Origin of the sequence: Brevundimonas sp. (assembly GCF_036732845.1) — a bacterium.
Classification (GTDB): Bacteria; Pseudomonadota; Alphaproteobacteria; order Caulobacterales; family Caulobacteraceae; genus Brevundimonas.
Genome location: NZ_DAINBO010000016.1, coordinates 1 through 53,345, shown reverse-complemented (window position 1 = coordinate 53,345; position 53,345 = coordinate 1). Strand labels below are relative to the sequence as shown.

Annotated in this window: 49 protein-coding genes; 30 read left to right on the top strand and 19 right to left on the bottom strand. The window is 68.9% G+C overall.

The features are described from left to right. On the bottom strand, window positions 1–2,479 hold a 2,479-nt coding region (locus V7D63_RS07880), incomplete at its 3' end, for a M10 family metallopeptidase C-terminal domain-containing protein (RefSeq protein ID WP_333591719.1). Window positions 2,480–2,684: 205 nt separating this feature from the next. Between V7D63_RS07880 and V7D63_RS07875 the strand changes: the two genes are divergently transcribed. The 4 genes from V7D63_RS07875 (at window position 2,685) to typA (ending at window position 10,244) form a co-directional block, all read left to right on the top strand. Beyond that, on the top strand, window positions 2,685–5,120 hold the full coding sequence (locus tag V7D63_RS07875; RefSeq protein ID WP_333591718.1) for a glycosyltransferase: 2,436 nt from the start codon (window positions 2,685–2,687) through the stop codon (window positions 5,118–5,120). A gap of 65 nt (window positions 5,121–5,185) precedes the next feature. Then, a complete protein-coding gene (locus V7D63_RS07870) occupies window positions 5,186–7,237 on the top strand; it encodes an OPT family oligopeptide transporter (RefSeq protein WP_333591717.1) in 2,052 nt (683 codons plus the stop codon). A 19-nt stretch (window positions 7,238–7,256) separates the two neighbouring features. Then, window positions 7,257–8,306, top strand: coding sequence for a YeiH family protein (locus tag V7D63_RS07865; protein ID WP_333591716.1), 1,050 nt, complete (start codon window positions 7,257–7,259; stop codon window positions 8,304–8,306). Between the two features lie 117 nt (window positions 8,307–8,423). Then, the gene (gene typA / locus V7D63_RS07860) at window positions 8,424–10,244 is read left to right on the top strand and encodes a translational GTPase TypA (protein ID WP_333591715.1); all 1,821 of its coding nucleotides are present in this window, start codon (window positions 8,424–8,426) and stop codon (window positions 10,242–10,244) included. A gap of 6 nt (window positions 10,245–10,250) precedes the next feature. Here typA and V7D63_RS07855 read toward each other — a convergent pair whose 3' ends face one another. Continuing rightward, complete coding sequence (locus V7D63_RS07855) at window positions 10,251–11,867, bottom strand: phosphatidylglycerol lysyltransferase domain-containing protein (RefSeq protein ID WP_333591714.1); 1,617 nt, start codon at window positions 11,865–11,867, stop codon at window positions 10,251–10,253. Window positions 11,868–12,076: 209 nt separating this feature from the next. Here V7D63_RS07855 and V7D63_RS07850 point away from each other — a divergent pair, with 209 nt between their 5' ends. Next, complete coding sequence (locus V7D63_RS07850) at window positions 12,077–12,451, top strand: superoxide dismutase (protein ID WP_333591713.1); 375 nt, start codon at window positions 12,077–12,079, stop codon at window positions 12,449–12,451. Between the two features lie 69 nt (window positions 12,452–12,520). Here the strand turns inward: V7D63_RS07850 and V7D63_RS07845 are convergent, their stop codons facing one another. Continuing rightward, window positions 12,521–12,766 (bottom strand): GlsB/YeaQ/YmgE family stress response membrane protein, encoded by a 246-nt coding sequence (locus V7D63_RS07845; RefSeq protein WP_333591712.1) that lies wholly within the window; start codon window positions 12,764–12,766, stop codon window positions 12,521–12,523. Between the two features lie 192 nt (window positions 12,767–12,958). Between V7D63_RS07845 and V7D63_RS07840 the strand changes: the two genes are divergently transcribed. Next, on the top strand, window positions 12,959–13,348 hold the full coding sequence (locus tag V7D63_RS07840) for a helix-turn-helix domain-containing protein (protein WP_333591711.1): 390 nt from the start codon (window positions 12,959–12,961) through the stop codon (window positions 13,346–13,348). Window positions 13,349–13,399: 51 nt separating this feature from the next. Further along, window positions 13,400–14,185, top strand: a complete 786-nt coding sequence (gene hisN / locus V7D63_RS07835; RefSeq protein WP_333591710.1) for a histidinol-phosphatase — start codon at window positions 13,400–13,402, stop codon at window positions 14,183–14,185. Here the strand turns inward: hisN and V7D63_RS07830 are convergent. From V7D63_RS07830 to V7D63_RS07815, 4 genes are all read right to left on the bottom strand, one after another. After that, on the bottom strand, window positions 14,182–15,303 hold the full coding sequence (locus V7D63_RS07830; RefSeq protein WP_333591709.1) for a class I SAM-dependent methyltransferase: 1,122 nt from the start codon (window positions 15,301–15,303) through the stop codon (window positions 14,182–14,184). The genes hisN and V7D63_RS07830 overlap by 4 nt on opposite strands. Beyond that, window positions 15,300–16,394, bottom strand: coding sequence for an alpha/beta hydrolase (locus V7D63_RS07825; RefSeq protein WP_333591708.1), 1,095 nt, complete (start codon window positions 16,392–16,394; stop codon window positions 15,300–15,302). Before V7D63_RS07825 ends, V7D63_RS07830 begins: the two co-directional genes overlap by 4 nt. Then, a complete protein-coding gene (locus tag V7D63_RS07820; protein WP_333591707.1) occupies window positions 16,391–17,305 on the bottom strand; it encodes a class I SAM-dependent methyltransferase in 915 nt (304 codons plus the stop codon). The genes V7D63_RS07825 and V7D63_RS07820 overlap by 4 nt, the downstream gene beginning before the upstream one ends. An 84-nt stretch (window positions 17,306–17,389) precedes the next feature. Continuing rightward, a complete protein-coding gene (locus tag V7D63_RS07815; protein WP_333591706.1) occupies window positions 17,390–18,181 on the bottom strand; it encodes a class I SAM-dependent methyltransferase in 792 nt (263 codons plus the stop codon). 271 nt (window positions 18,182–18,452) lie between these two features. Between V7D63_RS07815 and V7D63_RS07810 the strand changes: the two genes are divergently transcribed. After that, the gene (locus tag V7D63_RS07810) at window positions 18,453–18,923 is read left to right on the top strand and encodes an Hsp20 family protein (protein WP_333591705.1); all 471 of its coding nucleotides are present in this window, start codon (window positions 18,453–18,455) and stop codon (window positions 18,921–18,923) included. Between the two features lie 68 nt (window positions 18,924–18,991). On the opposite strand, the gene V7D63_RS07805 is transcribed toward V7D63_RS07810, so the two are convergent. From V7D63_RS07805 to gpmA, 4 genes are all read right to left on the bottom strand, one after another. Further along, window positions 18,992–20,239: a pentapeptide repeat-containing protein gene (locus V7D63_RS07805; RefSeq protein WP_333591704.1), complete on the bottom strand. Its 1,248-nt coding sequence runs from the start codon at window positions 20,237–20,239 to the stop codon at window positions 18,992–18,994. Beyond that, window positions 20,236–21,507 (bottom strand): pentapeptide repeat-containing protein, encoded by a 1,272-nt coding sequence (locus V7D63_RS07800; protein ID WP_333591703.1) that lies wholly within the window; start codon window positions 21,505–21,507, stop codon window positions 20,236–20,238. The genes V7D63_RS07805 and V7D63_RS07800 overlap by 4 nt, the downstream gene beginning before the upstream one ends. Window positions 21,508–21,596: 89 nt before the next feature. Further along, window positions 21,597–22,220, bottom strand: a complete 624-nt coding sequence (gene ribD, locus V7D63_RS07795; RefSeq protein ID WP_333591702.1) for a bifunctional diaminohydroxyphosphoribosylaminopyrimidine deaminase/5-amino-6-(5-phosphoribosylamino)uracil reductase RibD — start codon at window positions 22,218–22,220, stop codon at window positions 21,597–21,599. Further along, complete coding sequence (gene gpmA / locus V7D63_RS07790; RefSeq protein WP_333591701.1) at window positions 22,217–22,930, bottom strand: 2,3-diphosphoglycerate-dependent phosphoglycerate mutase; 714 nt, start codon at window positions 22,928–22,930, stop codon at window positions 22,217–22,219. Before gpmA ends, ribD begins: the two co-directional genes overlap by 4 nt. Window positions 22,931–23,070: 140 nt before the next feature. On the opposite strand from gpmA, the gene V7D63_RS07785 reads away from it, so the two are divergent. From V7D63_RS07785 to V7D63_RS07775, 3 genes are read left to right on the top strand one after another with little or no spacing between them, the layout of a single operon-like run. Further along, window positions 23,071–24,570, top strand: coding sequence for a phosphomannomutase/phosphoglucomutase (locus V7D63_RS07785; protein ID WP_333591700.1), 1,500 nt, complete (start codon window positions 23,071–23,073; stop codon window positions 24,568–24,570). Beyond that, entirely contained in the window at window positions 24,536–25,861 is a 1,326-nt protein-coding gene (locus V7D63_RS07780) for an FAD/NAD(P)-binding protein (protein WP_333591699.1), read from the top strand. The genes V7D63_RS07785 and V7D63_RS07780 overlap by 35 nt, the downstream gene beginning before the upstream one ends. A 25-nt stretch (window positions 25,862–25,886) precedes the next feature. Continuing rightward, the gene (locus V7D63_RS07775; protein ID WP_333591698.1) at window positions 25,887–26,465 is read left to right on the top strand and encodes a DUF805 domain-containing protein; all 579 of its coding nucleotides are present in this window, start codon (window positions 25,887–25,889) and stop codon (window positions 26,463–26,465) included. A 3-nt stretch (window positions 26,466–26,468) separates the two neighbouring features. Here the strand turns inward: V7D63_RS07775 and glmM are convergent, their stop codons facing one another. Then, entirely contained in the window at window positions 26,469–27,818 is a 1,350-nt protein-coding gene (glmM, locus tag V7D63_RS07770) for a phosphoglucosamine mutase (protein ID WP_333591697.1), read from the bottom strand. 174 nt (window positions 27,819–27,992) lie between these two features. Between glmM and glmS the strand changes: the two genes are divergently transcribed. Beyond that, window positions 27,993–29,807 carry a glutamine--fructose-6-phosphate transaminase (isomerizing) gene (glmS, locus tag V7D63_RS07765; protein WP_333591696.1) on the top strand — a complete coding sequence of 605 codons (1,815 nt, stop codon included), beginning with the start codon at window positions 27,993–27,995 and terminating at the stop codon, window positions 29,805–29,807. Window positions 29,808–30,111: 304 nt separating this feature from the next. Further along, window positions 30,112–30,990 carry a UTP--glucose-1-phosphate uridylyltransferase GalU gene (galU, locus tag V7D63_RS07760; RefSeq protein WP_333591695.1) on the top strand — a complete coding sequence of 293 codons (879 nt, stop codon included), beginning with the start codon at window positions 30,112–30,114 and terminating at the stop codon, window positions 30,988–30,990. 2 nt (window positions 30,991–30,992) lie between these two features. Here galU and V7D63_RS07755 read toward each other — a convergent pair whose 3' ends face one another. After that, the gene (locus V7D63_RS07755) at window positions 30,993–31,211 is read right to left on the bottom strand and encodes a hypothetical protein (RefSeq protein ID WP_333591694.1); all 219 of its coding nucleotides are present in this window, start codon (window positions 31,209–31,211) and stop codon (window positions 30,993–30,995) included. A gap of 35 nt (window positions 31,212–31,246) precedes the next feature. Then, entirely contained in the window at window positions 31,247–31,987 is a 741-nt protein-coding gene (locus tag V7D63_RS07750) for an alpha/beta fold hydrolase (RefSeq protein WP_333591693.1), read from the bottom strand. Between the two features lie 173 nt (window positions 31,988–32,160). On the opposite strand from V7D63_RS07750, the gene V7D63_RS07745 reads away from it, so the two are divergent. Both V7D63_RS07745 and infC read left to right on the top strand, forming a co-directional pair. After that, window positions 32,161–33,123: a glycosyltransferase family 9 protein gene (locus tag V7D63_RS07745; RefSeq protein ID WP_333591692.1), complete on the top strand. Its 963-nt coding sequence runs from the start codon at window positions 32,161–32,163 to the stop codon at window positions 33,121–33,123. Between the two features lie 114 nt (window positions 33,124–33,237). Then, a complete protein-coding gene (gene infC / locus V7D63_RS07740; RefSeq protein ID WP_333591691.1) occupies window positions 33,238–33,759 on the top strand; it encodes a translation initiation factor IF-3 in 522 nt (173 codons plus the stop codon). 54 nt (window positions 33,760–33,813) lie between these two features. Here infC and V7D63_RS07735 read toward each other — a convergent pair whose 3' ends face one another. Then, the gene (locus V7D63_RS07735; protein WP_333591690.1) at window positions 33,814–34,392 is read right to left on the bottom strand and encodes a TetR/AcrR family transcriptional regulator; all 579 of its coding nucleotides are present in this window, start codon (window positions 34,390–34,392) and stop codon (window positions 33,814–33,816) included. Window positions 34,393–34,448: 56 nt separating this feature from the next. On the opposite strand from V7D63_RS07735, the gene V7D63_RS07730 reads away from it, so the two are divergent. From V7D63_RS07730 to V7D63_RS07675, 12 genes are all read left to right on the top strand, one after another. Further along, complete coding sequence (locus tag V7D63_RS07730; protein ID WP_333591689.1) at window positions 34,449–35,483, top strand: NAD-dependent epimerase/dehydratase family protein; 1,035 nt, start codon at window positions 34,449–34,451, stop codon at window positions 35,481–35,483. A 45-nt stretch (window positions 35,484–35,528) separates the two neighbouring features. Beyond that, window positions 35,529–36,839 carry an MFS transporter gene (locus V7D63_RS07725; protein WP_333591688.1) on the top strand — a complete coding sequence of 437 codons (1,311 nt, stop codon included), beginning with the start codon at window positions 35,529–35,531 and terminating at the stop codon, window positions 36,837–36,839. Window positions 36,840–36,883: 44 nt separating this feature from the next. Beyond that, complete coding sequence (locus V7D63_RS07720; RefSeq protein WP_333591687.1) at window positions 36,884–38,827, top strand: alpha/beta hydrolase family protein; 1,944 nt, start codon at window positions 36,884–36,886, stop codon at window positions 38,825–38,827. A 121-nt stretch (window positions 38,828–38,948) separates the two neighbouring features. Further along, a complete protein-coding gene (rpmI, locus tag V7D63_RS07715; RefSeq protein ID WP_029416075.1) occupies window positions 38,949–39,146 on the top strand; it encodes a 50S ribosomal protein L35 in 198 nt (65 codons plus the stop codon). Window positions 39,147–39,253: 107 nt separating this feature from the next. Next, a complete protein-coding gene (gene rplT, locus V7D63_RS07710) occupies window positions 39,254–39,607 on the top strand; it encodes a 50S ribosomal protein L20 (protein WP_292258969.1) in 354 nt (117 codons plus the stop codon). A 149-nt stretch (window positions 39,608–39,756) separates the two neighbouring features. Then, entirely contained in the window at window positions 39,757–39,960 is a 204-nt protein-coding gene (locus V7D63_RS07705) for a dodecin family protein (protein WP_333591686.1), read from the top strand. A gap of 5 nt (window positions 39,961–39,965) precedes the next feature. Beyond that, entirely contained in the window at window positions 39,966–40,910 is a 945-nt protein-coding gene (locus V7D63_RS07700; protein ID WP_333591685.1) for a polysaccharide deacetylase family protein, read from the top strand. Between the two features lie 72 nt (window positions 40,911–40,982). Beyond that, on the top strand, window positions 40,983–42,059 hold the full coding sequence (gene pheS, locus V7D63_RS07695) for a phenylalanine--tRNA ligase subunit alpha (RefSeq protein ID WP_333591684.1): 1,077 nt from the start codon (window positions 40,983–40,985) through the stop codon (window positions 42,057–42,059). Between the two features lie 26 nt (window positions 42,060–42,085). After that, window positions 42,086–42,487 (top strand): hypothetical protein, encoded by a 402-nt coding sequence (locus tag V7D63_RS07690; protein WP_333591683.1) that lies wholly within the window; start codon window positions 42,086–42,088, stop codon window positions 42,485–42,487. Further along, on the top strand, window positions 42,484–44,892 hold the full coding sequence (pheT, locus tag V7D63_RS07685; protein ID WP_333591682.1) for a phenylalanine--tRNA ligase subunit beta: 2,409 nt from the start codon (window positions 42,484–42,486) through the stop codon (window positions 44,890–44,892). The genes V7D63_RS07690 and pheT overlap by 4 nt, the downstream gene beginning before the upstream one ends. Window positions 44,893–44,894: 2 nt before the next feature. Further along, window positions 44,895–45,437, top strand: a complete 543-nt coding sequence (locus V7D63_RS07680) for a TIGR00645 family protein (RefSeq protein WP_333591681.1) — start codon at window positions 44,895–44,897, stop codon at window positions 45,435–45,437. A 234-nt stretch (window positions 45,438–45,671) separates the two neighbouring features. Continuing rightward, on the top strand, window positions 45,672–46,280 hold the full coding sequence (locus V7D63_RS07675; RefSeq protein WP_333591680.1) for an EipA family protein: 609 nt from the start codon (window positions 45,672–45,674) through the stop codon (window positions 46,278–46,280). Window positions 46,281–46,299: 19 nt separating this feature from the next. Here the strand turns inward: V7D63_RS07675 and V7D63_RS07670 are convergent, their stop codons facing one another. From V7D63_RS07670 to V7D63_RS07655, 4 genes are all read right to left on the bottom strand, one after another. After that, window positions 46,300–47,181 carry an SDR family NAD(P)-dependent oxidoreductase gene (locus tag V7D63_RS07670; protein WP_333591679.1) on the bottom strand — a complete coding sequence of 294 codons (882 nt, stop codon included), beginning with the start codon at window positions 47,179–47,181 and terminating at the stop codon, window positions 46,300–46,302. Further along, window positions 47,178–48,407, bottom strand: coding sequence for an NAD-dependent epimerase/dehydratase family protein (locus tag V7D63_RS07665; protein WP_333591678.1), 1,230 nt, complete (start codon window positions 48,405–48,407; stop codon window positions 47,178–47,180). The genes V7D63_RS07670 and V7D63_RS07665 overlap by 4 nt, the downstream gene beginning before the upstream one ends. A 77-nt stretch (window positions 48,408–48,484) precedes the next feature. Next, the gene (locus V7D63_RS07660) at window positions 48,485–49,372 is read right to left on the bottom strand and encodes an alpha/beta fold hydrolase (protein WP_442882123.1); all 888 of its coding nucleotides are present in this window, start codon (window positions 49,370–49,372) and stop codon (window positions 48,485–48,487) included. Window positions 49,373–49,380: 8 nt separating this feature from the next. Further along, window positions 49,381–49,866: a Fur family transcriptional regulator gene (locus V7D63_RS07655; protein WP_333591676.1), complete on the bottom strand. Its 486-nt coding sequence runs from the start codon at window positions 49,864–49,866 to the stop codon at window positions 49,381–49,383. 102 nt (window positions 49,867–49,968) lie between these two features. On the opposite strand from V7D63_RS07655, the gene V7D63_RS07650 reads away from it, so the two are divergent. From V7D63_RS07650 to V7D63_RS07640, 3 genes are all read left to right on the top strand, one after another. After that, a complete protein-coding gene (locus tag V7D63_RS07650) occupies window positions 49,969–52,014 on the top strand; it encodes a TonB-dependent receptor domain-containing protein (RefSeq protein ID WP_333591675.1) in 2,046 nt (681 codons plus the stop codon). Window positions 52,015–52,097: 83 nt separating this feature from the next. Beyond that, window positions 52,098–52,886, top strand: coding sequence for a SapC family protein (locus V7D63_RS07645; protein WP_333591674.1), 789 nt, complete (start codon window positions 52,098–52,100; stop codon window positions 52,884–52,886). A 95-nt stretch (window positions 52,887–52,981) separates the two neighbouring features. Further along, window positions 52,982–53,345, top strand: a 364-nt coding sequence (locus tag V7D63_RS07640) for a DEAD/DEAH box helicase (protein ID WP_333591673.1), incomplete at its 3' end; no start/stop codon positions are given.

The following is a 53,345-nucleotide window of genomic DNA, read 5'->3' as shown; positions in this document are numbered from 1 at the left end:
CGTTATACAGCGCCCGATCGATCCCCGCCCCGCCCGTGATGGTGTCAGAGCCGGAACCGCCGACCAGAAGGTCGGCCGCATCGCCGCCCGTCAGGATGTCGTCGCCGTCTTCGCCATAGAGGCTCGAACCCACCGTATAGGTCGAGACATAGGCGTGGTTCGGAATCGAGACGTGCAGGGTGTAGGTCCCGCCCGCGGGGGGTGGTCCACTGGTGAAGCCGCCGCCGCTCGGATTGCTCAGCCATTGGGCGACCTGGACGTAATAGGTGCCGGCGGCGGCGAAAGTGAAGGTCAGGCCCGAGTCGGTCGAAGAGCCGCTGCTGTCGCCGGGCGAGGCATCGTCATTGTTCGCCAGTTCCGCGCCTGCGGCGTTGAAGACGCGCAAGGTGGTGTCGAAGCTCGCGCCGTCGATGTCGAACGTCACCGACGCGCCGGCCGTGACGGTGAAGGCGTAATATTCGACGCCGCCGTGGGTCGTGGCCGCGATGGTGGCGTGAGGGACGGTGGTCGAGTTGACGATGGTCGCATCGCTCAACAGATCGAAGCCGCCGTCGATCGACACCGCCGTGGCGATGCTGGCGTTGACCGTGCCTGACGCCTTGACGATGTTCGGCGCGCCGCCGGCCAAGCCGCCCGCGCCCGCGATCAGGGTGTCGTTTCCACCACCACCGCGCATGGAGTCGATGCCGCCGTTGCCGCGCAGGACATTGTCGGCATCGTTGCCGGTCAGGACGTCGCGGCTCGTCGAACCGTTGACGTTCTCGATGCTCGACAGCGTGTCGGAACCGTGACCGCCCGACGCTTGGCCGGTGGACAGGTTCACATTGACGCCCAGGGGCGCCCCCGAATAGTCGGCGGTGTCGATCCCGGCTCCGCCGTTCAGCGTATCGCCGCCGGCGGCGCCGATCAGCACATCGTTGCCGTCGCCGCCGTTCAGCACGTCATCGCCCGAACCGCCGTCCAGGGTGTCGTCGCCGCCCAGGCCGTTCAGGGTGTCATTACCGCCCAGACCGCTGAGCGAATCGGCGAAGGCGGTGCCGTCGATGGTGTTGGGACCGGCGTCGCCGCTGATGGTCACGCCGCCCGTGACCGGCGCGGTCGGCGCCGTCACCGTCTGGTCGGCGAATTGCAGGAATTCGCAGTTCAGCACCGTGTCCGTGCCGTCCGGGCCGGCCACGGTCGCCGTCGTGCCGTTCCAGGTGATGGTGTAGGCGGCGCGGTTGCCGCTGAACACGGCGGTGTCGGAACCCAGGCCGCCGTCGATGGTGTCGTTGCCCGCGCCGCCGCGCAGCAGGTTGGCCGAGCCGTTGCCGCGGATGGTGTCGTTGCCCGAGCCGCCGATGGCGTTCTCGATCACCACGCCCATGGCGATGGCCACATTGCCCGTCAGGGCGCCGACGCTGGAGAAGGCGCCCTGGCGCAGGTCGATGGTCTGATTCTGGGTGTAGCCCGAGAAGTCGAAGGTGTCGGTTCCGCCCGCGTCCCAGACGGCGAAGATCAGCACCGAACCGATGCCGGTCGCGCTGTACCACTGCTGGCCGGCGTTGGAGTTGAAGCCGTAGGTGGTGTCGCCCGTACGGGTCGTCATATTGGGACCGTACAGACGCTGGACGGCGACGATGTCGTCCAGCAACGGCACGGCGGAATAGGAGCCGTTATGGCTGGCGCCCGTGTTGGAGGCGCTGAAATAGCTCATCACCGTGTATTGGCGGCTGTCTTCGTAATACTCGGCATTGGCGGCGTAGGTGATGCTGACGCCCTCGCCAGCGTTATAGGCGCCGGGGTGCCGCAGACCGATGGCGTGGCCGATCTCGTGCGTCAGGGTCTGATAGCCGTAACCCAGATAGGTCGGGTTGCTGTTGTTCCCCTGACCGGAGTTGACCCAGACGTCGCCGCTGACCGAGGAGGTCGCCGTATTGCCCGCGCCATAGGCGAAGGCCGCCGCGCCGGCGGCGCCGGCGCCGTAGTTGCCGAACAACATGGTGGAGTTGTTGGAATAGCCGTCGCCGTCATCCACCCGAGTGAAGGTGATGTTGGCCACATCGGACCAGGCGGCCAGGGCCGACAGGGTGGCGGTGATCTGCTGCGCCGAGAAGCGGCTGAACAGGCTCGTGTCGTCCGGCATGGTGGTCGGCGCCGTCGACCGGAACGAGAAGGTGACGTTGGCGGCCGTGCCGCCCCCCGCGCCCCACGGCGAACCCGAGCGGGTGATGTAGGCGCCGGCCTGGGTCGGATCGAACGAGGTCTTGCCGTTGGGCTGGACCGCGCCGCCGCCGCGATCATCCGCGTCCAGCCAGTATTCGGCGACCACGCCGGTCTCGACCACCGTCGGCGCGTGGAAGCCGCCGCAGCAGCCGCAGACGGCATAGGAGGACACGTCGCCGAAGAAGCGATTGTCCAGCGTCGCGTCCGGGTTCTTGGCGGCCTCGAAACCGACTTCGCCGAAGGCGCGACGGCCCAGAATCTCTGCGTCAAACATGGATTGCCCCACTCTCGATAAGGATTTCGCCGCAAGATGACCGCCGACATGCAAAGTGGCAAGCGTGACAAGCGAACGCCGTCACGTCTTCTCGCGTGGCGCGTGCGGTCGCGGAATTTCGCCATGCCCGTCGGGAAAACGCGATGTTGAGAAGATCGACCGGTCTGATATGGCGAAGTCGCCTCTAAGGGACGCGCGGATCTTGATGAAGATACTGAAACGACGGCGGGTGTCCGACGATCCCGTCAAACGTCTGCTGACCGAAGCCGACCGTGCGCGCGACGCGGGTCGGCACGCGGACGCCGCGCCCGCCTATGCCGCCGCCCTGGAGCTGGCGCCCGACCTAGCCCCAATCTGGGTCCAGTACGCCCATATGCTGAAAGACATCGGCCGAGCGGATGAGGCGGTCGAGGCCTATCGCCGCGCCACGCAGTTGAACCCCGATGATCCCGATCCCTTCTACCATCTGGCCCATCTGCTGAAGCGGCTGCGTCGGTTCGAGGACGCGGCCGAAGCCTTTCTGAGCGCGCTGGAGCTGAACCCCGGCCAAGGGTCGGCGATCGCCGAGCTGACCACTCTGGCCGGTCGAGGAATCGCGATCGACGAGGCGCGCCTGGCCAAGGTCCTGCCGCGCCTGCGCCGCCCCGTGCACACGCCGCGGCGGGCCGACAGCCTGGGCGATCTGAAAGGCCGGATGCACAGCCTCCTGGCCCGGTCTCGGGCGGCCAAGACGGCCGAGGCGCAAGGCCTGATCCAGGCGCTGGCGGCCGGCGTCGATGCGGCCGAGCGGCTGGAGAGCCTGGAGGCCGAGGCCGCCGGAGCGGCCACCCATGTCGTCTTCGACGTGTCCGACCTGTTGGGCTATTTCGACAACGCCCGTCTGCCGACCGGCATCCAGCGGGTGCAGATCGAGGTCATCACCGCGCTTTTGACCGAACCCACACCTGGGCTGGAGGTGCGGATCTGCGGCTTCACCAGCGGGCGCGACGTTTGGGTCGAGGTGCCGCAGGAGGTCTTCCTGTCCCTGGCCGAACTGGCCCTGGTCAGCGGCGAACTGAACGACCCGGTGTGGGAAAGCGCCCTGTATGATCTGAAGCTGCTCTTGGCCATGTCGCCGGCCCTGGCCTTTCCGCGCGGGGCCTATCTGATCAACCTGGGCACGTCGTGGTGGCTGCAGAACTATTTCCTGCACGTACGCCGCGCCCGGGCGGCCTATGGGGTACGCTACATCCCCTTCATCCACGACCTGATCCCGATCATGACGCCCGAGCATTGCGTCAAGCGGCTGACCCAGGACTTCATCAGTTGGGCCTCGGGCGTCTTCGCCCACGCCGACCGCTATCTGACCAATTCCGAGGCGTCCAAGCGCGACTTTCTGGCGGTGGCGAAAAGGCTGAACGCTCAGGTCGATCCCGACGACGTCCACGTCGTCCGCCTGGACGCCGACTTCCGCAAGCCCGCCGCCGATGCGCCCATGGCCGAGAGCCTGGCCCGCTACGGCCTGACCGAGAACGGCTTCGTGCTGTTCGTCTCGACCATCGAGTCGCGCAAGAACCACCTGGCCGCCTTCGCCGCCTGGATCGAGCTGGCGCGCAAACACGGCGTCGAGACCCTGCCCACCTTGGTCTGCGTCGGCAATCGCGGCTGGCTGAACGACGCGGTCTTCACCAAGGCGGCTTCCGACCCGGTGCTGCGTGAAAAGGTGATGATGATCTCGGGCGTGTCGGACCCCGACCTGGCCAATCTGTACCGCGCCTGCCGCTTCACCCTCTATCCCAGCACCTATGAGGGCTGGGGCCTGCCGGTGACGGAATCGCTCTGCTACGGCAAGGCGGCGCTGCTGTCGGACAGTTCGTCCTTGCCCGAGGCCGGCGGCGACCACGTGGTCTATTTTCCGGTCGGCGACCAGGAGGCCCTGGTGCGCGAACTGGACCGGCTGATGTTCGACGACGCCTGGCGCGCCGAGGTCGAGACCAAGGCCCGCGCCTTCCGGCCCCGGCCGTGGCGCACCCTGGGGCTGGAGATCGCCGATCAGGTGCGGGCGTGGGCCGCCGCCGACACGACCGCGGGCGCCGCCGAGGCCCGCCCCCTGGCGCCCGCCCTGGCCGAGCCGGGCCGGTACTATTGGATGCGGCGGATCGTCGAGACCAGCATCGCCCCCGGCATGACGGCGACCGAGATCTTCCGTATCGGCGACGGCTGGTGGCAGCCGGACGACTGGGGCGTGTGGACCAAGGCCCAGGGCGGAACCCTGGCCGTGACCCTGCCCGCCGACCTCGGCCCGGCCCGCCTGTATCTGGGTCTCAGGGGGCTGCATGAGACGGCGCTGAAATACACCCTCTCCATCGCCGGTTCGGCGATCGAGACGCGCGTGCTGGAGACGGGCGGCGAGCAATGGCTGTCGCTGGTCGTCGGTTCGGATCAGGCGCCGCACGGCGTGCTGCGCATCGACATCAAGGGCGACAAGGTCGAGGACTTCTCGGTCGCCACCAAGGGCGCCGATCCCCGCGTGGCCGGGGTCGGTCTGATCGGCTTCATGGTCTGCGCCGAGGACGACGCCGTCGCCCGCGCCGACATGGTGGACGCCATCACCTTCGGGACCCTGTCCGACCTGGCCGATCGCTATCTGTCCAAGGCCTGAGACCGGACGATTGCTCCGGCGGCGTTTCTCGGCTTACTTCCGCCCCCAGGGAGAGGAACCGCCACATGACCGACGCCGGCACGCCCGCATCAACGGGCAAGCGCATTGAATTCACGCCCAGGGCCATCGTCCTGGGCTGTTTGCTGGCGGTGGTCTTCACCGCGGCCAACACCTATCTGGGCCTGCGGGTCGGCCTGACCTTCGCCTCGGCCATTCCGGCGGCGGTCATCTCCATGGCCCTGCTCAGGGCGTTCCGCTCCTCGACCATCTGGGAGAATATGACGGTCCAGACCGTCGCCTCGGTCGGCGGCGCGATGAGTTCCATCATCTTCGTCCTGCCGGGCCTGATCATGATCGGCTGGTGGCGCGAGTTTCCGATCTGGGAATCGATGATCATCTGCGTCCTGGGCGGCGTTCTGGGCGTGACCTTCTCCATCCCGTTGCGCCGCGCCCTGGTGGTCAACGGCGGCCTGCCCTATCCCGAGGGCGTCGCCGCCGCCGAGGTGCTGAAGGTCGGCTCACCTGGCGCGGACCAGGATGAAGCCGCCGTCCGCGAAAACAAGATCGGCCTGGGCGTCGTTCTGGTCACCTCCATCATCTCGGCGGTCTACGCCTGGCTGGCGGCGGCCAAGGTGTTCGCGGGCGAGGCGGCTCGGTTCATCAAGCTTCCGGCCTCGTTGGGCGGCGGCGCGACGGGCATGGGCCTGGGGATGCAGTTCGCCCTATTGGGCGCGGGCCATCTGATCGGCCTGACCGTGGGCCTGGCCCAGTTGTTCGGTCTGATGATCGCCTGGCTGATCGCCGTGCCGATCATGACCTCGCCCGACTATGTCGCCTGGACCAGCGGCCTGGGCCTGGAGTCGGTCGCCGGCACCCTGGCCGCCGGAATTCCGGCCGAGGAGCTGGCCATCGGCGTGTGGCGCAACGAAGTGCGTTTCATGGGCGCGGGCGTGATCGGCGTGGCCGCCGTCTGGACCCTGCTGAAACTGGCCGGGCCGTTGATCGGCGGCCTGACCTCGGCCCTGGCCGCCCAGGCCCGGCGCAAGTCGGGCGAGGTGCTGGACCGTACGGAAATGGACATTCCGATCACCCTGGTCGGCATCCTTTCGCTGGTCTGCCTGGTCGGCATCGCCGGCGTCCTGACCGCCTTCGCCCAGGCGTCTCCGGCCCTGGCCGGTTCGACCGCCGTGCTGGTTGCGGGCGGGGTCATCTATGTGGTGCTGATCGGTTTCGCGGTGGCCGCCATCTGCGGCTACATGGCCGGTCTGCTCGGCTCGTCGAACAGCCCGGTGTCGGGCGTCGGCATCCTGGCCGTCGTCATCGCCTCGGTGTTCATGCTGGGCGTCATGGCCGCCGCGGGCGCCCCGGCCGACCCGGCCTTCGTCGCCTACGCCCTGATCATCACCGCCATCGTCTTCGCCGTGGCCGTCATCGCCAACGACAACCTGCAAGACCTCAAGACCGGCCAGTTGGTCGCGGCCACCCCGTGGCGGCAGCAGGCGGCCCTGATCATCGGCGTCATCGCCGGCGCCATCGTCATTCCTTTCGTGCTGAACGCCCTGAACAAGGCCTTCGGCTTCGAGGGCGGGCCGATCGGCATCGCCTCGGAACCGCTGGCCGCGCCGCAAGCCACACTGATCTCGGCCCTGGCGCGCGGCGCCATCAGCGGCGATCTGCGCTGGGACCTGATCGGCGTCGGCGCCCTGATCGGCGTGGCGGTGATCATCCTGGAAATGATCCTGAGCGGCCTGTCCAAGGGCAAGGTCAAGCTGCCGCCGCTGGCCGTCGGCATCGGCTTCTACCTGCCGGCCGCCGTGACCATGATGCTGGTCGTCGGCGCCGTCTGCGGCTGGATCTACGAAAAGGGCGTCGCCCGCAAACCTTACGCCGAAGTCGCCAAACGCATGGGCGTGCTGATGGCCTCGGGCCTGATCGTCGGCGAGAGCCTGTTCGGCGTGTTCAACGCCGGGGTCATCGGCGCGACCGAGAACGAGGCGCCCTTCGCCATCTTCAACCTGGGCGAGACCTGGCCCGACATGCTGGTCGGCCTGATCGCCTTCGCGGTGATCACCGTGGTCATGTACCAGTGGGTGCGCGGCCGCGCGGCCAAGGTTTGAGGCGGCGGGGGATCAGGTCTTGACCCGCGGCGACGGACGCGTCCGCACGGTCGGGCGCGCCCTGATCGGTCTCGCACCCGGCCTGGTCCTGAGCCTGCTGGTCGCGGGTGCGGCGGTCGCCCTGGGCCGTCTTGAGGCCGACCTGTTCGGTCGGGCGTGGATCGAGCCTCTGGTTCTGGCCATCCTGCTGGGCGTGGCCGTGCGCACGGTCTGGACGCCTGGCCCGCGCTGGGTCGCCGGGGTCGCCTTCTGCGCCGGGCCTTTGCTGGAGGCGGGCGTGGCCCTGTTGGGCGCCACGGTCAGCGCCCAGGCCATCGCCGCCGCCGGACTGCCCCTGCTGCTGGCGGTCGTGGTCCTGGTGTTCGGCGCCCTGGCCGGGGGCTATTTCATCGGCCGGGCGGTGGGGCTTTCACCGCGCCTGTCCTTGCTGATCGCGGCGGGCAATGCGGTCTGCGGCAACTCCGCCATCGTCGCCGTGGCGCCGGTCATCAAGGCCGAAGCCAAGGACGTGGCCGCCGCCATCGGCTTCACCGCCGTGCTGGGCGTGGCGGTGGTGCTGTTGCTGCCTTTGGCGGGCGCGGCGCTGAACCTGCGGCCCGAAACCTATGGCGTGGTCGCGGGCCTGACCGTCTATGCGGTGCCCCAGGTGCTGGCCGCCGCCGCGCCCATGGGACCGGTGGCGGTGCAGGTCGGCGCCCTGGTCAAGCTGATGCGGGTGCTGATGCTGGGACCGGTCTGCGTCGTCATGGGCCTGATCGCGCCGCGCCTGAACGACCAGGCCGCCGTCTGGCCGCGCCCGAAGCTGACCCTGAACCGGCTGATCCCCTGGTTCATCGTCGCTTTCCTGCTGTTGATGGGCGCGCGGTCGGCGGGCTGGATCAGCGCCGACGCCGCCGCCCGCATCGGGCCGATCGTCACGGCCATGACCGTCACGGCCATGGCGGCGCTGGGCCTGGGCGTCGATCCGCGCGCCCTGTTCCGCGCCGGACCGCGCGTGGCGGCGGCGGCCAGCCTGTCGATCCTGGCCCTGGCCGCGACGGCGATCATGCTGGCGATGCTGTTGACCTGAAGCCGAGGCCGCGCTGGCCTTTCGGCGCGCGGACCTGTATGAGGCGCGGCCTTCCCCGCAATCACGCCCTGTCCTCGCGGCCCGATCCGTTCCGGCCGCCCTGTCCGCGATACCGAAATGAACCTGCGCAACGTCGCCATCATCGCCCACGTCGACCACGGCAAGACGACCCTGGTCGACCAGCTTCTGGCCCAGTCCGGCGTGTTCCGCGCCAATGAGGCGACGACCGAGCGCGCCATGGACTCCAACGATCAGGAGCGCGAGCGCGGCATCACCATCCTGGCCAAGGCGACCTCGGTCGTGTGGAAGGACACGCGCATCAACATCATCGACACGCCCGGCCACGCCGACTTCGGCGGCGAGGTGGAGCGCATCCTGGGCATGGTGGACGGCTGCGTCCTGCTGGTCGATGCCGAGGAAGGCGTCATGCCGCAGACCAAATTCGTGCTGACCAAGGCGCTGAAGATGGGCCTGCGCCCCATCCTGTGCATCAACAAGGTCGACCGCGCCCACGCCGACCCGGATCGGGTGCACCTGGAGACCATCGACCTGTTCTCGGCCATCGGCGCCACGGACGAGCAGTTGGACTTCCCGCACATCTACGCTTCGGGCCGCAGCGGCTGGGCGACGCTGGACCTGAACCAGCCGTCCGACACCCTGGCCCCGCTGTTCGACCTGATCGTCAGCCACGTGCCGGCGCCGAAGCAGCAGAGCGATGTCGAGAAACCGTTCCAAATGCTGAACGTTCTGATCGAATCCGACCCCTTCCTGGGCCGCCTGCTGACCGGCCGGATCGAGAGCGGCAAGGCCGTGCCCGGCATGGCGATCAAGGCCCTGTCGCGCGACGGCAAGCAGATCGAACAAGGCCGCATCACCAAGGTGCTGGCCTTCCGCGGCCTGAAGCGCCAACCGGTCGATGAGGGCGCCGAGGCGGGCGACATCGTCGCCATCGCCGGCATGTCAAAGGCCACCGTGGCCGACACCCTGTGCGCGCTGGAGCTGACCGAGGCGCTTCCCGCGCAACCGATCGATCCGCCGACCATCTCCATGACCGTCTCGGTCAACGACAGCCCCCTGGCGGGCCGCGAAGGCGACAAGGTGCAGAGCCGCGTCATCCGCGACCGCCTGCTGAAAGAGGCCGAGGCCAACGTCGCCATCCGCATCACCGAGACCCCGGGCGCCGACGCCTTCGACGTGGCGGGCCGCGGCGAACTGCAACTGGGCGTTCTGATCGAGAACATGCGCCGCGAGGGCTTCGAGGTCTCCATCAGCCGCCCGCGCGTGGTGTTCCAGACCGGCGAGGACGGCGAGCGTCTGGAGCCGATCGAAGAGGTCGTCATCGACGTCGACGACGAACACACCGGCGTGGTCATCGAGAAACTGTCGGCCCGCAAGGCCGAACTGAAGGACATGGGTCCCTCGGGCGCGGGCAAGACCCGCATCACCCTGGCCTGCCCGTCGCGCTCGCTGATCGGCTATCAGGGCGAGTTCCTGACCGACACGCGCGGCTCGGGCGTGCTGAACCGCGTCTTCTCGCACTACGAACCCTATAAGGGCGCCATCGAGGGCCGCCTGAAGGGCGTGCTGGTCTCGAACTCGGACGGCGACACGGCGGCCTACGCCCTGTGGAACCTGGAAGAGCGCGGCGTCATGTTCGTCGGCGCCGGCGAAAAGACCTATCAGGGCATGATCATCGGCGAGAACTCGAGATCAGACGACCTGGACGTCAACCCGATCAAGGGCAAGCAACTGACCAACGTCCGCGCCTCGGGCAAGGACGAGGCGGTGCGCCTGACCCCGCCGCGCATCATGAGCCTGGAACAGGCCATCGCCTATATCGAGAGCGACGAACTGGTCGAGGTCACGCCCAAGTCGATCCGCCTGCGCAAACAGGTGCTGAACCCGTCGTTCCGCAAGAAGCGCGTTCGCGAGGACTGACGCCCGTCAGCCGCGCCTCAGCATGCCGCGCCAGCCGCCGCTGGTCAGCAGGGCCACGTCCAGCAGGGCCAGGGCCAGAGGCGTGGACGGCGGCGCGGCGATGAAGCGCGGCCGCCAGTCCGGGCTGAATTTGGCCTTATAGGCCCTCAGGCCCGAGAAGCCGTAAACCGCCTCGCCCTCGTCGAAGACCAGGGCGCCGACGCGTGCGAACACCGGCGCCAGACGCCGGTCCTCCAGCCCCGCCAACGGCGCCAGACCCAGGTCCAGCACGGCCCACCCCTGGTCCCGCGCCCACTGGATCGTGCGCACGAACAGATAGTCCATCACCCCCTGCGGCGCGTCGGGCGCATGGCGCATCAGGTCCACGGCCAGGCCGTCACTGGGTCGAGCGCCGGGCATCAGATTGGCGAAGGCGGCCACCCGCCCCTGGACCCGCACCACCGCCAACGGCATGAGGTCGAGATAGGCCGGGTCGAACCGGCCCAGGGAGAAGGCCTTTTCGGTTCCCCGGTGCGCCTGAAGCCAGGCGTCGGACACGGCCTTCAATTCGTTCGCCAAGGACAGGGCCGATCCGGGCGGCAGAACCTCGAACGTCGCGCCCTCGCGCTCGGCCCGGTTGACGGCGGTGCGCAGGTTCTGGCGGGCCTTGCCCTCCAGGCTGAAGGCGGCCGTATCGACCGCCGCCGTCTCGCCGATCTTGCGCAGCGCCAGACCCAGGGTGGCCAGATCGGCCAGCAGCCCCTCGCCCACCGAATAGAAGACCGGCGCGGCGCCGTAGCCGTCGGCCGCCTCGGCGAAGGCCCATAACAGGTCGCGGCGCTCCTCGACCGCTCCGGCCGGCTCGCCCATGACGATCCAGCGTCGGCCGATGACGCGATAGGCCAAAAAGCTGCGGCCCGACGGACTGAACATCAGCGCCTTGTCGCCCAGCGCCGCCAGCCAGGCTTCCGGTTCGGCGCGATCGGCTTGTCGCAGGGCGTCGATGGCGCGGGCCACGTCCTCGGGTCCGGCCGAACGGTGGCGTCGGGCGCCGGGCGCCGCGAACAGGGACCGGCCCGCGATCAGCAGGGTCAACAGAGCCAGAACGGCCGCGGCGCGCAGAAAGCCCGAGGCTTGGCGATCCGTCAGGAAAGTCCACCACAGTTCGTCCTGATAGGCCACGTCGCGATAGGCGAAGAAGCCCAGCCACAGACTGGCCGCCACCACCGCCGCCACCAGCAACATCCAACTGGGCCGCAGCGGCTCGCTCAGCCGCGACGAGCGGTTGAAGGCGGCCCGGCACGGCGCCAGCAGGGCGGCGACCACGGCCAGCTCTATGGCCTCTTCCCAGTCCAGCCCCTTCAGCAACGACAGGGCCGCGCCGCCGATCAGCACGATCAGGGCCGCCCAATAGGCGCCGCGCCGCCGCCGCCACAGGCCCGCCGACAGGGCCAAAAGCAGAAAGCCCGCCACGCTGGCCGCGAAATGCGACAGGTCGATCAGGATCGGGTGCAGCGCCCGATCCAGAACCGCCAAGCGGCTGGAAAAGGCCGGAGTCGCGGCCGAGGCCAGGACCACCGCCCCGGCCATGAAACAGGCCACGGCGAACACCTGGGGCGTCAGCTCGAAGGCCAGGCCCGCCAATCGTCTCGTCAGACCTGGAGATCGTTTCGCCGTCACGCGCGCGATCCTAGTCCGCCCCGCCTCCGGCCGAAAGCCGAACCGATCAGCCGGACCCCGACATCGCGCGTTTCGTTTGCCGATGCGTTCGTTCGGGCTGGCGGGATGCGTTCGGCGCGGTATGGTCCCGTCCGCGCCCGCTGGGGGCGTGAAGACCGTTCCGAGATCGCGAGATGACCCGCACCGCCGCCTTCGCCGCCCTGGCCGTCTTGGCCCTGGCCGTTCCCGCCCACGCCGCCGTCGCCCAGACCGCGACCGCCGAGGCCCCGCCCCCGCCGATCAGCCTGGAGCCGGGCGCGCCCGTGAAAGGCAAGGACGGCGCCGTCCTGGGCCACCTTCAGGACGTTCAGGTCAACGCCGCCGGGGCGCAGGAGCTGCTGGTGCGCGGCGCCGACCGCCGTCTGCGGGCCGTGCCCCTGAACGGCATCCGCCAAGACGGGGCGGGCGTCGCCGTGGACTGGACGATGGCCGACTTCATGGCCGCGACGCCCATCGAGGAGACCCGCCGGGCTCCCGCCCCGGCTCCGGCTCCCACGCCCCAGGGCTGATCTCCTGGTTCCGTAAAAGCAAAAAGGGCGGTCCAGCGACCGCCCTTTTCCCGTTCAACCGACGCGCGGTCAGCGGCGCTTCATCAGGCCGACCAGATACAACAGGATGACGGCGCCGATCGTGGCGATGACGATCGACGTCACGAACGAATTGATGATCACGGGAAACCCCGTGAAACCGGCGAGCCAGCCGCCGATGACGGCGCCCAAGATCCCCACGATCAGATTGGCGATAAGACCGTGGCTGCGGCCCATGATCTTTTCCGCCAACCATCCGGCCACGACGCCGATGATGATCCAGGCGATGATCCCCATTCCATCCATAGACGATTCCCTTCCTGCTCAGAGGCCGTGTCGGCCTGCCGCATTAATGCACGGCCCCGCGCGCGGTTGCGTCACGAATAACGCCGTCACTCCCTCGTCGCGTGAGTTCGGCACGTCCCTTGAACCTGTCCAGGCGAGCCGTTCCGTTTCGGGACAGTCCGTAAGAACAAGGGGTATGGGATCATGGCCACCGACATCGACCTTCACCTGGGCCGCCGCCTGCGCCGCCGGCGCCGCCTGCTGGGCCTGACCCAGCAGCAGTTGGCCATGCAGGTCGGCATCCGCTTCCAGCAGATCCAGAAGTATGAGTGCGGCGCCAACCGCATCTCGGCCGCGCGCCTGTGGCAGTTGGCCGAGGCGCTGGAGACGCCGGTGAACTATTTCTACGACGGCCTGGCCGAGGCCATGGAGCGCCAGGAGACCGCCAACGGCGCCAATGGCGAGATGTTCTCCCGCAAGGAGACGCTGGACCTGATCCAGGCCTATTACCAACTGGGCGAGCGTCCGCGCCGCCGCCTGCTGGACCTGGCCAAGTCGCTGCACGCCGAGGGCGACGCGCCGACCGCGGCCTGAGCCGTGTTTCCTTCGTGACTTGTCGGCGGGGCGTGAGTATGCCCGCCGGCGATGACCGAGCTTGAAGCCTTCGCCGTCGAACTGGCCGCCGTCGCCGCCGCCGTCACTGTGCCTGTATTCCGGGGCGCGTGCGAGACCGAGAACAAGGCCGGAGCGGGCGGGTTCGACCCCGTCACCCAGGCCGACCGCGACGCCGAGGCGGCGATGCGAAAGCGGATCGCCGAACGCTATCCGCATCACGGCGTCATCGGCGAGGAGTACGGCCAGGACCGGCCCGAGGCCGAGCACGTCTGGGTGCTGGACCCCATCGACGGGACCCGCGCCTTCATCGCCGGCCTGCCGCTGTGGACCACATTGATCGGCCTGAACCGCGAAGGCCGGCCGACCGTCGGCGCCATCTCCCAACCCTATATCGGCGAACTGTTCCTAGGCGGACCTTCGGGCGCGCGGATGCTGGCGCGCGGTCAGGATCAGGCCATCGCCTGCCGCCCCTGCCCGAACCTGAACGACGCGATCATCGCCACCACCGACCCGGACATCTTCACCGGCGCCGAGCGGGGCGCCTGGACCCAGGTGCGGGCGGCGGCGCGGCTGGCCCGACTGGGCTGCGACGCCTATGCCTACGCCATGCTGGCCTCGGGTCGGATCGACCTGGTGGCCGAAAGCGCGCTGAAGGTCTGGGACTGGTCGGCCCTGGTTCCGGTGATCGAGGCGGCGGGCGGCCGGGTCGTCAACTGGCGCGGCGCGGCGCCGGACGACGGCGGCCAGATCCTGGCCGTCGGCGACGCGGCCCTGATCTACCAGGCCCTGGTGACGCTGAGGCGTGCCGCCGTCTAAGGGGCGGTCGGGTCGACCAGCAACGGATCCAGGATGTCGCGCATCCGCGCCTCCACCTGATCCAAGGCCAGGGGTTCGGCGCCGACCGGGCGCAGCACGAACAGGCTCTTTCGCGCCGGGGCGCGCACGGCGAAGAATTCGGCCAGGCGCGCCTGGATCAGACGCTCGGCGTCACGGTCGCGAACCAGGCCGTGGCGGGCGAACAGGGCCTCCCACCACTGCGGTGCGGCCCAGACCAGATGGCCGTGCGCCGGCCAACCCTGGGCGTCGCAGTGCAACTGGGTCCAGAACACGTCCGGCCCGGCCTCGCGCCAGGCGGGCAGATACTGCTGGAACACCTGACCGAAGACGTCGTCTTCGCCGAACATCGGCGAGTTCACATAGGCGAAGCCCTGCGGCCCGATCAGTCGGGCGATCCGCGCCACATAGGCGTCCAGGTCCAGCGGGTTCAGATGCTCCAATATGTCCATGGCCAGGAAGGCGTCGAAGCCCTCCGGCGGCAGATCGAGCGTCAACAGATCGCCGAAGCGGATGCGGTGATAGATCGACGGATGGGCGACCAGGAAGGCGCGGTGGCTGATCTCGACGCCCGTGACCGCGACCCCCGCGTCATCCAGCAGCTTCAGCACTGAGCCGGCGAAACAGCCCAGCTCCAGCACGCTTCCGGCGCCCAAACAGCGGACCACCGCCGCCGTCACCCGCTTGTCCAGGTCGATGACCGGATGCCAGGCGACGAAGCTGTCGTAATAGCGGTGCTCGACGATCATCCGCTCCATCAGGCGCAGACCCTCGGCGTCGCGCGCCTCGTAGATCAGGCTGTCGCCCCCGCCCTTGCGATAGCGTTCGGGCATCAGCGTCGAAAGATCGGGCAGTTTGACTGCATAGGCGTCCGGCGCGCGGGCGCGGAACTCGTCCGAGCCGATCAGATGCCGGGTCACGCCCGCGACCCCCGTCGTCTCCAGAAGCTGGACGTAAGCCGCCATCTGGTCGCCCGGCGCGCGGCCCAGCAGGCTGTCGAACAGGGCGGCGACGACGGATTCGGGGTTCAGGTCGACGGTCGGCGGCGCCGGCGCGGAGCTGACTTTCGCGGGCCTTCGCCGACGTAGCGGGCTGATCACGGCGCGACGGGCGCGATGTGGGGGGCAAGGCCCAGGTCGTCCGCCGCAACCGTCGTGGCGGCCAAGGGCGGAGCGGGCGTCGCGCCAGGCGCGACCGGCGACAGGTCCTCGACCGGCGACACATAGTCGCCCATGGCGTCGAACTCGGTCAGGAAGACCGCGCGCATGTCGTCGGTCTCCATGATGACCTCATGCTTGGCCCCGGCGACCTCGACATAGCGGCCGCGGCCCAGCCGTTTGGCGGCCCAGCGGCTGGTCTGTTTCCACACCCGGTCGTCGTCGCCCGCCTGGACGATGCAGACCGGAATGCGCACCGATTTCAGCGCCTTGGGTTTCAACGCCCGTTCACCGGCGTCGATGGCGAAGGCCAGCCAGCCCCAGGTCGGGCCGCCGACGGCCAGGTGCGGGCAGGCGTACAGTTGCTGACGCCACAGTTCGTAGCGGGTCTCGTCGGACGTCAGGGCGTCCTTTTCAAAGGTGTGGTCGAACGGGTCGTCCGGGTCGTCCAGAACATAGTCGCCCCCCTTGCCGTGACGCAGGTTCCAGCGCACCGCCAGCTTGACCGACCACATCGACCGCTTGCCGGTGCGGATCTTCAGCATCGGGCTGGACAGGACCGCGCCCGAGAAGCGGCTTTCGCCGGCCTCCAGCGTCAAGAGGTTCAGCACCCCGCCCATCGAATGGCCGACCATGATCCAGGGCTTGGGCGCACGGGTCTCGAAGGCGTCCAGCAGGCGGGCGTAGTCGTCCAGGAACTCCTCGACCGCGCGGGCGTGGCCTTTCAGCCGATCCGGCAGCAGACGGGCCGACAGGCCCTGGCCGCGCCAGTCGTGGGCCAGCACGCACCAGCCGCGCGCCAGGAAATTGCCGATCAGCTCGAAATATTTTTCTATCGGCTCGGTGCGGCCGGGCGACAGCACCACCGTGCCGCGCGGCTTTTGCGCCACCAGGGTCGACGGCGTCCACAAGGCCGCGCGCAGGCGCAAGCCCCCGGCGCCCCGGAACCAGTCCCCCTGACCGCCGGGCGGGGCGGAGGCTCCGGGCACGCCCATCAAGGGGGCGTTGGCGGCGAAGGCGGCGGCTCGGTTCACTCAGGCTTCCTGAATTTCAAGGTCATGCGGTCGCTTTCACCGATCGCATCATATTTGGCCCGGTCGAACGCCGGATTCGGCGGCTGGCCCTGCGGCGCGGATAGGCGCACCGGCGGCAGGGTTTCGACGCCGAAGGGATGATCCTTGCTATCCCTTTCATTCGCGTTGATTTCCGAAGCCGCGACGAAAACAAATCCGGCCTCGGCGGCCAGTTGTTTGACGAACGCTTCCTGGACGTATCCGTTCGCCGCCGCCGGGTCCTGGTCGTCTTCCGGCGCCAGGCGGTGTTGTTCGATCCCCAGCACCCCGCCGGGACGCAACGCCGCGAAGGCGTCCTCAAAGCCCTTTTCGACCAGGCCGGACGCCATCCAGGAATGCAGCGTCCGCAGGAACAGAACCATGTCCGCCGTCCCCGCCGGGGCGATAGGACCGGTCAGGGTTCCGAAAGCGGTGAATTCGATGTCGCCATACAGTTTGCGGTCGGCGGTGAACCGTTCCTGGAAGGCAGCGTTCAGGGCGGCCTGGGCCGGATCGGAGCCGGGACCCGAGGCGAACAGGGCGGCGATGTATTTGCCGTCTCCCTTGGCCAGATAGGGGGCCAGAATCTCGGTGTACCAGCCGCTGCCGGGCCAGACCTCGACCACCGTCATGCGCGGCTGCAGGCCGAAGAAGCGCAGGGTCTCCAGCGGATGACGGAAGGCGTCGCGCGGCCGGTCTTTCGAGCGCCACGGCCCGGCCACGGCCCATTCCAGCGAACCCGGCGGCGGTCCCTGAGGCGTTTCAGGCGTCGGCGCGACCGCCTTTTTCTCGCGGTTGCAGGCGGACAGGCTCATCAGGCCGCAGGCCGCGGCGCCCGCCAGCAGGCCGCGACGCGACGCGCCCCGTCCTCTGTCCGCGCTGAATTCAGCCATGCAAAACCCTCGCCCAGCGCCCGCCGTCCGCCTGGGCCGCAACCGGTCGAACGGGATTAACGGCGTTCGACAGCGGGGTCAAAGTCAAGCCGGCTTGCGCAGACGCAGGGTCATGCGGTCGCTTTCGCCGATCGCATCGTACGCCGACCGTTCGGCGGCGGTCAGGGTGCGGCCGTCCTGGCTGTCGCGCCGCACCGGCGGCAGGGTCCAGACGCCGAAGGCGTGATCCCGGTCATCCTTTGGATTGGCGTTCAGCTCGCTGCGCGCGTCCAGGACGAAGCCCGCGGCCTGGGCCGACTGGATGACATAGCTTTCGGGCACATAGCCGGTGGGCGCGGTGTCGGCGACATTGCGCCCCTCGGCGCTGCGATGCTGCTCCACGGCCAGGACGCCGCCCGGTTTCAGGGCGCGATAGGCGGCGGCCAGGACGGCGTCGGTGCGGCCCGGCGTGCGCGCCCAATTGTGGAAGGCGCGCGCGATCAGAACCATGTCCGCGGACCCCGGCTCGACCGCCTGCAACGCCGCCAGGTCGTCGGCCGCGACATAACGGCCGCCGGTCGCCTGGGCGTAGGGGCGCAGGATGGCCGTCCACCAGCCGCCGCTGCCCGGCTGGACCTCGACCACCGTCATGGCCGGCGACAGGCCCCAGAAGGTCAACGCCTCTTCGGGATGACGAAAGACGTCGCGGGCGCGGTCGGCGGCGGGGCGGGCGGTGGATTCGATCGCGCCCCTCAAGGCCGCGTCCGCCTGATACTCCGGCATGGCCATGGAGACGGCCGAGCGCGCCGGACGCGGCATGGCCGGGGCGTGGGCCTGGGCCTCGGCCGCGACGGGGACGGCCACGACGGCGGCGGCGAGAATCAGGGCGAGACGCATGGGCGGACTCCGAAAAACACGAGGGCCGACACCCTACCGGCCCAGCCCGCGCGGGCAAGGCGACACGCCCGGACGGCGACGATTCCACGCACCGACGCCCGCCCCTTGACGCATCGAAACGCCTTCCCATCTCAGCTTCTGAAAGCGCCGATCCTCGGGCTTTCGCGGAACGGCCGGGGCCTTCAGGGGACCGGACGGGCCGGAACCCCAACGCCGACCGGGGAGCAAAAGCGCCGGGCGGCTCGACCTTGCTGATCCTCAGGAGGATGACATGCGCACCTATGATTTTTCGCCCTTGTACCGTTCCGCCGTCGGTTTCGACCGCCTGGCCAATCTGCTGGAGAGCGCCGCGCGCACCGGGCAGGAGAACGGCTGGCCGCCCTACAATATCGAGACCACGGGCGAGAACGCCTATCGCATCGAGATCGCCGTCGCCGGCTTCAAGCCCGACGAGCTGAACATCGAGGTCAAGGAAAGCGGCCTGACCGTCACCGGCCGCAAATCCGCCAATGACGACACGGCGGCGGATCGCACCTTCCTGCATCGCGGCCTGGCCGAGCGCGACTTCGAGCGCCGCTTCCAATTGGCCGACCATGTCGTGGTGACCGGCGCCGACCTGACCAACGGCCTGCTGTCGATCACCCTGGAGCGCCAACTGCCCGAGGCGCTGAAGCCCCGCCGCATCGAGATCGGAACCGGCGCCAAGCCGGTGATCGAAGGCAAGGCCAAGAAGGCGGCCTGATCCTTCCGACTTTCGTTTGATCCCCCAAGCCTCAAGGGCGGCGTCCGCGCCGCCCTTTTTCTTGCGCGTCAGGCCGCCAAAGTCAGGCCGACGACGCGGTCGAGACGGGTCGTGTCCAAATCGACGCCCTCCAGGATCGCATGGTGCATTTCGGCGCCCGACAGGTCGGCGCCCGGAAACTTGACCTGGGCCAGATTGGCGTTGTCCAGCCGCGCATACCGCAGTCGGCTGCTGGCCAGGGTCGCCGGCATCGAACGGCCACCGCCCAGCGGCAGGGGTCCCAGATCGGCCTGGCGCAGGTCGGCGTTGGACAGGTTCGCCCGGCTCATGCGCACGCCGCGCAGATCGGCGCCGCGCAGGTCGGCCCCGCGCAGATCCGCCCCGTCCAGGCACGCCCCCTGCAACGCGACCCCGCGCAGATCCATGCCCACCAGACAGGCGCCTTTGGCCGACAGGGCCGTCAGACGCAGTCCCTTCAGCCGGTCGCCGAGCGGGCGCAGGTCCTCATTGTCGAACACCGCCGGGTCGCCCAGCACGCCGCCGCTTTCCGCCCAGGCGTTGCCGTCCAGGGCGCGCTGGAAGAAGTCGTCCGCCTTGGCCAGGGCCGCCGGATCGGGATCGCGCAGCGCCCCGGCCATGTCGGTCTTGTCCAGTTTGGCGGAATTGACCGCGACCCGCGTCAGCACGGCGCCGACCAGGCGCGCGCCCGCCAGATTGGCCCCCGCCACCTCGGCCCCGTCCATCATGGCGCCGGTCAGGTCCGCGTCCTTCAGATTCGCGCCGGTCAGACGCGCGCCGCGCATCGAACAGTCGGTGAAGTCGGCCTTGCAGGCGCTGAGACCGTCCATCCGCGAACCGTCCAGCGTGGCGCCGGAAAAGACCGCGCCGTCGGCGATGCCCTTGACCATCTCGTTCTTGACCGCCGACAGGCCCTTGGTGGCGTGCGGAATGGCGATGACGCCTTCGCGGAAATCGGCCTGGGTCAGGTCGGCCTGGGTCAGGTTGGCCCCCCGCAGCGACACGCCGCGGATATCGGCCCGTTTCATCCGCGCGCCGGTCATGTCCGCCCCGCGCAGGTCGCAGCCGAACAGCAGGGCGCGCTCCAGACTGGTCCCCACCAGGCTGGCGTTCTCCAGCGACGATCCCGACAGATCGGCGTCGTCCAGCATCCGGCCGGCCAGGTTCAGACCCGTCAGATCGACGAATTTCAGCGACAGCCGGCGACCGCCCGCGCGCCCTTCGACGAAGCGCTGGTGCGCCACGATGAAGAGATCGAGGTCGCCTTGGCTGAGACGGCGGCGGACGAAGTCGGTCATGCGGCTCCTTTGAGGGGTTCAAGCCCTCGGGCGCCCGTCAGGGTCGCCCCGTCGAATTCGGTTTGGCGCGTCTGGGCGCCGTGAAAAACCGCGCGCGAGGCGTCGGCGCCGCGCAGGACGGCCCGGCGCAGATCGGCGCCCGACAGGTCGGCCCCGCGCAGATTGGTCTCGGTCAGATCGGCGGGCAGCAAACGCTCCGGCCCGATCAGCAACGGCCCAAGCTGGGCCTCGCGCAGGTCTGCGCCGGTCAGTTTGGCCCGGGCCAGGCGCGCGCCCCTCAGATCGGCCCGGCGCAGGCGGGCGGAACGCAGATCGGCGCCTTCCAGATGCGCGCCCTGAAGCTGCACCCCCTCCATGTCCAGGCCATAGAAGACGGCGCCGCGCGCCGACAGGGCGGTCAGATTATAGCCGGTGATCGAACCCAAGGCGCGCAGGTCGACGCCGTCGAACACGGACGGCTTGCCGTCGGCGCCGCCGGTTTCGCACCACAGAGCGTGCGCCTTCAGCATGTCGGCGGCGGGCAGGCGCGCGACCGGCGCGCCCGAGGGCCGGTCGTCGGTCAGGGCGCCGGTCATGTCGGCGCCGTCGGTGCGCCACAGCGCCGCCTTCACGCCCACCAGCACGGCGTCGCGCAGATCCGCGCCCGACAGATCAGCGCCCGACAGGTCGGCCCCGGCCAGATCGGCGCCGCGGAAACTGGCGGCCTTCAGATTGGCCCGGACCAGTTTGCAGTCCTTCATCACCGCGTCCGAGAAGTCCGCCGACTGAGCCACGACGCCCGACAGGCGCGAGCGTTGCAGATTGGCGCCGGCCAGGCAGGCGCCCCGGGCCTGGGTCTCTTGACGGCTCTGGGCCTCGACGATGCGGAAGCCGGTCTTGACGTCGGCGGCGGCGATCGCGCCCTCGCGCAGGTCGGCCTCGAACAGATCGGCTCCGGTCAGGTCGGCGGCCCGCAGACAGGCCCCGCGCAGGTCGGCCCGGCGCAGGCTGGCGTCGCGCAGCACCGCATCTTGCAGATCGGTCCCGAACAGATTGGCGTTGTCCAGCCGCGCGCCGGTCAGATCGCAGCCGATCATGCAGGCGGCCGCGAAGTCGGCGTCGGCCAGGTTGCGCCCCTTCAGGCTGAGACCCGACAGATCCAGCCAGGCGAAGACGGCCCGTGCGCCGCCGGGGCGCGCCTGCCACAGCCGTTCGTGCCGGATGCAGACGGCATCCAGCTCCTCTTGGCTGAGTCGTCGCCGGACGACGGCCTGTGGGGTTCCCGACATGGCGCCAGTCTGCGCCCGCCGCGCTTAAGGAAGGTTTGCTGAAATCAGGATTTCAAAGGATCGAATCCGCCCCCGTCGGAGAAGGATTTTCACTCCGTCAGCAGCCCCTGCGCCCTCAGCGCCTCGGCCAGTTCGCCCGGTGCGGTCCACAGGCGGGTGTAGCCGGCCTCGCCCAGGCGTTTCAGCTCGATGGTCAAGTCAGCCTTGGGCGAGGCGGCGAAACGACCGTCGAACCCGGCGCCGTCCTCGGCGATGCGGACCATGGGCCGACCCGTCTCCAGCCGGTGCAGATAGCCTTCGTAAAGCACTGCCGCCCGATCCGACAGCAGGCCGGTCTCGACCTCCAGCCCGGCCTGGCGCAGCCGCTCCACACCCCGTCCCGAGGCGAAGGGCGAGGGATCGACGCAGGCCACCACCACCCGTTTGATCCCCGCCTCGGCCAGGAAGTGCGAGCACGACTTGCGCCCCGACGAGCGTGCGCCGCACGGCTCCAGCGTCACATAGGCGGTCGCGCCCTGGGCGCGGTGACCGGCGGCGGGCACGGCCTGCTCTTCGGCGTGAGGCCGCCCGCCCGGCGCCGTCGCGGCCTCGGCCACGACCTGGCCGTCGTTGACGATCACGCAGCCGACGGCCGGATTCGGCCAGGTCTGGCCCATCTCGGCCAGGGCCAGGTCGATGGCCTGGCCCATGAAGGCGGCGTCGTCGGCGCTCATCCGATCACCGGCAGAGGCTGGGCGCGATCCGCGTCCAGATAGCGGGCGGCGGTGGGTTTCAAGTCCGCGTCCAGGTCGATCTCCAGCGGATTGCCGGTCGGGATTTCGACCCCGACGATCCGGTCGTCCGGCACGTCGAACAGATGTTTGACGATGGCGCGCAGCGAATTGCCGTGGGCGGCGATCAGAACGTCCTCGCCCGCCTTCAGGCGCGGCGCGATGGCGTCGTTCCAATAGGGCAGCACCCGGTCCAGCGTGGTCTTCAGACTTTCGGTGTCGGGGATGGCCTTGCCGGCGTAGCGGGGGTCCGAGGCGAAATCGAATTCGCCGCCCGACGCCAGGGGCGGCGGCGGAATGTCATAGCTGCGGCGCCAGATCTTGACCTGATCCTCGCCGTGCTTTGCGGCGGTCTCGGCCTTGTCCAGCCCGGTCAGGCCGCCGTAGTGACGCTCGTTCAGACGCCAGTCCTCGACCACCGGCACGTCCTTCAGGCCCGCCGAGACCAGCGCCAGGGCGCCGGTGCGCTTGGCCCGCGTCAGCACCGAGGTGAACATGACGGCGGGTTTGAACCCGGCCTGGGCGATCAGTTCGCCGCCCCGTCGCGCCTGGGCCTCGCCCTCGGCCGTCAGATCGACGTCGACCCAGCCGGTGAAGCGGTTTTCCAGGTTCCACTGGCTCTGGCCGTGGCGCAGCAGGATCAGGCGGGGCATTCGGGACTCCGGCGGTTTCCGTCCGGGGGTAGGCCGGGCGCCGGAACCGGTCAAGCCGGGGCCTGCCGCGCGATCATGCGTTGTCGGCCGCCACGCCCCCCGGCTATAGCCGAGCCGATACGCCGTACGGAAAGCCGTCCATGCCCAAGCCTCGCGCCGACCTCGCCCCCAACACCGCCGCCTATGAGACCACCCCCCTGGTCAAGGCCACGGGGTTCCGGGAGTACGACGCCCGCTGGGTGCTGGAGAAGGAGATCAACCTTCTGGGCATCCAGGCCCTGGGCCTGGGACTGGCGACCTATGTGCATGAGATCGGCCAGCGGCCGCGCATCGTCGTCGGCCACGACTTCCGTTCCTATTCCCTGTCGGTGAAACAGGCCCTGACCTTGGGCCTGCTGGAAGGCGGGATGGAGGTTCTCGACATCGGCCTGGCCCTGTCGCCGACCGCCTATTTCGCCCAGTTCGCCCTGGACGCTCCCTGCGTGGCCATGGTCACGGCCAGCCACAATGAGAACGGCTGGACCGGCGTCAAGATGGGCGCCAATCCGCCCCTGACCTTCGGTCCCGACGAGATCGGGCGGCTGAAGACAATCGTGCTGGAGGACCAGGGCGTGGCCCGCCCCGGCGGCCGCCTGGAGCGGATCGAGGACTTCCGTGAGCAGTATCTGCAAGAGATCTCGGCCAAGGTGAAGCTGTCGCGCCCGATCAAGGTCGTGGCCGCCTGCGGCAACGGCACGGCCGGCGCCTTCGCTCCCGAGGCCCTGCGCCGCATGGGCGCCGAGGTGATCGAGATGGACACCGAACTCGACTACACCTTCCCCAAATACAATCCGAACCCGGAAGACCACGCCATGCTGGTGCAGATGGCGGCCAAGGTGCGCGAGACGGGCGCCGACCTGGCCCTGGGCTTCGACGGCGACGGCGACCGCTGCGGCGTGGTCGACGACACGGGCGAGGAGATTTTCGCCGACAAGATCGGTCTGATGCTGGGCCGCGACCTGTCGGCCCTGCACCCCCAGGCGACCTTCGTCGTCGATGTGAAGTCGACGGGTCTTTACAAGACCGATGAGGTGCTGGCCGCCAACGGCGCGACCACCGTCTATTGGAAGACAGGCCACAGCTACATCAAGCGCAAGACCGCCGAACTGGGCGCCCTGGCCGGGTTCGAGAAGTCGGGCCATTTCTTCTTCAACGCCCCGATCGGCCGCGGCTATGACGACGGCATCGTGGCGGCGGGCGCGGTCTTGGCCATGCTGGACCGCAATCCGGGCAAGCGCCTGTCCGAACTGAAGGCCGCCCTGCCCGACGCCTGGACCAGCCTGACCATGTCGCCGCACTGCGACGACGAGCTGAAGTACGGCGTGCTGGAGCGGATCGTGGCCGAATACCAGGCCCTGGCCGATGCGGGCGGCGAAATCCTGGGTCGCAAGATCGTCGAGGCGATCACCGTCAACGGCGTGCGGGTGCACCTGGAGGACGGCTCGTGGGTCCTGGTGCGCGCCTCGTCCAACAAACCTGAGCTGGTCGTGGTGGTGGAGTCCATGCGATCCGAAGCCGACATGCGCGCCCTGTTCCGCGACGAGGTGAAACCGCGCCTGGCGCGCTATGCCGAGATCGGCGCCTACAACCAGGAAATCTGATCTGAGCGAACCGGTCATCATCGTCGGCGGCGGCTTTTCGGGCGCCATGCTGGCCGCGCGGCTGGCCGAGGGCGGACGAGCCTCGGTGCTGATCGACCGCACCGGCGACTTCGGTCCCGGCGTGGCCTATTCGACGCCGTTCGCGGGGCATCTGTTGAACGTCCGCGCGGGCCGAATGAGCGCGATCGAAGGGCGGCCCGACGACTTCGTCGACTGGCTGAAGGCCCATGCGCCCGACCACGCCGACCCCCAGGGTTTCGCCCCCCGCACCCTTTACGGCCGCTATGTCCGTGATCGACTGGCGGGCGTCGAGACCGTGCATCCAGGCCTGATCCGGCGCGTGGCGGGCGAGGTCGCGGCGGTCACCGAAGACGGCGTGCGTCTGACGGACGGCGAGGCTATCAAGGGCGCCGTCGTGGTTCTGGCCACCGGCAATCCGCCGCCGCGCACGGCCGGGAGAGACGACCGGGTGTTGGCCGATCCCTGGGCGCCCGGCGCACTGGACCGGATCGGCGACGCGGACGACATCCTGATCATCGGCAGCGGCCTGACCATGGTCGATGTGGTCCAGGCGCTGGATGCGCGCGGCTGGCGCGGCCGGGTCTCGACCCTGTCGCTGCGCGGTCTCTTGCCCCGCACCCACGGCGCGCCGCCGGACGTCCACGCCGACCTGCCCGAAACGGCGACCGCCGGTCCCCTGTCGCGGCGGCTGAAGGCGGCCCGCACCCTGGCCCGGGACGCGGGCTGGCGCGCGGTGATGGACGGCTATCGGCCGATCACGGCCCGGCTGTGGGTCGAGGCGACGACCACGCAACGCGCCCGCCTGATGCACCATCTGCGCCCGTGGTGGGACGTGCACCGCCACCGCATCGCGCCCGAAATGGGCCGGATGCTGGACCGGCTGTCGGCCGAGGACCGGCTGACGCTCAAGGCCGGACGGCTGGAGAGCGTCGAGGCGGGCGACGGCAAGCCCCTGGCGCGCTGGCGGCCCTGGCGTCAGGCGGCGGCCGAACCGCTGACGGCCGACTGGATCATCGACTGCACCGGGCCGGGCCACGACGCGGCGGCCCATCCCCTGACCGGCCCGCTGATCGCCCAGGGCCGTGCGCGACTGGACCCGCTGGGCCTGGGTCTGGATCTAGACGCCGACGGCCGCGTTCTGGATGCACAGGGGCGCGCCGACGGCCGCCTATGGACGCTCGGCCCACCCGCCCGCGCCGCCTATTGGGAGACCATCGCCGTGCCGGACATCAGAAAGCGGATCGAGGCGATGGCGGCGATCATCGACTGAGACAGATCGACATCAGGGAGATCCCATGAACCCCATTCTTGCCGGTTTCCGCCGTCTGGGCCGCTTCTCAGGCCGGGATTCTCGGGCTGTCTTCTGGCCTTACGCCGGGCTGGTGTTGGCTGTGGGCTTTGTCACGATCTGCATCGTCATGATGTTTCAGATTCAGGCGCTGGTAGTCGAAATGCAGGCCTTCGCGGCCCAGCATCCCGGCAGAGTCACGACCGATGTCGGACTCAACAGCTATTCCATGTCGGTGTCATCCGGCGATCCCGCCTTTGTTCCCGACATGAGCGGCATGGCGCTGGGCATGGGCGCCGTCAGCGGTGTTCTCGTCGTGCTTCTGGCAGCGGCGGTCGCCCGAAGACTTTACGACACGGGACGATCCGGGTTGTGGGCCTTGCCGACGCCGATCTTCCTGATGATCGCCCTGATCATGATGCCTCGACTGATGATGTCGTTCAGCGGGCCGGAACCAGACATGCGGCTGTTTGGGCTGCTGTTCGCCAATAACGCGGCCTATATTTTCAGCCTGGGCGTGCTCGTCATTCTGTTGATCCTGCCCAGCCGCGCCGGCGCGAACCGGTTCGGCTCGCCGACCGCCTAAACCCTAACCCGCCGCCTTCACCGCCCCGACGATATCCCCGACCACGCGTTTCACCAGGGCCGCGTCGTCGCCCTCGGCCATGACGCGGATCAGTTTCTCGGTGCCCGAGGGGCGCACCAGCACCCGGCCCGCCCCCTTCAGGGCCGCCTGGCCCTCGGCGATGGCCGCCTTGACCGCCGCGTCGTCCAGCGGCTTGCCGCCCGAATAGCGCACGTTCTCCAGCAACTGGGGCACGGTGTCGAACTGGCGGGCCAGTTCGCTCATCTTCCTGCCGCTCTCGACCATCACGGCCAGAACCTGCAAGGCCGCCATCAGGCCGTCTCCGGTGGTGGCGTGGTCGTGCAGGATGATGTGGCCCGACTGTTCGCCGCCCAGGTTGAAGCCGCCCTCGCGCATCCGCTCCATGACATAGCGGTCGCCGACCTGGGTGCGCTCCAGCGTCAGCCCCTCGGCCAGCATGGCGCGCTCCAGCCCCAGGTTGGACATGACGGTGGCGACCACGCCGCCGCCGGTCAGCAGGCCTTGGCGAGACCAGTCGCGGGCGATCATGGCCATGATCTGGTCGCCGTCCACGACCTGGCCCTTCTCGTCGCAGATGATGACCCGGTCGGCGTCCCCGTCCAGGGCGATGCCGATGTCGGCGCGGAAGGTCCTGACCGCCTCGGACAGGGCGCCCGGATAGGTCGAGCCGCAGTCCAGATTGATGTTCATGCCGTTCGGATCGACCCCGATCGGAAAGACCTCGGCGCCTAGTTCGTACAGGGTCGTCGGCGCGACGCGATAGCCGGCGCCGTTGGCGCAATCGACGGCGACGCGCAGCCCCTTCAGGCTCAGCCCCTTGGGGAAGGCGCGCTTGGCGATCTCGATATAGCGCGGCGGGGCGTCGTCGATGCGCTTGACCCGGCCCAGTTGGTCCGGCGCGGCCAGGCCCTCGCCCAGGCCCTCGTCCATCATGGCCTCGATCTTCAGCTCGATCTCGTCGGACAGCTTGTAGCCGTCGGGACCGAACAGCTTGATGCCGTTGTCGGTGTAGCTGTTGTGCGAGGCCGAGATCATCACGCCCAGGTCGGCGCGCATCGACCGGGTCATCATAGCCACCCCCGGCGTCGGCAGCGGCCCGAAGGTCAGCACATCCATGCCCACCGAGGCGAAACCCGCCACCAGCGCCGGTTCGATGGTGTAGCCCGACAGGCGGGTGTCCTTGCCGATCACGACAAGGTGACGACGGTCGTCATGCGACATGAACAGCTTGCCCGCGGCCAACCCCACGCGCAGCGCCACCTCGGCGGTCATCGGATGACTGTTGGCCCGGCCGCGAATGCCGTCCGTCCCGAAGTACCGCCTGTCGCCCATGCGTCTCTCCCCGCGAAATCATCCGAAACCGCTTTTTAGGTGTCGGCGTCGTAACGCCGTCCTAGAGCAGACGATCAACGCCGTCATCCTCGGGCTTGTCTCGGGATCGGACGCGCCGGTCCTCCACAGGGCGGAACGGGCGCGAACACGGCGAAGGCTTCGGAGAGACACACCATGTGCGGCATCATCGGCGTCAGCGGCGAAGGCTCGGTCGTTCCCCGGCTGATCGACAGCCTGAAGCGGCTGGAATACCGCGGCTATGACTCCGCCGGGGTCGCGGCCCTGGTCGACGGCCGCATCGAGCGCCGCCGCGCCAAGGGCAAGATCCGCGAGCTGGAGACCGTTCTGGCCGACGACCCGATCAAGGCCACCGTCGGCATCGGCCACACCCGCTGGGCCACCCACGGTGCCCCGACCACCGCCAACGCCCATCCGCACAAGGCGGGCCGCGTCAGCCTGGTCCACAACGGCATCATCGAGAATTTCGCCGAGCTGAAGGCCGAGCTTCAGGCCACGGGCCGCACCTTCGAGAGCCAGACCGACACCGAGGTCGTGGCCCATCTGATCGACGCGGCGCTGGAGACGGGGCTGGACCCGCTGACGGCGTTCAAATCGGTCTTGGACCGGCTGACCGGCGCCTACGCCCTGGCGGTGCTGATCGAGGGCGAGGACGAACTGATCCTGGGCGCGCGGCGCGGCAGCCCCCTGGTCGTCGGCTGGGGCGAGGGCGAGATGTACCTGGGTTCCGACGCCCTGGCGGTCGGTCCCTTCACCCAGTCGATCAGCTATCTGGAAGAAGGCGACTATGTCGCCCTCAACCGCTCGGGCGCGCGGATGTTCGACGTGACGGGCGCCGCCGTGGAGCGGCCGGTGGTCAAGGTCTCGGCTTCCTCGGCCCTAGTCGAGAAGGGCGAATACCGCCACTTCATGGAAAAAGAGATCCACGAACAGCCCGATAGCGTCCAGCACACCCTGTCGGCCTATCTCGACCTGGTGACCGGCAAGGCCAAGGTCCAGCCGGTCGATTTCGCCGCCGTGGACCGCATCCAGATCATCGCCTGCGGCACCGCCTTCTACGCCGGCCAGATCGGCAAATACGCCTTCGAGAAGATCGCCGGCCTGCCCTGCGACGTCGAGATCGCGTCCGAGTTCCGCTATCGCTCGCCCGCCCTGACCCGAGGCACGCTGGCCGTCGCCGTCAGCCAGTCGGGCGAGACCGCCGATACCCTGGCGGGCCTGACCTGGTGCAAGCGCGAGGGGTTGAAGACGGCGGCGGTGGTCAATGTCCACTCCTCGTCCATGGCGCGCGAGGCCGAGACCCTGTGGCCGACCCATGCGGGTCCCGAGATCGGCGTCGCCTCGACCAAGGCCTTCACCGCCCAGGTCGCGGCCCTGCTGTCGCTGGCCGTGGCGGCGGGCGTGGCGCGCGGCCGGATCGACGGCCAGACCGAGGGTGAACTGGTCAAGGCCCTGTTCGAGGCCCCGCGCCTGATCGCCGAAGCCCTGGCGATGGACGCCGACATCCGCGCCGTGGCCCAGGATCTGGCCAAGGCCTCGGACGTGCTGTTCCTGGGTCGAGGGGCGATGTTCCCCCTGGCCATGGAGGGCGCGCTGAAGCTGAAGGAGATCAGCTACATCCACGCCGAGGGCTATGCCGCCGGCGAGCTGAAGCACGGTCCCATCGCCCTGGTCGACGAGGAGACGCCGATCATCGCCCTGGCCCCGCTGGACGAGGTGTTTGAAAAGACCGCGTCGAACCTTCAGGAGGTGGCGGCGCGCGGCGGGCCGGTGGTCATGATCGCCCCCCGCGCCGCGCCCGATCCGCACGGCGCGGGCATCGCCCGGGTCGACGCGCCCGACTGCCACCCGCTGATCGCACCGCTGGTCTATGCCGTGCCGGTGCAGCTCCTGGCCTATTACACCGCCGTGCACAAAGGCACCGACGTCGATCAGCCGCGCAACCTGGCCAAGTCGGTGACGGTGGAGTGAGCCTTCGCCTCCCCATTCGTCCCCATCCGTGACGGCTGGATTCATACTAGGTGTTAACGGGTCTCCCCCACCGCCTCCCCGGCGGATGCCGGGGTCCAGATCCAAGCTGGATCTCTTGGGGGCAAGCCTAGGCCTATTGTCGGCAAGCGACGGAGGCTTTCCATCTGGACCCCGGCATCCGCCGGGGAAACGGAGAAAGCTCAACCGCAGCCAGTTAACACGAACACAGCCGTCTGCGATGGGGAGGAGACAGTCGGTCGTGGAATTGCGCTAGGCTGTGCGGAATCGCCGCTCGGGAAACCGCATGACCGCCACGCCTCGCCGCCTTCGCAAAGCCGTCCTGCCCGTCGCGGGTCTGGGCACCCGGGTGCTGCCCGGCACCAAGACCACGCCCAAGGAGCTGCTGAACGTCGTCGACCGGCCGATCCTGAGCTACATCGTCGAAGAGGCGCGCGAGGCGGGGATCGAGCACATCGTCTTCGTCACCGGCCGCGCCAAACAGGCGATCGAGGACTATTTCGACCACCAGGTCGAACTGGAGGCCCAGCTCCAGGCCAAGGGCAAGACCGACATCCTGGACGCCCTGAACGCCGACCTGGCCCGTCCTGGCGAGATGAGCTTCACCCGCCAGATGCAGCCCAAGGGCCTGGGCCACGCGGTCTGGTGCGCCAAGGACATCATCGGCGACGAACCGTTCGCGGTCATCCTGCCCGACGTCATCGTGGACGCGGCGCCCGGCGCCCTGAAACAGTTGGCCCAGGTCTATGCCCAGGTCGGCGGCAACGTCATCGGCGTGGAGGCCGTGCCCGAGGCCGAGACCCACAAATACGGCATCGTCGATCCCGACGCGCGCGACGGCCGCCGCATCACCATGAAGGGCATGGTCGAAAAGCCCGCCCAGGGCACGGCGCCGTCGAACCTGTCGATCTCGGGCCGCTACATCCTGCAACCGGAGATCTTCGACATTCTGGAGACCCAGGAACGCGGCGCGGGCGGCGAGATCCAACTGACCGACGCCATGGCCCGGCTGATGACCCGTCAGACCTTCACCGCCTTTGAATACGAGGGCGTGACCCACGACTGCGGCGACAAGATCGGCCTGTTGCGCGCCAATGTCGCCCTGGCCCTGAAGCGGCCGGACCTCGGCGAGGCGGCGCGGGCGGCCTTGACCGCCCTGCTCTGAACTCAGCCCGGAATGCGGCTGGCGTTGGTCAGTTTGCAGTAGTTGTCGGCGGGGGCGTGGCCGGTGTGCGCGCCGGTGGCTTGCAGAATGCCGCCGCGCGCCTGGCAGTCGGCGGCCAGGCGTTCGACCTCGTTGGAATAGACATTGCCTCGGGTGGTCGTAGCGCAGGCCGAGGCGGCGACGGCGAGGACGGACAGGGTCAGGACAGTCAGGGTGCGCATGGCGCTCTCCTTCAAAGACGCGAGGCTATTTTAGCCTAACGCCTGAACCGCTCAACCGCTGCGATCAACCGCGCCAGATCGCCCGGCGAAGACAGGCGATGATCGCCGCCCTCGACCCGTTCCAGCGTCACGTCGCCGCCCCGCAGCCGCTCCAGAAGCTGGACCTGATGGCGCCAGGGCACCACGTCGTCGGCCTGGCCTTGCAGGATGTGAACCGGCGCCGGAATGCGGATCTCGCCGTCCAGCAGCAGCCAGTTTCGCGCCTCCTCGAACATGGCGCGGGTCAGGACGTAGTCGCCCAGCCCCTCTTCCGAAATCAGCGCCTCGCCGTCGCGCATGATGGCCTGACGCACATGATCGGCCAGGCCGGGCCACATCAGCCGCTCGGTGAAGTCCTGGGCCGGATTGACCAGCACCAGCCCCGCCACCCGCTCGGGCCGCGCCAGCGCCAGCAACAAGGCGACCCAGCCGCCCATCGACGACCCCACCGGGATCACCGGACCGTCCAGGCTGTCGATCAGGGCGACCGCATCCTCGCGCCAGCGTCCCACCGTGGCCCGGCGCCAGTCGCCCGACGAAACCCCATGGGCGAAATGGTCATAGCGGACATAGGCCCAGCCGCGCGCGCGCGCCGCGACATCCAGGGCCAGGGCCTTGGTCCCCTCCATGTCCGAGCGGAAGCCGCCGATCCAGACGACGGTCGGGCCGGAGCCTTCGACCGCCTTGAAGGCCAGGGTTTCGCCGTCGGGGCGGGTCAGATGCTGGAGATCGATCATCCGTTCCTTGTGCAGACTTCCATCGCTTGCGTCATCCTCGGGCTTGACCCGAGGATCAGAGGATAGGACGGACTGGGCATGGCCGATCCATCGCGGCTTTCCGCCCGGCACCCGCGCGGCGGACGATCTGATCCTCGGGTCAAGCCCGAGGATGACGGAGTGAAAGAGAGACCGTGCCTCCTCAGGTCCTGTTCGTCACCTCGAACCGCATCGGCGACTGCGTCATCTCCTCGGGCGTGATCCGCGAGATCGGCCGCCAGATCCCCGGCGCCGAGATCACCGTCGCCTGCGGCCGCCCGCCCGCGCCCTTCTTCCGCGCCGCGCCCGGCGTGACGCGGACCATCATCCTGGACAAGAAGAAGCTGGCCGGACACTGGTTCGACCTGTGGCGCCAGGTGCGCGGGACCCGCTGGGACCTGGTCATCGACATTCGCGGATCGGCTCTGGCTTGGCTGATCCCGGCGCGGCGGCGCGTGGTCTACAACCGCCGCTGGGAGACCGGCCTGCGCAAGGTCGAAATGGTCAGCCGCCTGATGGGCGCCGACCACGCCCTGGACCCCGAACTGTTCATCGACGCTCAGGCGCGAGCGGACGCCGCCGCCGTGATCGACCCGCAACTGGCGGCCGGTTCGGGTCCCGGCCCGATCCTGGCCCTGGCGCCCATCGCCCACCAGCCGGGCAAGAGCTGGCCGGCCGACCGCTGGGGCGAACTGGTGCGTCGGCTGAAGGCCGAGCCGCGTTTCGACGGCTGGCGCTTCATGCTGGTCGGCGGTCCCGGCGACCATCCGCCCGCGGCCCCGGCCCTGGCCGAGGCGGGCGAACGGGGCGTCGACTTCGTCGGCAAGGGCGACATCCTGGCCTCGGCCGCCGCCATCGACCGGGCCGACCTGTTCGTCGGCAACGATTCGGGCCTGATGCACGTCGCCGCCGCCGCACGCCGTCCGACCCTGGGCCTGTTCGGCCCGACCGAATGGTGGCTGTACGGTCCCTGGGGTCCCAAGACCCGCATCGCCGCCTCCAATGAGACGCGCGGCGAATTCGCCCCCATCGAGGCCCTGACCGTGGATCGTGTGTTCGATGGTGTTCTGGCGCTACACGACGCCTTCATAACGTCGTCCGACGCCCGCCAGCCTTGAATTCCGGCCCTTCGGCGGTCATATGGGACCGTTCGGGAAACGCGACCGCCGGTCGCGGCCTTTCCCTTGCCAGCTACGTGAACAACCAAGGAAACGACGCCCATTCGCCGTCCGATGCAAACGCCGCCCGTCAAGGACGGGCCGCCCATGAACAACGACATCCGCGCCTCTCGCGTGCTTCTGATCGATCAGAACGGCGAGAAGCAGGGCGTCATGCCGCTGTCGGCCGCCCTTGAGGCCGCGGAGGAAGTCGGACTCGATCTGGTGCAGATCGTCGCCAACGCCGAGACCCCGGTCTGCAAGATCCTGGACTACGGCAAATTCCGCTTCCAGGAGCAGAAGAAGAAGGCCGAGCAGCGCAAGCGTCAGAAGGTCGTCGAGCTGAAGGAGATCAAACTCCGGCCGAACATCGACACCCACGACTATGAGGTGAAGGCCAAGGCCATGCACCGCTTCTTCGAGGAGGGCGACAAGGTCAAGGTGACCCTGCGCTTCCGCGGCCGCGAGATGGCCCACCCCGAACTGGGCATGAAGCTGTTGAACAAGGTTCAGGCCGACTTCGAGGAAGTCGCCAAGGTCGAATATGCGCCGCGTATGGAAGGCCGCCAGATGATCATGATCCTGGCCCCGAAATAGGCGAACCGACATCGTCGAACGCCGAAGCCCCGACCGTTCCCGGCCGGGGCTTTTTCATGGCTGGGACCGGATCAGGTCCTGGAACTGGCGCCCGAGCAGGCGGGTCAAGGCCTCGGGGTCGGCTTCGGTCAGGGCCGTCAGGCCCAGGCCCTGGCGCATCACCTGGACCCCCGCCACCAGCGACAGGATCAGCGCCGCGCGCGTCGCGCCGTCGGGACCGCCCAAGGCCTGGGCCACCGTCTTCTGATGATGCCGCTCGATCTCCACGCGGGCGATCTCGGCCGCGCGCGGGCTGGAAGCCGAGCGCGCCATGATCAGGAAGCCGTCCAGCGGGGTGGCGGATCGACCGGTCATGTCGACCACGGCCTGAGCCAGCCGCAACCCCGCGTCGTCGCGCGCCATCAACTCATCGGTCAGCACCCGAGGCCCGGCCATGATCTCGGCCACCACCTCGGCGAACAAGGTCTCTTTCGAGCCGAAATAGCGGTTGACCATCATGGCCGTCACCCCGGCCCCGGCCGCGATCTCGCGCACGCCCGCGCCGTCATAGCCCGCGCCGACAAAGGCCGTGCGGGCCGAATCCAGAATGGCCCGTCGGGTCGCGGCAGAGCCTCGGCGATGGGGTTTCGACATAAATCTACACCTGTAGACAAGCGCGGCTGAATTAAGTATACGATCGTATACATAAGATGGACAAGGTTCAGAAAGACATGGCCGAGACGGTTCTGGTGACGGGCGGGTCGGGCTTCGTGGCGGGCTGGTGCATCGTCCGCCTGTTGGAGGCGGGACATACGGTGCGGGCCACGCTGCGCGACCTGGGCAAGGCCGAGGCGGTTCGCCAGGCGGTGGCGGCCGTGGTCGATCCGGGCCAGCGTCTGAGCTTCGTCAAGGCGGACCTGACCCTCGACGACGGCTGGGACGACGCCGTGGCCGGATGCGACCGGGTGCTGCACGTGGCCTCGCCCCTGGGATTCGACGGGTCGGACGACCTGGAGGCGCTGACGCGTCCCGCCCGCGACGGCACGCTGAGGGTCCTGGCCGCCGCCAAGCGCGCCGACGTCAAACGCGTGGTGATCACCTCGTCTTGCGCCGCCGCCACTCCGCGCGACACGACGCGGGACGGCCTGACGGACGAAACGGTCTGGACCGACCCTCAGGACCCGAATCTGAACGCCTATCGCAAGTCCAAGGCCATCGCCGAACGGGCGGCCTGGGACTGGGCGCACGCTCACTGGGACCCCGCCCGGGTGACGACCGTCCTGCCCGCCGCCGTGTTCGGACCTGTCTTGTCCAAGGAGGCGATGAGTTCGGTCGCCTTGATCCAGGGCCTGCTGAACGGTCGGCCGCCCGGCGTGCCGCGCGTGGGGCTGAATGTGGTCGATGTGCGCGACGTGGCCGATCTTCACATCCAGGCCATGGCCGCGCCCCAGGCCGAAGGCCGCCGCTTCATCGCCGCCGGACCCTTCATGTGGATGCGCGACCTGACCGAGATCCTGCACGAACGCCTGGGACCAGGCGCCGCCCGGGTTCCTCGCCGCCAGATGCCGGACGTGGTGGTGCGTCTGCTCGCCGTCTTCGTCGCCCAGATGCGCCCGCTGGTTCCCATGATCGGACGCCGGATCAGTTTCAGCGCCCGGGCGGCCGAACAGGCCCTGGGCTGGCGCGCACGGCCCGCCGGCGACACGCTTCAGGACTGCGCGGAAAGTCTTTCCCGCATCGCCTGACGACGGCGATTCTATCGGACGCGGGAATAGTCTAGGTCTGGACGGATGACCGACGCCCCGACCTCGCCCCCGTCTTCCAGGCCCCCGCCCGCCGAGCGTCAGACCTCGGCCCTGGCCGTATTGTTCTCGGTGGTCTTCATCAATCTGGTCGGTTTCGGCCTGGTGGTGCCGCTGTTGCCGTTCTTCGCGGCCACACTGGACGCCCACGCCTGGCAGATCACCCTGATGTTCTCGGCCTATTCCCTGGGCCAGTTCTTCGCCGAACCGTTCTGGGGCCGGTTGTCCGATCGGATCGGGCGCAAGCCGGTGCTGTTGATGACCCTGATCGCCAACGCCGTCGGTTATCTGGCCCTGGCCTTCGCGCCCGATGTCTGGACGGCCATCGCCATCCGCCTGTTCACCGGCCTGGGCGCGGGCAACATCTCGACGGTCCAGGGCTATGTCGCCGACGTGACCCCGCCCGAGCGCCGGGCGGGCCGGATGGGTCTGATCGGCGCCGCCTTCGGCCTGGGCTTCATCGTCGGGCCGGGCCTGGGCGGTCTGTTGACCCAGCCCCAGTTGGGCCACATCGGCTATCAACTGCCCATCTTCACCGCCTCGGCCCTGGCGGCCCTGGCGGCGATCGGGGTGATCGTCTTCCTGAAGGAGAGCCGGGCCAAGGCCGATCCGGCGGCGCCGCGCCCGCCCTTCCTGGCGGGCCTGAAGGACGCGCGCGCCAATCCGGTGGTGTCGCGCGTGCTGCTGGTCACCCTGATCTACATGGCCGGCTTTTCGGCCATGGAGAGCGTCTTCGGCCTGTGGGCGCAGGACCGCTACGCCTGGGGCGCGCGCGAAGTGGGTCTCAGCTTCATGATCGTGGGCATCGTCTCGGCCCTGAACCAGGGGATATTCACCGGCAAGCTGGCGCGCCTGTTCGGCGAGGTGCGGGTGCTGGCGGCGGGCATGCTGATGTTCGGCGCCTCGCTCGTCTTGCAGGTGATCGCCCCGCCGCACTGGTTCCCGGCCATGCGCCTCGATCTCGGCCTGTTCGAGCTGCCGCTGCCCAACGGCTGGATCATCCCGGTCATCATGATCCTGGGCGCGGGCGGCATGTCGCTGGCCATGCCCAATATCTCGGCCATCATTTCCAAGGCGACGCCGCCGGATCGGCAAGGCGCCATGCTGGGGCTGAACATGGCCTCGGGTTCGATCGCCCGCATCTTCGGCCCGATCGTGGCCGGCGCCCTGTTCTCTGGTTTCGGCCACGACTGGCCCTTCCTGGTCGGGGCGGCCCTGACCGTCCCCGCCGCCGTCATGGCGATCAACGCCGGCCGCGCCCAGCGCCGGATGACCGCCGCCAGGCTTGCAAGCGAGTAAGGACCTGCTAGTTTTCGGCAAGCACAACAACAGGTTGTAGTTTAATGTCTCGCTTCACCGTTGCGACGGCGGCCCTGATCGTCGCTATTTCTCCCGCCTGCGCCGTCTCGGCCCAAGCCCCCGCCCCGGCCTCCGACGCCGTTCCGCTGGAGGCCTTCGCCGCCCTGCCCGTGATGAGCAGCCTGGCCGTATCGCCCAACGGCGCCGAACTGGCCTGGATCGACCGATCCGAGGGCGGAACCCGCGTCCGTGCGCGCAGTCGCGCCGGCGGCGATCTGCTGATCGATGTGGACGTGTCGGATCGCACCGTGCGCGGGGTCTTCTGGGCCTCGCCCGACCATGTCGGCATCCTGACCTCCGTGCTGGACCAGACGCCGCTCGGCTATGGCCAGTGGACCATCATGGATCTGGTCAACGTCCGCACCGGCCGCGCCGCCCGCGCCATGAGCGAGGCCGAGCGCCGCACCTTCCCCCTGATCGGCGGCTATATGTCCGGGACCTATCGCGGCGATCCGGTCCTGTATGTCGAGGCCTTCGGCGAGGTCGCGCGCGGCGGCTACGCCTACAACCTCTATCGCGTCGATCTGAACAACGGCCGCGCCCGCACGCACGAAGAGGGCGTCGAGAACGTCCAGGGCTTCCTGGTCCGCCCGACCGGCGAGGTCGCCGCCCGCGTCACCTATGTCGCCGAGGACGGCCGCTGGAAGCTGGCGGCGCGAACCGGGTCGGGCTGGCGCGAGGTCTACGCCACCCGCGCCCTTCTGGACCCGCCGTCCCTGATGGGCTTCGGCCGCACGCCCGACACCGTGGCCTTCTCGGGCGAGGTGGACGGCAAGGCGACCATCTCGCACGTCGGCCTGTTGGCCGAGCACGAGGTTCCGCCCATCGTCCTGCCCGACCGGCCCAACGCCGTCTTCCGCGACACGGCCGGGACCATCGTCGGCCTGGGCTTCTACGGTTCGGGTCAGCAGTACGTCTTCCTGGACCCCGCCATCCAGGCGTCCTGGTCGCGCGTGTCGGGCGCCTTCGCGGGCAAGCAGGTGACCATCAGCGACGCCAGCAACGACTACAAGGTCTTCACCCTGTTCGTGACCGGGCCGAATGAGCCGGGGTCCTATTATCTGTTTGACGCCGAACGCGGCGCCGTGTCGCTGGTGCGGCGGACCATGCCGGGCGTGACCCAGGTCGCCGAGGTGCGGGCCGTCAGCTACACCGCCGCCGACGGCACGCCCATCGAGGCCTTCCTGACCCTGCCGCCGGGCCGCGACCCGAAGAGCCTGCCGCTGATCATGCATCCGCATGGCGGCCCCCAGGCGCGCGACGAACTGGGCTTCGACTGGTGGGCGCAGGCGATGGCCGCGCGCGGCTATGCGGTGCTGCAACCCAATTTCCGCGGCTCGGAAGGTTATGGCGAGGCCTTCATCGAGGCCGGCTTCGGCGAATGGGGCAAGAAGATGCAGTCGGACCTGACCGACGGCGTCCGTTGGCTGGCCGAACAGGGGATCGTCGACCCGTCGCGCGTCTGCATCGTCGGCTCCAGCTACGGCGGATACGCCGCGCTGGCGGGCATGACGCTGGATGTCGGCACCTATCGCTGCGCCGTTTCGGTGTCGGGCGTGTCGGACCTGCGGGCCATGCTGCGCGAAGAGGAACGTCAGGGCCTGGCGGGCCGCAAGAGTCCGGCCATCCGTTACTGGAACCGCTTCATGGGCGGGACCGGTTCGGGTGACCGGACGCTGGACCTGCGTTCGCCGGCCATGCTGGCCGACAAGGTCGAAGGACCGATCCTGCTGATCCACGGCCGCAACGACACCGTCGTGCCCTATGAACAGAGCGAGATCATGGAACGCGCCCTGCGCGCCGCCGGCAAGTCGGTCCAACTGGTCCCTCTGGAGGGCGAGGACCACAATCTGACCTACGCCCCCACGCGCCGCCAGACGCTGGAGGCCACGATCGCCTTCCTGGAACGGAACAACCCGCCCCAATAACCTTGCCTTTCCGGTGCGCTTCCTCTAGAAGCCGCGCCTTCGCGTACTGACCGCCGGGCGAACAGGCATGCCTGGGCGGTCTTTGAAACTCCGGGTCCAGCACCCGGAAAAAGGAGATGAAATGCCGAAACTGAAGACGAAGTCGGGCGCCAAGAAGCGCTTCAAACTGACGGCGACTGGCAAGGTGAAAGCCGGCGTTGCGGGCAAGCGTCACCGCTTGATCAGCCACAATTCCAAATACATCCGCCAGAACCGCGGCACCTCGGTCATGGCCGACGCCGACGCCAAGAAGATCAAATCCTACATGCCCTACGCCTGATCGGCGCGAGGCGGGAACGAACTTCACAGCATCAGTTTGAAATCAGGCCCTCAAGCAGCAAGCGACCGCGTCGCGCGCGTTAGGGCCTTCTCGAAGAGAAACACATCATGGCTCGCGTCACTCGGGGCGTCACGTCCCACGCCAAGCACAAGAAGGTTCTGAAGCAGGCCAAGGGCTTCTACGGCCGCCGCAAGAACACCATCCGCGCCGCCAAGGCCGCCGTGGACCGCGCCGGGCAATACGCCTATCGCGACCGCCGCAACAAGAAGCGCAGCTTCCGCGCCCTGTGGATCCAGCGCATCAACGCCGCCGCCCGCGCCGAAGGCTTCACCTATTCGCAGTTCATCCACGGCCTGTCGAAGGCCGGCATCGAACTGGACCGCAAGGTCATGGCCGCCATCGCCGCCGACGAAACCGGCTTCAAGGCCATCGCCGACAAGGTCCGCGCCGCTCTGGCCTGATCGCTCTCAAGCCGTGAGCCGCCGCGCGGCGCGCGTTAGAGCAAGAACAACAAACGCCCGCTCCGGTCGCCGGGGCGGGCGTTTTCGTTTGCGCCGGTGCGGACGCGGGCTAGGGTGTCCTGGTCGGGGGAAACCAAGGGAGAACCACCATGTCCGTCGCCAAGGTCACCGAAATCACCTCGTCCTCGACCGTCAGTTTTGAAGACGCGATCAAGACCGGCATCGCCCGCGCCGACAAGACGCTGGACAATGTCGCCGGCGCCTGGATCCAGGAACAGAAGGTCGTCGTCTCGGCCGGCAAGATCGTCGAATACCGGGTGAACATGAAGGTCACCTTCGTCCTGAAGGACTGAACTCGGTGCGAAGTCTGGCGGTCGCCGTCTCGGCCTGGCTGGCGGCGGCGACCGCGGCCTTCGCCCAAACCCCGCACCGCATGGTGGCGGTCACCTTCGACGACCTGCCCTATCAGGCGTCGGCCGAGGCCCTGTGCGATCCTGAGACGGCCCTGCGTCTGACGACGGACTTCCTGGCCATGCTACGCCCGCTGGAGACGCACGGCACGGCCTTCGTCAATGAGGGCAAGGGCTGCGACGCGACCCGTGCGGCCCTGATGCCGACGATCCTCAGCGCCTGGCTCGACGCCGGATTGGACCTGGGCAACCACACCGCCAGCCACATCAACATTCACCGCAATACGGTCGAGACCTATCTGGCCGACGTGGACGCCGGGGCGACCTACACCCGCGCGGCGTTGGAGGCGCGGGGACGGCGGCTGCACTGGTTCCGCCACCCCTATCTCTGGACCGGCGAGACGTCGCAGAAGAAGGCGGCGATCGCCGAGGGCCTGGCCGCGCGCGGCTATGACGTCGCGCCCGTCACCATCGACAACAACGATTGGCTGTTCGGCGGCGCCTATCGCCGGGCCGAGGCGGTCGGCGACGAAGACCTGAAGGCCCGGATCGGCGAGGCCTATCTGGCGCACATGGCGGCGGTGCTGGATCATTTGGAACCCTATTCCGCCGAACTGACGGGCGGACGTGAACCGGCTCAGATCCTGCTGCTGCACGCCAACAGTCTGAACCGCGACTGGTATCCGCGCATCCACGCCCTCTATCTGGCGCGCGGCTATCGCTTCGTGACCTTGGAAGCGGCGCTGGCCGATCCGATCTACGGCCACGCCGACGCCTATGTGCGGGCCAACGGCGTCTCGTGGCTGCACCGCTGGACCCAGACCGACGGCCGTCCGATCCGCTGGGAGCCGGACCCGCCGCAGTGGATCACGGACTTGAACGACGCCCGCTGATCCGCCTCAGCGCCCGTACAGACCGATCGCGGGCTTTGCTCCGCCTCGCCCGTCGGCTAGACGAAGCGCGACATGACCGACCTGGCCCAACTCGAACTCGATCTGATCAACGCCGTCGGCGGCGCGACCACCGTCGCGGCGCTGGAAGAGGTGCGCGTGGCCGCCCTGGGCAAGTCCGGCGCGATCTCGGGCCTGCTCAAGGGTCTGGGCGCCATGACCCCCGACGAACGCCGCGAACAGGGTCCGGTCATCAACGGCCTGCGCGACCGCGTCACCACCGCCATCGCGACCAAGAAGGCCGCGCTGGAGACCGCCGAACTGGACGCGCGGCTGTCGGCCGAGCGCGTCGATCTGACCCTGCCGGCGCGGCCGCGTCGCAAGGGCGGGGTGCACCCGACCATGCAGGTGATGGACGAGATGATCGCCATCTTCGCCGACATGGGCTTCGCCGTGGCGGAAGGTCCCGACATCGAGGACGATTTCCATAATTTCACCGCCCTGAACTTCCCGCCCAAACATCCGGCGCGGGAGATGCACGACACCTTCTTCCTGAAGCCCGATCCCGAGACCGGCGAGCGCAAGGTGCTGCGCACCCACACCAGCCCGGTGCAGGTGCGGACCATGATGTCCCAGCAGCCGCCGATCCGCATCATCGCGCCCGGCCGCACCTTCCGTAAGGACTCCGACGCCACCCACACGCCCATGTTCCACCAGATCGAGGGTCTGGTGATCGACCGCGATATCCACATGGGCCATCTGAAGACCACGCTTCAAACCTTCATCGCCCGCTTCTTCGAGCTGGACGACGTTCACGCGCGCTTCCGCCCGCACCATTTCCCCTTCACCGAACCGTCGGCCGAAATGGACATCCGTTGCGACCGCTCGGGCGGCAAGCTGGTGCTGAACCAGGGCGAGGACTGGCTGGAGATCCTGGGCTGCGGCATGGTGCATCCGAACGTGCTGCGCGCCAGCGGCATCGACCCGGACCAATGGCAGGGCTTCGCCTTCGGCATGGGGGTCGATCGCCTGGCCATGCTGAAATACGGCGTGCCGGACCTGCGCCCCATGTTCGAGGCCGACACCCGCTGGCTGGCCCACTACGGCTTCTCGGCCCACGCCGTGCCCAACCCCGCGTCCGGCCTGAGCTGACGCCGATCCGCAAGACGAGACCGACCATGACCGACGCCACCCCCGCCGCGACCGCCGACCAACTGGTCACCCGCACAGAGTTCGAAAAGGCCGCCATCTGGCTGCCGCGCATGGCGCTGGAGCATCTGCGCCAGGGCCTGGTCTTCATCGAGAACAAGACCTTCACCGACTGCACCCTGGAAGGCCCGGCCGTGGTCCTGATGGGCGACGGCGTGACGATGGACGGTTGCCACATGGGCGCGGTGTCCAACCCGGCCATGCTGTTGCTGCGCCCAGTCGGCAAGACGGTGAACGGCGTCATCGGCTTCAAGAACTGCAAATTCATCCGCTGCCGCTTCGCCCAGGTCGGCTTCGTCGGCGACGACCGCTTCATCGAGGAATTCCAGCAGAACCTGGCGAACGGCCGACCGGCGAAGGGCGACCAGTGAAATTCACCCTCGGCTGGCTGAAGGATCACCTGGACACGACCGCCGACGTGGCGGCCGTGGCCGAGGCCATGACCATGGCGGGGCTGGAGGTCGAGGAGGTCCACGACCCGATCGCCGCCCTGGCCCCTTTCACGGTGGCGAGGATCGTCTCGGCCGAACGGCACCCGAACGCCGACCGTTTGCAGGTCTGCCAGGTCGAGACCGTCGATGGGATGAAGGAGATCGTCTGCGGCGCCCCGAACGCGCGCGCGGGCCTGACCACCATCTACGCCCCCATCGGCGCCTATGTGCCCGGCCTGGGGGTGACCCTGGTCGAGAAGCCGGTGCGCGGCGTGGTGTCGAACGGCATGCTGTGCTCGGCCGCCGAGCTTGAGCTGGCGGGCGAGAGCGACGGCATCCTGGAGCTGGCCGACGACCTTCAGGTCGGAACGCCGGCCGCCGGCGTCTTCGGCGCCGAGCCGGTGATCGACTTCGAGGTGACGCCGAACCGGCCTGACTGGCTGGGCGTGGCCGGCATCGCCCGCGACCTGGCCGCCGCCGGCGTCGGGACGCTGAAGACTCCGGCCATCGCGACCGTGCCCGGCGTCTTCCCCTGCCCGATCGCGATCCGCATCGAGGCGCCGGACCTGTGCCCCGTCTTCGCCGGGCGTCTGATCCGCGGCGTCAAGAACGGGCCGTCGCCCGATTGGCTGAAGCACCGGCTGACGGCTATCGGCCTGCGCTCGATCAACCGGCTGGTCGATGTCACCAATCTGATTTCCTATGACCGCGCCCGGCCGCTGCACGTCTATGACCCGGCCAAGCTGGTCGGGAACGAGATCGTGGTGCGCGGCGGCCAGGCGGCCAAGGACACGGGCCAGCCCGAACATCTGATCGCCCTGGACGGCAAGACCTACACCGTCGCGGCCGCCGACTGCGTCATCGCCGACGCCGGGGGCGAACGGCCCATCGGCCTGGGCGGCGTCATGGGCGGCGAGTCCACCGGCTGTTCGGACGAGACTGTCGACGTCTTCGTCGAAAGCGCCTGGTTCGACCCCATCGCCACGGCCCAGACCGGCCGTTCGCTGGGGATCAGCTCCGACGCCCAATATCGGTTCGCGCGCGGGGTCGATCCCGCCTCGGTCGTCCCCGGCTTGGAGCTTGCGACTAAACTGATCCTGGAGCTGTGCGGCGGCGAATCGTCCGAGATCGTGGTGACCGGCCAGGCGCCCGCGAACCCGGCCGCCTTCGCCTTCGACCCCGGCTATGTGAAGCGCCTGTCGGGCCTGGACCTGACCCAGGACCGCATCGCCCAGATCCTGACCGACCTGGGCTTCGACGTGGCGCGTGGTTCGCCCTGGAGCGTCACCCCGCCGTCCTGGCGCCGCGACGTCGAAGGTCCCGCCGACCTGGTCGAAGAGGTCGCCCGCATCGAAGGCTTCGACGCCCTGCCCGACACCCCCCTGCCCGGCGTCGGCGCCCTGTCCAAGGGCGTGCTGAACCCGCGTCAGGCGCGCGTGCGGATCGCCCGGCGCGCCCTGGCCTCGTTAGGCTATGCCGAGGCCGTGACCTGGTCCTTCACCCAGCGTGAGACGGCGCGGGCGTTCGGCGGCGGCGACGAGACCCTGGTGCTGGAAAACCCCATCGCCAGCGACCTGGACTGCATGCGGCCGTCGATCCTGCCGAACCTGATCCAGGCGGCCGCCCGCAACGCCGCGCGCGGCCACGCCGATGCAGCCCTGTTCGAGATCGGTCCCATCTATCTGACCGACCGGCCGGACGGTCAGCGCACCGTCATCGCCGGTCTGATCGCGCCGCACGCCGCTCGTCACTGGGGGGGGACCGGAGAGGACGCCCTGTTCAGTCTGAAGGGCGATCTGATGGCTGTGCTGGACGAGATCGGCGCCCCGACCGGATCGCTGCAACTGGTCCAGGGCCAGAACCGCGACTGGTGGCATCCGGGCCGGTCGGCGCGGCTGCAGCTCGGTCCCAAGGTCGTGATCGCCGAGTTCGGCGCCCTGCATCCCCGCGTGCTCAAGGCGCTGGACGCCGACGGTCCCATGGTCGGTTTCGAGATCGTTCTGGACAGCGTGCCCGAACCACGCGGCAAGGGGACCAAGGCGCGCGGCGCGGCGGACCTGCCGAACCTGATGCCCCTGACCCGCGACTTCGCCTTCCTGGTCGATGACGCCCAGGCGGTCGGCGACCTGACCCGCGCCGCGGCCGGCGCCGACAAGGCCCTGATCGAGACGGTCCGGGTGTTCGACGTCTATCGCGGCCAGGGCGTGCCCGAGGGCATGAAGTCGGTGGCGCTGGAAATCGTCATCCAGCCGCGCGAAGCCACCCTGGGCGAGGCCGAGATCGAGACCCTGTCGGCCAAGGTCGTGGCGGCGGTCGAAAAACTGGGCGCCAGGCTGAGGAGCTGACGATGGGGGTCAAGCCGCGCATCGAGACCGCTTTCGAGCGGATGCTGTTCCGCAGCCGCTGGCTGATGGCCCCCTTCTACGTCGGTCTGGCCCTGGCGCTGGGCATGCTGCTGGTCGTCTTCGTGCGCGAGCTGATCCACTACCTGCCCCAGGCCTTCGCGGCCGGACCCGGCATGACGGCGAACGACGCCATCCTGGCCATGCTGACGCTGGTGGATCTGTCGCTGACCGGCAATCTGCTGCTGATCGTGCTGTTTTCCGGCTATGAGAATTTCGTCTCCAAGCTGGACCTGGAGGGCGAGACGGATCGGCCGCCGTGGATGGGCACGGTCGACTTTTCGGGCCTGAAGATGAAGCTGATCGCCTCGATCGTCGCCATTTCGGGCATCCAGTTGCTGAAGACCTTCATGAACATCGGCAAGGACGGCTATCCGCTGAACGAGACCGAGGTGATGTGGGGCGTCATCATCCACCTGGCCTTCGTCGCCTCGGGCGTGCTGCTGGCCCTGATGGACTGGCTGACCGCGCGCACCGACAAGCACTGAATCTCGCACTCAGGCGGCAGGCCGCGGCGCGGCGAACGTTGCGCACAAAAATGCGCCCGAGCAGCGAGCGACCGCGTCGCGAGCGTCAGCGCCAGGAAGAATGCACTCAAGCAGCGAGGCTCCGCGAGCCGAGCGTTAGCGCCAGAAAGGTGTCGTTAACCTTGCCGCCGCAAGGCTGACTCAAAAGGGGTGAAGGTTCTCAGGTGAACCGATTCACCGCCGGGAGACGACGCCATGCACCGCCGCCAACTGCTCGCCACGGGTCTCGCCGCCGCCGCCCTGCCGGGCCTGAACGCCTGCGCCACCGGTCCCAGCGCCGATCCGCGCTTTCCGGTCGGCGCGGACCAAGAAGCCCGCGTCTATACCGCTGACGAACTGGTCGCCGCCGGGTCGCGCGAACTGGGCATCGCCGCCGAGGCCATGGGCGGCGCCATCGAACGCATCTTCGCCGACCAGGGCGACAGCCCCACCGCCTATATCGCGGGCGAGGAAGCCGCCGGCGCGGCCGGGATCGGTCTGCGCTACGGCCGCGGCGCCCTGCACATGAAGGACCTCAGCGCCTCGCAGGAAGTGTTCTGGCAGGGGGTTTCGATCGGCTGGGACGTGGGCGGCAACGCCAGCCGCGTCTTCACCCTGGTGTACGGCCTGTATCACCCGGACATGATCTATCGCCGCTATCCCGGCGTGGAGGGTTCGGCCTATCTGGTCGGCGGCCTGGGCGTGAACTATCAGCGCGCCGACGGCATCATCCTGGCCCCGGTTCGCACCGGCGTCGGCCTGCGCCTGGGCGCCAACGTCGGCACCATGGCCTACAGCCGCCAGCGCAACATCCTGCCGATCTGAGCGGCCGACACGACGGGGATCAGAACCCGGCGGCGATCAGCGCCTCTATCCCTTCGCGATACGACGGATGTTTCGGCCGCCAGCCCAGTTCGGCCTTGGCGCGGGCGTTCGAGACGCGCTTGGAGTCCAGATAGAAGCGCCGCATGGCCTCCGACACCGACGGATCGGTCCAGTCGACCTCGGGCGGCGCGGGCAGGTCCAGACGTCGCGCGCTCCAGGCCGTGACCACGTCGGCGGCGGCCGGTTCGTCATCGACCAGGTTGTAGGCGCGGCCGGGATTGGGTCGATCCATCGAAGCGAACAGGCCCGAAACGACATCCTCGACATGGATGCGGTTGAACACCTGGCCCGGCTTCCTGACCATCCGCGCCTCGCCGTTACGCAACCGGTCCAGGCCCGAGCGTCCCGGCCCGTACAGCGCCGGCAGCCGGAAAAGCTGCACCGTCAGCCCCCCGCTCTCGCCATTCTGGCCGCGCCCGGCGTCCAGCCAGTCCCGCTCGGCCCGCACCCGTCGCGCACCCTGCAAGGTGGCGGCGTTCAGGGCGTCGTCCTCGAAAGCCCAGCCGCCGTCGCGGTCGCCATAGACGGCGGTGGACGAGACATATCCGATCCAGTCCGGCCAGGCGCCCGAGGCCGTAATCGCGGGCATCAGCGCCTGAAGACCGGGACATCCCGCCTCTGTCGGCGGCGCGGTGATCACTATGGCGCGGGCCGCGCCGACCGCCTCGGCCAGCGCCGCAACATCGGCCGGATCGACCGGCGTCAGCCCTTCGGCCGCCAGGGTCTCGCGGGTCGCCGGATCGCGCGACGTGGCCGCGGCCGTTCCGCCGCGCCTCAGGGCCTCGGCTCCGACCGCGCGGCCCAACCAGCCGCCGCCAAAGATCAGCAGATCGCTTCTCACGCCGTCCGTGCGGCCGGGGCGGCCTTGGGCGCCGTGACCGGCTCGGCGTTCAAGGCCTCGGCCCGACGGCCGTTCCAGGCCGAGACGCAAGGGATTTTCGACCGGTCGGCCCGGTCGGCGTAGCGGCGGGCGATCTCGGTCACGTCGCGCATCAGCCCCTCGGCCAGGGTGATCGGCTTCAACCCCAGTTCGCGGAACTGATCGTTGGCGACGACCAGTTCGTTCTCGTCGGCCTCTTGGCGCGGATTGGGCGTGAACTGCACCTCGGCGCCGGTCATGTCGGCGACCAGATGCGCCAGGTCGCGCACGCGGCGGCTCTCGGTCATCTGGTTCAGGATCTTGACCCGGTCGCCCGGCTTGGGCGGGTTCTTCAACGCCAGCTCGACGCAGCGCACCGTGTCCTGGATATGGATGAAGGCCCGCGTCTGGCCGCCCGATCCGTGCACCGTCAACGGATAGCCGACCGCCGCCTGGATCAGGAAGCGGTTCAGGACCGTGCCGTAGTCGCCGTCATAGTCGAATCGGTTGACCAGGCGCTCGTCCTGGCGGGTCTCTTCGGTTTCGGCGCCCCAGACGATGCCCTGATGCAGGTCGGTGATCCGCAGGCCGTCGTTCTTGGCGTAGAACTGGAACAGCAGGGCGTCCTGGGTCTTGGTCATGTGATAGATGCTGCCGGGGTTCGGCGGGAACAGGATCTCCTGTTCGGCCGGGCCGAAGTCGGTGTCCACCGTGACCTTCAGATAGCCTTCGGGGATGCGCAGACCGGCGGTGGTGTAGCCATAGACCCCCATGGTGCCCAGGTGCGCCAGATGCACGTCGCGCCCGCTTTCGACGATGGCGGCCAACAGGTGGTTGGTGGCGTTCAGATTGTTGTCGACGGTGTACAGCTTGTGCCGCGCCGACTTCATCGAATAGGGGGCGGCGCGCTGTTCGGCGAAGTGGACGACGCTGTCCGGCCGCCAGTCGCGGATCAGGGCGACCAGGCGGTCGAACTCCTTGCCGACGGTCATGTTGACGAAGTCGATGGTCTTGCCGCTGACATCCTTCCAGGCGGCGATCCGCTCGCCCATGGTGCGGATCGGGGTCAGGGACTGGACCTCCAGCTCATTGTCGATGTTGCGGCGGCTCAGGTTGTCGACGATCGTCACGTCCCAGCCGCGCGCCGACAGATGCAGCGCCGTGGGCCAGCCGCAGAAGCCGTCTCCGCCCAGAACCAGTACGCGCATCGTTTCCACCCCAGTGTTCTTGCTTGCCCCCTGCCTAGCCCAAGCGGGCTTCGGGGCAAAGCGGCACCGTGACGCGGTCAGGCGGCGTCAGGGACCTCCAGCATGGCGGCCAGGGCGCCGCGCACGACCTCGGGCTGAAGCATGGGCAGGAAGTGGGTGCTGCCGGGAACGGTCTCGACCGTGACGTGGGGCAGGCCGCGCGGCGGTTCCGGCACATGGCAGGCCAGGCCCGCCTCGGCCTTCAGTATGTGGGTCGGACAGGTCAGCCGTCGCATCGCCCGCCAAGGGTCGTGGCCCTGGGACGCATAGTTCGACGCCTCCCATTGCGGCGTGCAGGCCAGCATCAGCCCGCCGTCGGGATCAGGAACCAGACCGTCCGTCAGATAGTCTTCCAGCACCGCGTCCGGCCAACCCTTGAAGGCGCCGCGTCCCCGATAGGCGGCCAGGGCCGCCGCACGGCTGTCGAACCGCGACCGGCGCTTCAGGGCGTTGACGACCAGGGGCGACCGCCGCGGCAGGTCGCGCAGCAGCGGCAGATGGAAGGCCAGTACCGCCGGGCGGGTCATGACCACCGGGTCGGCCAGCACCAGGCCGCGCACTCGCTGCGGCCGCGTCGCCGCCGCCAGCAGGCTGGCCGTGCCGCCCATCGAATGTCCGGCCAGCACCACGGGCGGGCCGTCGATCGTATCCAGCAGGGCCGCCAGATCGGCGCCGTGATCGCCCCAGCCGCGCCGCCCTTCGATCGCCGTCGGCAGGGTCGTCGCCCCATGCCCGCGCAGGTCCGGCGCCTGGATGCGGAACCGTTCGGCCAACGGCGCCAGAAGGGTGCGATAGGTCAGGGCGTTGAAGCCGTTGGCGTGGGCGAAGACCAGGTCGACCGGCCGTCCCGGGTCGCCCCATTCCAGCACCGCCATGGCGCCGCCGCGCGCGGGCAGGTCGACGGTCAGGCGGCGCGGTTCGTTCACGACGAATCTCAGGCGGGGACGCGGCATTCGGGGCAACGTCCGTGCGCCTCTATGGTCGTGCGTTCGATGGCGTAGCCGACGCCCTCGGCCGCCTGGCGCAGGCCCTCGCCCAGGGGCGCCGCGATCTCGCGCGCGGACCCGCAGCAGTCGCAGATCAGAAAGGCCGCCGCATGATCGTCGGCGCCGTGGCTGCACGCGACATAGGCGCTGATCGAGGCGATCCGGTGGGCCAGGCCCCGGCGCTCCAGGAATTCCAGGGCGCGATAGACGGTCGGCGGTTTGGCGGCCTGACCGTCCTGGCCGAAGCGGGCGATCAGGTCATAGGCCTTCATCGGCTCGCCCGCCCGCAACAACAGGTCCAGCACCCGGCGGCGCGGCGCGGTCATCCGTTCGCCGTCGGCGGCGCAGGCGGCCTCGGCCGCGGTCAGGGCGCGCCGCGCCTCGGCTTCGGCGAGACCGTTTCCGGCATGATCGTGACCACAGTGGGCGCCCATGAGCCACAGCTAGTGCCGGATCGCGCCCGCCGCAACCACGGCGGCTTGACCTTGTGTGATGTTATCTCATAACACTCATGCCGAGTTGAGCAGGAGTTCCCCATGATCGTCGCCCGCCGTCCCCTGATGCTGGCCGCCAGCGCCGCCGCCCTGATCGTCCCGGCGGGCGTCGTCCATGCCCAGGCCGCGCCCCAGACGGTCCCGGCGACCCAGGTCGACGACGTCATCGTCACCGGCCGTCCGTTCGGCGTTTCCGAACGCGCCAGCCTGTTGGCCACCGACGTGCTGGATGAACAGGCCCTGGCCGTCGCCCCTGCCGCGACCCTGGGCGACCTGGTCGCCGACATCCCCGGCGTGCGCAGCTCGGCCTTCGCTCCCGGCGCCAGCCGTCCGGTCATTCGCGGCCTGTCGGGTCCGCGCGTCCAGGTGCTGACCAACGGCCTGGGCCAGATCGACGCCAGTTCCGTCTCGCCCGATCACCAGGTCGCCTCGGATCCCGCCGAGGCCAAGCGCGTCGAGGTGGTGCGCGGCCCGACCACCCTGGTGTTCGGCGGCTCGGCCATCGGCGGCGTGGTCAACATCATCGACGACCGCATCGCCTCCGAACATCCCGACGGCGGCGTCGAGGGCCACATCGGCGCCCAGGTCTCCAGCGTCGACGACGGCCGCAGCATCGGCGGGCGGCTGAAGATGGACGTCGGTCCCCTGGTCCTGTCGCTGGACGGCTTCAAGCGCGAGTCCGAGGACTATGACGTGCCCGTCTTCCCGGAATCCGCCCGCCTGCTGGCCGAAGAGGGCGAGACCCCCGGCGATGAACGCACGGTCGCCAACACCTTCGCCGACATCGCCCAATACGGCGCGGGGCTGAGCTGGATCGGAGCGCGCGGCTTCGTCGGCCTGTCGGTCAAGAAGCTGGACACCACCTATGGCGTGCCGGGCCACGACCATGGACACGAGGATCACGGCGCGGGCGGCCATGACCACGGCCATGACGGCGTCTCCATCGGCCTGGAGCAAACCCGCTGGGACCTGCGCGGCGAACTGGCCTTCGCTGACGGCCCGTTCGAGCGACTGAAGGTCTCGGCCGGCTGGGCCGACTATCACCACACCGAGTTCGAGGGCGACGAGGTCGGCACCCAGTTCTTCTCCGACGGCTATGAGGCCCGTGCCGAACTGATTCAGCGCCAGCACGGCGGCCATCAGGGCGTGGTCGGCGTCCAGCTTCTGGACCGCACCTTCGACGCCGTCGGCGCCGAGGCCTATGTGCCGCGCACCCAGATCACCGAACAAGGCGTCTATTCGGTCCAGCGCTACGATCTCGACCGCTTCGGTTTCGAGGGCGGTCTGCGCCTGGATCACCGCACGCTGGACAGCGTCGTGGGGGAACGCGACTTCACCAACATCTCCGGTTCGCTGGCGGCCTTCGTGCGGCCCTCGACCCGGACCTTCCTGGGCCTGAGCCTGTCGCGCACAACGCGCGCGCCCAGCGAGGTCGAACTGTTCGCCCAGGGACCGCATGCGGCCACCGGCGCCTTCGAGCTGGGCGACCCGGACCTGGACAGCGAGTCCGTCTGGACCCTGGAGGGCACGGCCCACTACGCCTCCGGCCCGTTCAGCGCCGACCTGCATCTGTATGCGGCCCAGTACGACGGCTTCATCGACCTGCGCGCCACCGGCGCCGAGGACGACGGCCTGCCCGTCTTCGCCTATGTCCAGACCGATGCCGACTTCCGCGGTTTCGAGGCCGAGGCGGCCTATGATCTGTGGGCCGACGGCGACCGGACGCTGACGTTCAAGGGCAGCGCCGACTGGGTGCGCGCCGACACCGACCTGGGTCCCGCCGCACGCATTCCGCCGTGGTCGGCGACCGTCGGCCTGGACTGGACCTCAACCGCCTTCGACGCCGGCGTCGAGGTGCGCAAGGTCGGCGAGCAGGACCGTACGGCGGCCTTCGAGCGGGCCACGGACGGCTATGTCGTCGTCGGGTTGAACGCCGCCTGGCGCCCGTTCGCCGACCGCAACGTCACCCTGTTCGCCGCGGCGTCCAATCTGACCGATACGGAGGCGCGCGAGCACGCCTCGTTCCAGAAGGACATCGCCCCCCTGCCCGGCCGCAACATCCGCCTGGGCGTCACCTACCGTTTCTGACGCTTGCGGGCGTGCGCGTTTGCGGCGAACGCGGGCATGCGATAGAAGGCCCGCCTTCCCTGTTTTCCGAGCCAGTCTCCTACATGACCGACACGACCCAAGCGCCCGGCCAGATGGCCGGCAACGTCCTCTTCTACAACAAGCCGGAGCCGCTGAATCTGGATCAGCACGGCAAGCTGGGCGTGAACCCGGTCGACAAGCCCTACGGCTTTGTCGGCAAGTCGAACCTGGTGCCGCTGACGGTCACCGAATTCGCCCCGGCCGCCCTGTCCTATCCGGTGATCTTCATCGGCGAGACCCAGAAGCAGCCGGTCGCCGTCATGGGCCTGCGCCAGGACGAGAATTTCTACATCGACGAGGCCGGCATGTTCCGCGCCGACGCCTACATCCCGGCCTATGTCCGTCGTTATCCGTTCGTCTTCGCCAATGACGACGTTCAGAAGCGCCTGATCCTGTGCATCGACCGCTCGGCGCCCTTCCTGGCCGAAGGCGGCGACACGCCCCTGTTCGTCGACGGCCAGCCCAGCGACTACACCAAGCAGGCCATGGAGTTCTGCAACAACTTCGAGCAGGAGCGTCAGCGCACGGAAAGCTTCGTCAAACTGCTGACCGACCTGGATCTGTTCGAGGTGCGCGAGGCCAACTTCACCCCGCGCAACCCGGACGGCACGCCGGGCGAACCGCAGAAGCTGGCCGAATATTTCGCCATTTCGGAAGACAAGCTGAAGGCCCTGCCGGCCGAAAAGCTGGTCGAACTGCGCGACAACGGCGCCCTGGGCCAGATCTACGCCCACCTGGTGTCGCTGCTGGGCTGGGACCGCCTGATCGCCCTGGCCTTCACCCGCGCGCCCCAGGTCGTCGCCAACGCCTGATCGACCGCACGGGTCCAAGATCAAACGCCCCGTCGGCATCCGGCGGGGCGTTTTCGTTTCGTGACTTCGTGGAACGAATGGGGCACGAACGGCCCATGCCCGCCGACTCGCTGACCGTGCCGAAAAGCGTCGAAGCCGACGCCGACCTCGCGGCCGCGCGCGACCTACTGAAGCGGGTCTGGGGCCATGGCGGCTTCCGCGGCCTCCAGGCGGGCGTGATCGCCGAAGCCCTGGCCGGTCGCGACGTCCTGGCCGTGCTGCCGACCGGCGGCGGCAAGAGCGTCTGCTATCAGATCCCCGCCATCCTGCGTCCCGGCCTGGGGCTGGTGGTGTCGCCCTTGATCGCCCTGATGACCGACCAGGTCGAGGCCCTGAAGCAGCAGGGGGTCCGCGCCGCCCGTCTGGATTCCGGCCTGTCGATGGACGACCGCGCCGCCGTCTGGCGCGCCGCCCGCGCGG

Coding starts and splice junctions, on each gene's coding strand:
- V7D63_RS07840 (WP_333591711.1), top strand. CDS start 12,959: ATGGCCACCGACATCGACCTTCACCTGGGCCGCCGCCTGCGCCGCCGG.
- V7D63_RS07845 (WP_333591712.1), bottom strand. CDS start 12,766: ATGGGGATCATCGCCTGGATCATCATCGGCGTCGTGGCCGGATGGTTG.
- V7D63_RS07690 (WP_333591683.1), top strand. CDS start 42,086: ATGACCGACGCCACCCCCGCCGCGACCGCCGACCAACTGGTCACCCGC.
- ribD (WP_333591702.1), bottom strand. CDS start 22,220: ATGAGCGCCGACGACGCCGCCTTCATGGGCCAGGCCATCGACCTGGCC.
- gpmA (WP_333591701.1), bottom strand. CDS start 22,930: ATGCCCCGCCTGATCCTGCTGCGCCACGGCCAGAGCCAGTGGAACCTG.
- V7D63_RS07675 (WP_333591680.1), top strand. CDS start 45,672: ATGCACCGCCGCCAACTGCTCGCCACGGGTCTCGCCGCCGCCGCCCTG.
- V7D63_RS07680 (WP_333591681.1), top strand. CDS start 44,895: ATGGGGGTCAAGCCGCGCATCGAGACCGCTTTCGAGCGGATGCTGTTC.
- V7D63_RS07775 (WP_333591698.1), top strand. CDS start 25,887: ATGAACCCCATTCTTGCCGGTTTCCGCCGTCTGGGCCGCTTCTCAGGC.
- V7D63_RS07725 (WP_333591688.1), top strand. CDS start 35,529: ATGACCGACGCCCCGACCTCGCCCCCGTCTTCCAGGCCCCCGCCCGCC.
- typA (WP_333591715.1), top strand. CDS start 8,424: ATGAACCTGCGCAACGTCGCCATCATCGCCCACGTCGACCACGGCAAG.
- V7D63_RS07800 (WP_333591703.1), bottom strand. CDS start 21,507: ATGTCGGGAACCCCACAGGCCGTCGTCCGGCGACGACTCAGCCAAGAG.
- hisN (WP_333591710.1), top strand. CDS start 13,400: ATGACCGAGCTTGAAGCCTTCGCCGTCGAACTGGCCGCCGTCGCCGCC.
- glmM (WP_333591697.1), bottom strand. CDS start 27,818: ATGGGCGACAGGCGGTACTTCGGGACGGACGGCATTCGCGGCCGGGCC.
- V7D63_RS07785 (WP_333591700.1), top strand. CDS start 23,071: ATGCCCAAGCCTCGCGCCGACCTCGCCCCCAACACCGCCGCCTATGAG.
- V7D63_RS07730 (WP_333591689.1), top strand. CDS start 34,449: ATGGACAAGGTTCAGAAAGACATGGCCGAGACGGTTCTGGTGACGGGC.
- pheS (WP_333591684.1), top strand. CDS start 40,983: ATGACCGACCTGGCCCAACTCGAACTCGATCTGATCAACGCCGTCGGC.
- V7D63_RS07780 (WP_333591699.1), top strand. CDS start 24,536: ATGCCGAGATCGGCGCCTACAACCAGGAAATCTGATCTGAGCGAACCG.
- V7D63_RS07810 (WP_333591705.1), top strand. CDS start 18,453: ATGCGCACCTATGATTTTTCGCCCTTGTACCGTTCCGCCGTCGGTTTC.
- V7D63_RS07805 (WP_333591704.1), bottom strand. CDS start 20,239: ATGACCGACTTCGTCCGCCGCCGTCTCAGCCAAGGCGACCTCGATCTC.
- V7D63_RS07870 (WP_333591717.1), top strand. CDS start 5,186: ATGACCGACGCCGGCACGCCCGCATCAACGGGCAAGCGCATTGAATTC.
- V7D63_RS07665 (WP_333591678.1), bottom strand. CDS start 48,407: ATGCGCGTACTGGTTCTGGGCGGAGACGGCTTCTGCGGCTGGCCCACG.
- V7D63_RS07820 (WP_333591707.1), bottom strand. CDS start 17,305: ATGGCTGAATTCAGCGCGGACAGAGGACGGGGCGCGTCGCGTCGCGGC.
- V7D63_RS07650 (WP_333591675.1), top strand. CDS start 49,969: ATGATCGTCGCCCGCCGTCCCCTGATGCTGGCCGCCAGCGCCGCCGCC.
- rpmI (WP_029416075.1), top strand. CDS start 38,949: ATGCCGAAACTGAAGACGAAGTCGGGCGCCAAGAAGCGCTTCAAACTG.
- rplT (WP_292258969.1), top strand. CDS start 39,254: ATGGCTCGCGTCACTCGGGGCGTCACGTCCCACGCCAAGCACAAGAAG.
- V7D63_RS07720 (WP_333591687.1), top strand. CDS start 36,884: ATGTCTCGCTTCACCGTTGCGACGGCGGCCCTGATCGTCGCTATTTCT.
- V7D63_RS07750 (WP_333591693.1), bottom strand. CDS start 31,987: ATGATCGATCTCCAGCATCTGACCCGCCCCGACGGCGAAACCCTGGCC.
- V7D63_RS07755 (WP_333591694.1), bottom strand. CDS start 31,211: ATGCGCACCCTGACTGTCCTGACCCTGTCCGTCCTCGCCGTCGCCGCC.
- infC (WP_333591691.1), top strand. CDS start 33,238: ATGCAAACGCCGCCCGTCAAGGACGGGCCGCCCATGAACAACGACATC.
- V7D63_RS07645 (WP_333591674.1), top strand. CDS start 52,098: ATGACCGACACGACCCAAGCGCCCGGCCAGATGGCCGGCAACGTCCTC.
- V7D63_RS07850 (WP_333591713.1), top strand. CDS start 12,077: ATGACCCGCACCGCCGCCTTCGCCGCCCTGGCCGTCTTGGCCCTGGCC.
- V7D63_RS07735 (WP_333591690.1), bottom strand. CDS start 34,392: ATGTCGAAACCCCATCGCCGAGGCTCTGCCGCGACCCGACGGGCCATT.
- V7D63_RS07875 (WP_333591718.1), top strand. CDS start 2,685: ATGAAGATACTGAAACGACGGCGGGTGTCCGACGATCCCGTCAAACGT.
- glmS (WP_333591696.1), top strand. CDS start 27,993: ATGTGCGGCATCATCGGCGTCAGCGGCGAAGGCTCGGTCGTTCCCCGG.
- V7D63_RS07705 (WP_333591686.1), top strand. CDS start 39,757: ATGTCCGTCGCCAAGGTCACCGAAATCACCTCGTCCTCGACCGTCAGT.
- V7D63_RS07815 (WP_333591706.1), bottom strand. CDS start 18,181: ATGCGTCTCGCCCTGATTCTCGCCGCCGCCGTCGTGGCCGTCCCCGTC.
- galU (WP_333591695.1), top strand. CDS start 30,112: ATGACCGCCACGCCTCGCCGCCTTCGCAAAGCCGTCCTGCCCGTCGCG.
- V7D63_RS07655 (WP_333591676.1), bottom strand. CDS start 49,866: ATGGGCGCCCACTGTGGTCACGATCATGCCGGAAACGGTCTCGCCGAA.